Annotated in this window: 55 protein-coding genes and 2 tRNA genes (2 of these 57 cut by a window edge); 47 read left to right on the forward strand and 10 right to left on the reverse strand. The window is 34.8% G+C overall.

The genetic code is table 11. The features are described from left to right. From LI_RS01015 to LI_RS01040, 6 genes are all read left to right on the forward strand, one after another. Positions 1–408 carry the 3' portion of an ERF family protein gene (locus LI_RS01015; RefSeq protein ID WP_041817131.1) on the forward strand. The gene continues 297 nt to the left of window position 1, outside the view, so only the last 408 of its 705 coding nucleotides appear in the window; its start codon lies off the left edge, out of view; its stop codon occupies positions 406–408. 68 nt (positions 409–476) lie between these two features. Then, on the forward strand, positions 477–1,679 hold the full coding sequence (locus LI_RS01020) for a hypothetical protein (protein WP_011526265.1): 1,203 nt from the start codon (positions 477–479) through the stop codon (positions 1,677–1,679). Further along, positions 1,663–2,037 carry a hypothetical protein gene (locus LI_RS01025; RefSeq protein WP_011526266.1) on the forward strand — a complete coding sequence of 125 codons (375 nt, stop codon included), beginning with the start codon at positions 1,663–1,665 and terminating at the stop codon, positions 2,035–2,037. Before LI_RS01020 ends, LI_RS01025 begins: the two co-directional genes overlap by 17 nt. A 69-nt stretch (positions 2,038–2,106) precedes the next feature. After that, entirely contained in the window at positions 2,107–3,057 is a 951-nt protein-coding gene (locus LI_RS01030; protein WP_011526267.1) for an AAA family ATPase, read from the forward strand. 3 nt (positions 3,058–3,060) lie between these two features. After that, complete coding sequence (locus LI_RS01035) at positions 3,061–4,056, forward strand: DUF3150 domain-containing protein (protein ID WP_011526268.1); 996 nt, start codon at positions 3,061–3,063, stop codon at positions 4,054–4,056. A 14-nt stretch (positions 4,057–4,070) separates the two neighbouring features. Continuing rightward, positions 4,071–5,663, forward strand: coding sequence for a VWA domain-containing protein (locus LI_RS01040; protein ID WP_011526269.1), 1,593 nt, complete (start codon positions 4,071–4,073; stop codon positions 5,661–5,663). A gap of 266 nt (positions 5,664–5,929) precedes the next feature. Here the strand turns inward: LI_RS01040 and LI_RS07505 are convergent. After that, positions 5,930–6,023 (reverse strand) — tRNA-Sec (locus tag LI_RS07505). A gap of 261 nt (positions 6,024–6,284) precedes the next feature. Here LI_RS07505 and ftsH point away from each other — a divergent pair. The 11 genes from ftsH to LI_RS01090 all read left to right on the forward strand — a co-directional run bounded on the left by ftsH (position 6,285) and on the right by LI_RS01090 (position 18,811). Then, the gene (gene ftsH / locus LI_RS01045; protein WP_011526270.1) at positions 6,285–8,192 is read left to right on the forward strand and encodes an ATP-dependent zinc metalloprotease FtsH; all 1,908 of its coding nucleotides are present in this window, start codon (positions 6,285–6,287) and stop codon (positions 8,190–8,192) included. A 29-nt stretch (positions 8,193–8,221) separates the two neighbouring features. Next, positions 8,222–9,091, forward strand: coding sequence for a dihydropteroate synthase (folP, locus tag LI_RS01050; protein WP_015353689.1), 870 nt, complete (start codon positions 8,222–8,224; stop codon positions 9,089–9,091). 63 nt (positions 9,092–9,154) lie between these two features. After that, entirely contained in the window at positions 9,155–9,895 is a 741-nt protein-coding gene (cdaA, locus tag LI_RS01055; RefSeq protein WP_011526272.1) for a diadenylate cyclase CdaA, read from the forward strand. Continuing rightward, a complete protein-coding gene (locus LI_RS07345) occupies positions 9,873–10,085 on the forward strand; it encodes a hypothetical protein (protein ID WP_155800194.1) in 213 nt (70 codons plus the stop codon). Before cdaA ends, LI_RS07345 begins: the two co-directional genes overlap by 23 nt. Before the next feature lie 2 nt (positions 10,086–10,087). Next, positions 10,088–10,810: a YbbR-like domain-containing protein gene (locus tag LI_RS01060; protein ID WP_011526273.1), complete on the forward strand. Its 723-nt coding sequence runs from the start codon at positions 10,088–10,090 to the stop codon at positions 10,808–10,810. A gap of 27 nt (positions 10,811–10,837) precedes the next feature. Then, entirely contained in the window at positions 10,838–12,193 is a 1,356-nt protein-coding gene (glmM, locus tag LI_RS01065) for a phosphoglucosamine mutase (protein WP_011526274.1), read from the forward strand. Between the two features lie 42 nt (positions 12,194–12,235). Further along, positions 12,236–13,114 carry a UTP--glucose-1-phosphate uridylyltransferase GalU gene (gene galU, locus LI_RS01070; protein ID WP_015353691.1) on the forward strand — a complete coding sequence of 293 codons (879 nt, stop codon included), beginning with the start codon at positions 12,236–12,238 and terminating at the stop codon, positions 13,112–13,114. A gap of 34 nt (positions 13,115–13,148) precedes the next feature. Next, positions 13,149–15,527, forward strand: a complete 2,379-nt coding sequence (priA, locus tag LI_RS01075) for a replication restart helicase PriA (RefSeq protein WP_011526276.1) — start codon at positions 13,149–13,151, stop codon at positions 15,525–15,527. Between the two features lie 436 nt (positions 15,528–15,963). Further along, the gene (locus LI_RS01080) at positions 15,964–16,224 is read left to right on the forward strand and encodes a hypothetical protein (RefSeq protein WP_041817034.1); all 261 of its coding nucleotides are present in this window, start codon (positions 15,964–15,966) and stop codon (positions 16,222–16,224) included. Between the two features lie 329 nt (positions 16,225–16,553). Then, complete coding sequence (gene mnmM / locus LI_RS01085) at positions 16,554–17,201, forward strand: tRNA 5-(aminomethyl)-2-thiouridylate-methyltransferase MnmM (RefSeq protein ID WP_011526277.1); 648 nt, start codon at positions 16,554–16,556, stop codon at positions 17,199–17,201. Positions 17,202–17,230: 29 nt separating this feature from the next. Then, positions 17,231–18,811 carry an aspartate-alanine antiporter-like transporter gene (locus LI_RS01090; protein WP_231850144.1) on the forward strand — a complete coding sequence of 527 codons (1,581 nt, stop codon included), beginning with the start codon at positions 17,231–17,233 and terminating at the stop codon, positions 18,809–18,811. A 39-nt stretch (positions 18,812–18,850) separates the two neighbouring features. Here LI_RS01090 and LI_RS01095 read toward each other — a convergent pair whose 3' ends face one another. The 4 genes from LI_RS01095 to LI_RS01110 all read right to left on the reverse strand — a co-directional run bounded on the left by LI_RS01095 (position 18,851) and on the right by LI_RS01110 (position 23,655). Then, the gene (locus tag LI_RS01095) at positions 18,851–19,558 is read right to left on the reverse strand and encodes a DUF3298 and DUF4163 domain-containing protein (RefSeq protein WP_011526279.1); all 708 of its coding nucleotides are present in this window, start codon (positions 19,556–19,558) and stop codon (positions 18,851–18,853) included. A gap of 124 nt (positions 19,559–19,682) precedes the next feature. Beyond that, positions 19,683–20,279, reverse strand: coding sequence for a glycerol-3-phosphate 1-O-acyltransferase PlsY (gene plsY / locus LI_RS01100; RefSeq protein WP_011526280.1), 597 nt, complete (start codon positions 20,277–20,279; stop codon positions 19,683–19,685). A 20-nt stretch (positions 20,280–20,299) separates the two neighbouring features. Further along, positions 20,300–22,372, reverse strand: a complete 2,073-nt coding sequence (locus LI_RS01105; RefSeq protein WP_015353692.1) for a ribonuclease catalytic domain-containing protein — start codon at positions 22,370–22,372, stop codon at positions 20,300–20,302. 8 nt (positions 22,373–22,380) lie between these two features. After that, a complete protein-coding gene (locus LI_RS01110) occupies positions 22,381–23,655 on the reverse strand; it encodes an AICAR transformylase/IMP cyclohydrolase PurH (protein WP_011526282.1) in 1,275 nt (424 codons plus the stop codon). 226 nt (positions 23,656–23,881) lie between these two features. On the opposite strand from LI_RS01110, the gene LI_RS01115 reads away from it, so the two are divergent. The 10 genes from LI_RS01115 (at position 23,882) to LI_RS01160 (ending at position 33,136) form a co-directional block, all read left to right on the forward strand. Beyond that, the gene (locus LI_RS01115; RefSeq protein WP_011526283.1) at positions 23,882–24,205 is read left to right on the forward strand and encodes a hypothetical protein; all 324 of its coding nucleotides are present in this window, start codon (positions 23,882–23,884) and stop codon (positions 24,203–24,205) included. 252 nt (positions 24,206–24,457) lie between these two features. Then, positions 24,458–25,744 (forward strand): adenylosuccinate synthase, encoded by a 1,287-nt coding sequence (locus tag LI_RS01120; RefSeq protein ID WP_011526284.1) that lies wholly within the window; start codon positions 24,458–24,460, stop codon positions 25,742–25,744. Between the two features lie 164 nt (positions 25,745–25,908). Next, entirely contained in the window at positions 25,909–26,967 is a 1,059-nt protein-coding gene (gene mnmA / locus LI_RS01125) for a tRNA 2-thiouridine(34) synthase MnmA (RefSeq protein WP_011526285.1), read from the forward strand. 81 nt (positions 26,968–27,048) lie between these two features. Then, a complete protein-coding gene (gene ahbC / locus LI_RS01130) occupies positions 27,049–28,233 on the forward strand; it encodes a 12,18-didecarboxysiroheme deacetylase (RefSeq protein WP_011526286.1) in 1,185 nt (394 codons plus the stop codon). Between the two features lie 113 nt (positions 28,234–28,346). Then, the gene (hemB, locus tag LI_RS01135) at positions 28,347–29,345 is read left to right on the forward strand and encodes a porphobilinogen synthase (protein WP_011526287.1); all 999 of its coding nucleotides are present in this window, start codon (positions 28,347–28,349) and stop codon (positions 29,343–29,345) included. Between the two features lie 53 nt (positions 29,346–29,398). After that, complete coding sequence (ahbD, locus tag LI_RS01140) at positions 29,399–30,643, forward strand: heme b synthase (protein WP_081475778.1); 1,245 nt, start codon at positions 29,399–29,401, stop codon at positions 30,641–30,643. Positions 30,644–30,647: 4 nt separating this feature from the next. Continuing rightward, the gene (gene ahbA, locus LI_RS01145; RefSeq protein WP_011526289.1) at positions 30,648–31,100 is read left to right on the forward strand and encodes a siroheme decarboxylase subunit alpha; all 453 of its coding nucleotides are present in this window, start codon (positions 30,648–30,650) and stop codon (positions 31,098–31,100) included. Between the two features lie 162 nt (positions 31,101–31,262). After that, the gene (locus LI_RS01150; protein ID WP_011526290.1) at positions 31,263–32,252 is read left to right on the forward strand and encodes a FlgO family outer membrane protein; all 990 of its coding nucleotides are present in this window, start codon (positions 31,263–31,265) and stop codon (positions 32,250–32,252) included. Positions 32,253–32,333: 81 nt separating this feature from the next. Then, positions 32,334–32,525, forward strand: a complete 192-nt coding sequence (locus tag LI_RS01155; protein ID WP_050812169.1) for a hypothetical protein — start codon at positions 32,334–32,336, stop codon at positions 32,523–32,525. 32 nt (positions 32,526–32,557) lie between these two features. Next, entirely contained in the window at positions 32,558–33,136 is a 579-nt protein-coding gene (locus tag LI_RS01160) for a FlgO family outer membrane protein (protein WP_015353695.1), read from the forward strand. A gap of 482 nt (positions 33,137–33,618) precedes the next feature. On the opposite strand, the gene fliS is transcribed toward LI_RS01160, so the two are convergent. The 3 genes from fliS to LI_RS01175 form a co-directional block, all read right to left on the reverse strand. Continuing rightward, positions 33,619–34,191, reverse strand: coding sequence for a flagellar export chaperone FliS (gene fliS, locus LI_RS01165; RefSeq protein ID WP_011526292.1), 573 nt, complete (start codon positions 34,189–34,191; stop codon positions 33,619–33,621). 31 nt (positions 34,192–34,222) lie between these two features. Continuing rightward, positions 34,223–36,307: a flagellar filament capping protein FliD gene (gene fliD / locus LI_RS01170; RefSeq protein ID WP_011526293.1), complete on the reverse strand. Its 2,085-nt coding sequence runs from the start codon at positions 36,305–36,307 to the stop codon at positions 34,223–34,225. Between the two features lie 139 nt (positions 36,308–36,446). Then, positions 36,447–36,704, reverse strand: a complete 258-nt coding sequence (locus LI_RS01175) for a hypothetical protein (RefSeq protein ID WP_113613266.1) — start codon at positions 36,702–36,704, stop codon at positions 36,447–36,449. A 137-nt stretch (positions 36,705–36,841) separates the two neighbouring features. Between LI_RS01175 and LI_RS01180 the strand changes: the two genes are divergently transcribed. The 17 genes from LI_RS01180 (at position 36,842) to ettA (ending at position 52,748) form a co-directional block, all read left to right on the forward strand. Beyond that, positions 36,842–36,917 (forward strand) — tRNA-Val (locus LI_RS01180). Between the two features lie 56 nt (positions 36,918–36,973). Then, complete coding sequence (thrS, locus tag LI_RS01185; protein ID WP_011526294.1) at positions 36,974–38,902, forward strand: threonine--tRNA ligase; 1,929 nt, start codon at positions 36,974–36,976, stop codon at positions 38,900–38,902. Between the two features lies 1 nt (position 38,903). Next, positions 38,904–39,446, forward strand: a complete 543-nt coding sequence (gene infC / locus LI_RS01190; RefSeq protein ID WP_041817036.1) for a translation initiation factor IF-3 — start codon at positions 38,904–38,906, stop codon at positions 39,444–39,446. A 79-nt stretch (positions 39,447–39,525) separates the two neighbouring features. Continuing rightward, positions 39,526–39,726 carry a 50S ribosomal protein L35 gene (gene rpmI / locus LI_RS01195; protein ID WP_015353696.1) on the forward strand — a complete coding sequence of 67 codons (201 nt, stop codon included), beginning with the start codon at positions 39,526–39,528 and terminating at the stop codon, positions 39,724–39,726. Positions 39,727–39,815: 89 nt separating this feature from the next. Then, positions 39,816–40,169, forward strand: a complete 354-nt coding sequence (gene rplT, locus LI_RS01200; RefSeq protein ID WP_011526296.1) for a 50S ribosomal protein L20 — start codon at positions 39,816–39,818, stop codon at positions 40,167–40,169. A gap of 83 nt (positions 40,170–40,252) precedes the next feature. Then, complete coding sequence (pheS, locus tag LI_RS01205; protein ID WP_011526297.1) at positions 40,253–41,290, forward strand: phenylalanine--tRNA ligase subunit alpha; 1,038 nt, start codon at positions 40,253–40,255, stop codon at positions 41,288–41,290. Positions 41,291–41,329: 39 nt separating this feature from the next. Then, positions 41,330–43,741, forward strand: a complete 2,412-nt coding sequence (pheT, locus tag LI_RS01210; RefSeq protein WP_011526298.1) for a phenylalanine--tRNA ligase subunit beta — start codon at positions 41,330–41,332, stop codon at positions 43,739–43,741. Between the two features lie 40 nt (positions 43,742–43,781). Next, positions 43,782–44,198, forward strand: a complete 417-nt coding sequence (locus LI_RS01215) for a MerR family transcriptional regulator (protein WP_011526299.1) — start codon at positions 43,782–43,784, stop codon at positions 44,196–44,198. A gap of 19 nt (positions 44,199–44,217) precedes the next feature. Then, positions 44,218–44,880, forward strand: coding sequence for a ribulose-phosphate 3-epimerase (gene rpe, locus LI_RS01220; protein ID WP_015353697.1), 663 nt, complete (start codon positions 44,218–44,220; stop codon positions 44,878–44,880). A gap of 20 nt (positions 44,881–44,900) precedes the next feature. Beyond that, entirely contained in the window at positions 44,901–46,910 is a 2,010-nt protein-coding gene (gene tkt / locus LI_RS01225) for a transketolase (RefSeq protein WP_015353698.1), read from the forward strand. A gap of 49 nt (positions 46,911–46,959) precedes the next feature. Then, complete coding sequence (trmD, locus tag LI_RS01230) at positions 46,960–48,261, forward strand: tRNA (guanosine(37)-N1)-methyltransferase TrmD (protein ID WP_015353699.1); 1,302 nt, start codon at positions 46,960–46,962, stop codon at positions 48,259–48,261. A gap of 35 nt (positions 48,262–48,296) precedes the next feature. Beyond that, entirely contained in the window at positions 48,297–48,644 is a 348-nt protein-coding gene (gene rplS / locus LI_RS01235; RefSeq protein WP_011526303.1) for a 50S ribosomal protein L19, read from the forward strand. A 66-nt stretch (positions 48,645–48,710) separates the two neighbouring features. Further along, positions 48,711–49,385 (forward strand): ribonuclease HII, encoded by a 675-nt coding sequence (locus LI_RS01240; protein WP_011526304.1) that lies wholly within the window; start codon positions 48,711–48,713, stop codon positions 49,383–49,385. A gap of 19 nt (positions 49,386–49,404) precedes the next feature. Then, on the forward strand, positions 49,405–49,803 hold the full coding sequence (locus LI_RS01245; protein ID WP_011526305.1) for a YraN family protein: 399 nt from the start codon (positions 49,405–49,407) through the stop codon (positions 49,801–49,803). Further along, complete coding sequence (gene rsmI / locus LI_RS01250; protein WP_011526306.1) at positions 49,745–50,575, forward strand: 16S rRNA (cytidine(1402)-2'-O)-methyltransferase; 831 nt, start codon at positions 49,745–49,747, stop codon at positions 50,573–50,575. Before LI_RS01245 ends, rsmI begins: the two co-directional genes overlap by 59 nt. A 2-nt stretch (positions 50,576–50,577) precedes the next feature. Beyond that, positions 50,578–51,045: an SsrA-binding protein SmpB gene (gene smpB / locus LI_RS01255; protein WP_011526307.1), complete on the forward strand. Its 468-nt coding sequence runs from the start codon at positions 50,578–50,580 to the stop codon at positions 51,043–51,045. Between the two features lie 20 nt (positions 51,046–51,065). Then, on the forward strand, positions 51,066–52,748 hold the full coding sequence (gene ettA / locus LI_RS01260) for an energy-dependent translational throttle protein EttA (protein ID WP_011526308.1): 1,683 nt from the start codon (positions 51,066–51,068) through the stop codon (positions 52,746–52,748). A 129-nt stretch (positions 52,749–52,877) separates the two neighbouring features. Here ettA and LI_RS01265 read toward each other — a convergent pair whose 3' ends face one another. Together LI_RS01265 and glpX are read right to left on the reverse strand one after the other, a co-directional pair. Further along, on the reverse strand, positions 52,878–53,852 hold the full coding sequence (locus LI_RS01265) for an ACP S-malonyltransferase (RefSeq protein ID WP_015353700.1): 975 nt from the start codon (positions 53,850–53,852) through the stop codon (positions 52,878–52,880). A gap of 70 nt (positions 53,853–53,922) precedes the next feature. Continuing rightward, positions 53,923–54,918, reverse strand: a complete 996-nt coding sequence (gene glpX / locus LI_RS01270) for a class II fructose-bisphosphatase (protein ID WP_015353701.1) — start codon at positions 54,916–54,918, stop codon at positions 53,923–53,925. Between the two features lie 218 nt (positions 54,919–55,136). Here glpX and argS point away from each other — a divergent pair, with 218 nt between their 5' ends. The 3 genes in view from argS to LI_RS01285 are tightly spaced (at most 16 nt apart) and all read left to right on the forward strand, a layout consistent with a single transcriptional unit that may run on beyond the window. Beyond that, the gene (gene argS, locus LI_RS01275) at positions 55,137–56,789 is read left to right on the forward strand and encodes an arginine--tRNA ligase (RefSeq protein ID WP_011526311.1); all 1,653 of its coding nucleotides are present in this window, start codon (positions 55,137–55,139) and stop codon (positions 56,787–56,789) included. A 6-nt stretch (positions 56,790–56,795) separates the two neighbouring features. Then, positions 56,796–57,572: an SPOR domain-containing protein gene (locus tag LI_RS01280; protein WP_011526312.1), complete on the forward strand. Its 777-nt coding sequence runs from the start codon at positions 56,796–56,798 to the stop codon at positions 57,570–57,572. 16 nt (positions 57,573–57,588) lie between these two features. Continuing rightward, positions 57,589–57,671, forward strand: the start of a protein-coding gene (locus LI_RS01285; RefSeq protein ID WP_011526313.1) for an MlaE family ABC transporter permease. 718 nt of this gene lie beyond the right edge of the window; the window shows 83 of its 801 coding nt (coding positions 1–83); the start codon lies at positions 57,589–57,591; its stop codon lies off the right edge, out of view.

Below are 57,671 nucleotides of genomic sequence, written 5' to 3' on the forward strand. Positions count from 1 at the left end.
AATGATCCACAGGGAATGGGCAGTGCTATCACCTATGCCCGGCGGTATTCTCTGTGCGCGATCCTTGGTATCGTGACGGAAGATGATGATGGTAATGCCGCCTCGATTACTCCAAAACAGGCCAAAACGCGAATAAGGCCCGTAGAAGCCACACAGAGACAAAAAGTGGCATCAGACAACTCTTCATCCACGAACAAAATTTTAGACACCTCAAATCGCCCCGTATCGCTTCACCAAAATCTGCCCAAAATCGACGGCGTGAGCTTCAGGACGGTTCAGGCCGATGATGGAAGAATGTGCATCGTGGCATCTGGGCGTACACTGGAGAAAAAGGAATTGCTCAGGGCTTCAGGGTTCAAGTGGGATTCGCAGCAAAAAGTCTGGTGGAAATATGATGATGCTGCATAATTTTTCTTTCGACTTGTCAGAAGAGCTGACCTTCACCGGGGCAGCTCTTCTTTTATGGGAGATCGGCTATGGAATCTGATACTCGTAGCCAAAAACTGCTCGAAATTATCACCCATGGACTAGACTTATACGCAAACAGGAACACTCTGACTCAGCTTGGAAATCGGGAAGAGTATATCGGCATGAGCGACCTTGGAAGTTATATGACCTGTCCTCGTATGGCCGTTCTAAATAAGCTCCATCCCCAGAACACTACCTATGCCCTCAAGCCTCTTCTCACCATGCAGAGGGGGCATTGGTTCGAGGATGGGATTGCCGACGCCCTCAAGACTCTGGAACTGCCTCTGGTTCGTCAGCTTGAAATTGCCGTCACGCATAACGGCACGCCCATCAAAGCTCACCTGGATTTCGTGCTCGCCTCCACCCATCCAAGGCCTACAGTACGGATACTCGAAGTAAAAAGCTGCCAGAAACTCCCGGATTGCCTCTACGCATCCTATGAAACGCAGGTGTATGGACAGGTAGGACTGCTGACGCGGTACTGGAAAGAGCCGGTTTTCAGTGTCAGAGAAGAAACTGGACAGTATAGTTTTCAAGACATGACTTTTCCTGAAATCGCCCGGAATTTTTGGAACTTGAATTTGCCGTATGAGTGGGAAGGGGTAGATATCGAAGCCTGGGTACTATGCCTTTCGATGACGGATGCAAAAGTCTTCGGTCCTTATGTGTCAGATGCAGGAATGATGGATGCTGTACTTGGAAAAGCAGAGGAATTTTGGAGTACGATTCACCAGGTAAAGGACGGCACTCTCGACGCATCTTCCCTCAAAACAACAAGCGGTTTCAATCCCCTATGTGAACATTGCCTCTGGAATGCCGACTGCCCGAAGTTCAAAGGAAACGACCACCCAGAGTTTTCCCCTGAACTTGAGGAGCTGGAAACTTGGAAATCGGAGCGTGCAAGTTTGGATGGGAAAATAAAGACCAGAGAGACAAGCATGAAAGACTGGTACGCGAATATTTTCGGTACTCAGGACGGATGGGTTCAGGCTGGTCATTGGCGGTTCAAAGCCTCAGAAATACCCGGCAGACGCACACTAGCCAAGGACAGCCTTGCGGGAGAACTGATTGAACTTTTTCATGACGGCGGAATGGATGATGTGGACGTGCCCGCTCTTTTGGCTCGTCATGAAAAAGTAAGCGCACCTTCAACACGACTTTTTATCTACAAGACCAGAAAACAGGAGAAGAACGATGGGTTACAGGTCTGATGTTGGACTGGCTCTTACGCAGGCAGCCGTACAAACATTGAATGAAAAGATGAACGCCTTGGATAAAACGTCCGAGGCGTTTGCTGTTATTACGGACTTCTTTGCCTACGCGGACAAGCACTTTGAAGACACTGACTCCGGTTCTGAAGTCTATCTGTGGGAACATCTGAAATGGTACGAAGAGTTTCCTGACGTGGGCTTCATCGAACATCTGCTGGCTGAGCTCGACTGGGACGATTTCCTGTTCATTCGCATCGGGGAAGAGCTGGAGGATATCGACACAAGGGGCAGCTTCTGGGATAACCCCTTCGACCTTGGCATCAGCAGAAGCATAGTCATAAGCGATCCCAACGACTGAAACAAAGCACTATTTCCATAAGGCCCTGTTCATCTTGCATGGACGGGGCTTTTCTTTTTGGGAGGAACCATGTCTCATCCTGTTCAACTCGACGCCGGTCAAATTTTCAGTGGCAAATCCTCCGGCACTATGATTTTCGGCTATGACGCACCCTCGGAATACACGCCGTCCATCGATCCCAACTATCTTTTCCATGAGTCCAGCCGTGATGTAATCGTCTGGTTTCTTATGCAAAATCCCGAACCGCTGTACATCTGTGGCCCTACGTCTGCTGGGAAATCGAGTCTCATTCGCCAGATTGCGGCGCGGCTCAATTACCCGGTTTTCGAGGCTACCGGACATGACCGACTGGAGTTCCCTGATTTGGTCGGGCATCTATCCGTACAGAACGGCAACATGGTCTTTGAGGATGGACCGCTTACTCTGGCCATGAAGATTGGCGGCGTATTCCTGTTCAATGAGGCCGATTTGTGCTCTCCGGCTACGCTTGCTGGACTGAACACCATTCTCGACGGTTCTCCGCTCTGCATTGCTGAAAATGGTGGAGAACTCGTCAAGCCAAGCCCCATGTTCCGTTTCATCGTGACGGCCAACTCAAATGGCAACAGCGACGAAACCGGGCTTTATCAGGGAGTCATGCGTCAGAACATCGCCTTCATGGACCGCTTCATGCTGGTGGAAATGGGCTATCCCAAAGCAGAAGTTGAACGTGACCTGCTGAACCGTATGTTCCCGGAAATTCCTGCTGAAATAACGGAGAAGATGGTCGATTTTGCCAACGATGTGCGGCGGAATTTTATGGGCAACTCCTCGGCACATGATGCTCTGGACGTCACGCTTTCGACGCGCACACTCATCCGCTGGGCCAGACTCACCATCGCATTCCAGCCTCTCTCCAAACAGGGAATTTCGCCCATCATGTACGCCTTGGACAGAGCTTTAGGATTCAGGGCGTCCACCACAAGTCGGGCAGCTCTTCACGAAATGGCCCAGAGAATTTTTCCTTCAATAAGCAACTAACCGATGGAGAAGATTATGGAAACTCCTATTCTGAACACACCTTTGCAAGTTTTGGACAATATTCTGGCACTGAATTTGAACATTACGCTTTGGTCGGCCAGAAAGAAGCTCACCGCTGAAGACTTTGGTGGTGTAGAGCTTCCGCCTGACGATTTGGCCTCTCTCGGCTCCAAAAAAATCTGCGACCCGGCCAGACTCAACGTCTTTACCAAGCTCAAGGCTCGTGCGTTCAGTCTTCTGGATAAACATGGCGTCCGTTTTCTTTCGGGCTGGGCGATACCGGACGACAAGGCCGGAGATATCATCCAGGGGCTATGCGAAATCCGAGATGAGTTTTTCACGGAAAAGCAGAACTTTCTGAACGTGTACGATGCTGCCATAGCTGACTGGATTGCCCGACATCCTTCCTGGGCCAACATCATCGAAAATTCAACGGTCAGCAGGGAGTATGTGGAGTCTCGGATGGGGTTTTCTTGGCAGCTCTATCGGGTATCTCCTGCTGCTGGTCTCGAAAGCGATCTGGCCATGACGGAATCTGGTCTGCATGAAGAGGTAGAAGGTCTCGGAAGTACGCTTTTTGCCGAAATCGCCAAGGATGCTGCGGAGATTTGGAAGAAGGTGTTTGAAGGAAAAACGGAGGTCACGCACAAGGCTCTGTCTCCCTTGAAAACGATGCGCAATAAGCTCGCCGGTCTTTCCTTCATCGACCCCAATGTGGAACCGGCTGTCTCCATGATCGACACCGCCCTCGGAAATATGCCCAAGCGTGGAAATCTGTCAGGAAACGCGCTTCTTACGCTTCAGGGCCTCGTATGCCTGCTCAAGGACAAGGAGGCACTGATTCAGCAGACACAGGCGTTACTGGCTACCCCGGCAGAAGAAAATGTACTGGATGATCTGTTGCAGGGGTTCCAGCAAGAAGCCCCCGTACTGAATCTCCCGCCTGAGCATAGCTACATTCCATCCAGCCCACGCCTCGATAGTTTGGGTCTGTGGTAAAAAAGGACGCTTCTATGTCAGTCACGATGAAAGCCATGCCGCTTGTTGCCTCGATGCTAGGCAACAAGCTGGGGGTCAAAGTCGTTATCGGTTCTTCGGATACCGCCTGCACTAACGGCGATACCATATTCCTTCCACCTCTTCCCGTTGACGATGAAGGAGTTCTGTATCCTCTGGTGAGCGGCTTTATCGACCATGAGGCGGCTCATATCCGGCATACGGACCTTGGCGTGTTGAATGGAAAGAGACTTACCCCTGTCGAAAAATACCTCTGGAATGCCATAGAGGACTGGCGGGTGGAGCATGAAATCATAAAGCGCTATCCGGGATGTCATGAGCATTTTATCTGGCTCATACGGCATTTTTTCTTGAAGGATACGGAAGAAGAAAAGGCTGGGGAAAATGACTCCCCGGCCTTTTCTGTTCTGAACTATGTGCTCCTGACGCTGCGTTCCTGGGATGTGCCTGAGCTGGTTCGTAATTGCGAACTCGAAGCAAATATTATGCAAAAATACTGGCCCGGACTACGCTCCAGTATTGACGCGATCATGCGGGATATTCCGGCCCGATGCCGATCTACGCAGGATTCGCTGGATTTTGCCCAAGATATTCTCCGGCTGATCGAACAGGAAGTCCAGAAGGAACAGAAATCCACCGAAAGCCCAGTAGTATCCCCCTCGATAACTGCGCAGGATAACTCAGAACAAACCCAACAAGAACCACAAACAGGAGGTGAAGAACAACCGCTCCAAGACCTTCTACAAGCAACGGAAGAAGAGATGCCAACCTCTATGGGTAAGCAGCTCTCCGACATGATTTCCGGCCAATGCTCTCCCCAACAACACAAGGGAATGAGCGTGGCAGTAACAGGCAAGCTCTTAACAGCCGAACTTCCCGATGCGCTTATCATGGAGGCTCAGGCCATATCCAGAGCGTTACGGACAAAACTCCAAGGGCTTCTGCAATCCCAAATATTGCGGCGTTCCAGTCCCTCACGGCATGGAAAATTATGTGGGCATGGTCTCTACCGAATTGCCGTCCATGATCCTCGGCTGTTCATGAAAACCGAATCTGTGACAGGAATCGATACAGCCGTCCATATTCTTCTGGACATATCCGGCTCCATGACCAGCTGTATCGAACTTGCTGGTGCGGCCTGTTACTCCGTGGCGCTGGCTTTGGCTGCTATCCCGGGCATCTCCGTAGGCGTTTCTGCTTTCCCTGCCGATTATAAGGAAGATGTTGCGGCCACAGTTTACCCGTTATTGCGCCATGGTAAACGTATAACAAACTCATTCGCCGCAGAAGCTCATGGAAGCACACCCATGACTGAAGCCTTATGGTGGGTATTGGGGATGCTTTCGACACGACCAGAACATCGAAAAATCGTATTTGTGGTAACGGACGGCTACCCGGACGATCCTGAGACTGCCAAAGAAACGATAGCAGTAGCGAAACGGATGGGAATAGAGGTGCTGGGTATCGGCATCGACGCCCCAGCCATCATCTCTATGATTCCTGGCTCCGAAAACATCACCGACATCCGCGAACTGGCTCCGGCTATGTTCCGGCTACTTCAACAAATAATGACTGAAAAAGGGAGGTGACCATGGCGTCATCCATCAAACCGACGACTTGGCTCGCTATCGGGATTCTTGTTCTTCAGATCGCCATAAAAATCGTAAAGGACACAGAAGAGGAAGACTGAAGGAAAGGCACTCCGGGTGGTCGCCGGAGTGCCTTTTGCATGTATTTTTTGCCGGTGTTTTGCCAAGACATGGATAGACTTTCCCTCTATAGGTTGGAAATAGGGTTGGAAAATAAAAAAGGACAAGTCACAAACTAATGCTTCTTGTCCTAAAAAATTCAATTATGGCGGAAGCGTATAGGAGTCGAACCTACCTCAGACCTCTCAGCCTGACACTGGTTTTGAAGACCAAGTACCACACCGGTGGCAATACGCTTCCAAGTATTTATATAATATTTTTGAACGTTAAATAACTACTTTAAAATATTAACGGTTTATTAATTAATACTATATCCTATAATAAAATGTAAGTAAACTTAACTAGGCTATTATAAAAATAAGTATAATTAAAAGTTAAAGAGAAAGTTTAATAAAAAGTCATTGCTCTAACATTGTCAAATATAATAATACAATTTACAATATACAAAGTTGCTTCTAATAGTGTCTTTCCCCTTAAGGGAATACTTCATGGAGGTAGTGTTTGAATCAATTTACCAGGAATCTCATTTTATGGGGGCTTATATCCCTTGCAATGGTTATTGTTTTTAACCTATTTAGTCAGCCACAATCTTCATTACAAGAACGTATGACTTATAGTGAGTTTTTAAATCAAGCTCAAAAAGGTAAAATAGCTGACGTAATTATACAAGGCGATATTATTAAGGGAAAAACAACTGAAGGAAAATCTTTTCAGCTTTATGCTCCATCTGATCCACAATTGGTAAGCAAACTTATTGAGCAACATGTAGATGTTCGTGCTGAGCCTATTGAAGATTCTCCTTGGTATATGACACTACTTGTATCATGGTTTCCTATGCTTCTTTTAATAGGTGTATGGGTTTTTTTCATGCGCCAAATGCAGGGAGGAGCTGGGCGAGCTATGTCTTTTGGTCGCTCACGTGCAAGAATGCTAAACCAGGAACAAGGAAGAGTCACATTTGAAGATGTTGCAGGTGTGGATGAAGCTAAAGAAGAACTCTCTGAAGTTGTAGATTTTTTATCTAATCCAAGAAAATTTACACGATTAGGTGGTCGGATACCTAAAGGAGTCCTTCTTGTTGGCCCTCCTGGTACAGGGAAAACATTGCTTGCTCGAGCTGTAGCTGGTGAAGCAGGGGTTCCTTTTTTTTCCATTTCTGGTTCTGATTTTGTTGAGATGTTTGTTGGTGTAGGAGCATCTAGAGTACGAGATCTCTTTATACAAGGTAAAAAAAATGCTCCATGTCTTATTTTTATTGATGAAATTGATGCAGTAGGACGTCAGCGTGGCGCTGGCCTTGGCGGAGGACATGATGAAAGAGAACAAACACTTAATCAACTTTTAGTTGAAATGGATGGTTTTGAATCTAACGAAGGTGTTATTTTAATCGCAGCTACAAATCGTCCAGATGTTCTTGATCCAGCTCTATTAAGACCTGGAAGGTTTGATAGACAAGTTGTTGTTCCTACTCCTGATGTAAAAGGACGTTTAAAAATTCTTGAAGTCCATACTCGTCGGACACCACTTGATAAAGATGTTAATCTTGAAGTTATAGCTAGAGGCACACCAGGTTTTTCAGGAGCAGCACTTGAAAACCTTGTTAATGAAGCAGCACTTCAGGCAGCTAGAGATGATAAAAATTTAATTGATATGAAAGATTTTGAGTACGCTAAAGACAAAGTTCTAATGGGTAAAGAGCGACGTAGTCTCATTCTTTCTGATGAAGAAAAGAAAATTACAGCCTATCATGAAGGTGGACATGCACTTGTTGCACGTTTACTTCCAAAGACAGATCCAGTGCACAAAGTAACCATTATTCCTCGAGGTCGTGCTCTTGGTGTAACAATGCAATTACCTGAAGCAGATAGACATAGTTATTCAAAGGAATATTTATTAAATAACCTGATGGTGTTATTAGCTGGTAGAGCAGCTGAAGAAATTATATTTGATACTATTACAACAGGTGCAGGTAATGATATTGAACGTGCAACCAATATGGCAAGAAAAATGGTTTGTGAATGGGGTATGAGCGAGCTTATAGGACCATTATCAATTGGTGAGCGTGGAGAAGAGGTTTTTATTGGTAGAGAGTGGGCACATTCTAGAAACTTTAGTGAAGATACGGCTCGTATTGTTGATAGTGAAGTTAAAAAATTAATAGAAGAAGCTAGAGAAAAATGTCAAGAACTATTGACAAATAATCTTGATACGTTGCATGCTCTTGCTACAGCACTACTTGAACGAGAAACACTTACAGGTGATGATATAGATCTTCTTATCAAGGGGGAAGAACTACCTCCATTTATACCAGAAAACTCTAATACTGAAATTAAAAAAGAAGATTCAAATACTGAAACCTTTATTTTAGATGCTGATGAGCAGAATCCATCTCCTCCAAAAACAGAATAAAAAAAATAGAAGTGGTGTGGATAAAACACATGAAAAGTAGTCAAATAATCAGTTATGATAATCATTGGATAGTTAAAGGGGGTAGGCAAATAAATCCTACCCCTTTTTGTATTATTGGAATACTGAATATAACGCCTGACTCATTTTCAGATGGAGGAAGATATTTAATAACAAAAGATGTTATTGAGCATACAAAACAAATGCTTCAATCTGGAGCACAAGTTATTGATATAGGTGCGGAATCTACACGTCCTTTTGCAGAACCAATTATAGAAGAAGTTGAGAAAGAAAGACTTATTCCTCACTTTAAAATATTAAAAGAACAATTTCCTGATGTTATTTTTTCTATAGATACGTATAAGGCTTTTACTGCAAAAGCAGCATTAGAGTTAGGTGCTGATATTATTAACGATGTTTCAGGATGTACGTTTGAACCTAACCTTTTAGATATACTTGTAGAGTATAAACCTGGTTTTGTGTTATGTCATACTCAAGGTAAACCTAAAACAATGCAAGTTAATCCTTCATATAAAGATATTATCGAAGAATTATTATATTTCTTCGAGTCCCAAATGTCTCTTATTACAAAAGCAGGGTTACCTGAAGATAGAATTGTGCTTGATCCAGGGATATGTTTTGGAAAGAAAAAAGAACATACAGAAATAATAATGAAAAATATTGAGAGACTAAAAGTTTTAGGAAGACCTTTATATATAGGTCTCTCTAGAAAATCATTTTTTAAACAATTTTTTGATCTTGATGTCCATGAACGTGATGAAGCAACACGTATAGCTACTGCATTACTTGCAGCTAGAGGTGTAAGATATCATCGTGTCCATGATGTAGCAGGATGTACTCAAGCATTAAAAATAACAGAAGTTTTTACTCCATTTTTGTAACTAAGGAGTTATTCATAATAAGTTTAAATCTCTTTCCCCTAAGTGTAATTAGGAGTTATTTTTATGGATTTCATCCCTTTTAGTTGGAGGGACTTACTTGACATTACATTAGTAACGATACTTATTTATCGAGTTATCTTATTAGTAAAAGGCACCCGTGCACTTTCAGCTTTATCTGGTCTGCTTTTACTTATTCTTATTTATCTTGGTGCGCAATATTTAGGACTTTATACCCTTGGATGGTTATTAGAAAACTTATTTGGTTCTCTCTTTTTAGTAATTATTATTTTATTTCATGATGATATACGTCAAGCTCTTTCAAGAGTGGGTGTTCATAATTTTTGGAAGAAAAAGAAAGAAATTGCTCCAAGTTTAATTGATAATATTATTTGGGCTTGTCAACACTTTGCTAAAAGACGTATAGGCGCACTTATTGTTTTTGAAAGAGAGATACCCCTTACAGATATGATGCAAGAAGGAGTGATGTTAGATTCTATTCTCTCAAAAGAACTACTTTTAACACTTTTTTATCCGATGACAGCCCTTCATGATGGAGCTGTTATTATCCGTAGAGGAAGAATTGCTGCAGCAGGATGTATTTTACCTTTAGCACAAATGGATCGACAAGCATTTGGTACACGTCATAGAGCTGCCCTTGGTGTTACAGAAGTAAGTGATGCTTTTGTTATTGTTGTCTCTGAAGAACGTGGTGAAATTAGCATGGTTTCAAGAGGAAAACTTGTGGTTGTATCTGATATTGAACAATTGATAGAGAGTTTACGTGATGTTCTTGACTACAAGTGATCATAGAGGTAACTGGAAATATTTTCTTATTGCTTTTGCTACTGCATTAATTTTATGGTATACATTTAATGCAAAAGAGCAAGTAGAAAGAATTATGGATGTTAGGTTAGACTATAAAGGTCTACCTTCTGATTTAATTGTCACAGAGGGACAACTTAATAAGATTAATGTCGACTACGTGGTTCTTTAGAAATGTTACGTTTATTTTCAGGTAGAGAACTTTCTTACACAATAAACCTTTCTGGTGTTACTCAAGGAGTTAATACTATTCCTCTATCATCTATTCAATTCCCAGAATTACGTGCTTATCAAATTATTGATGTTATTCCTCCTCGAATGGTACTCCAAGTAGATCATGTTAAAGAAGTAGAGCTTCCTGTAACATTACAATTAAGATCTTCTCTTTTTTCTGATGCAGCCTATTTAGAAGATGTTCATATTATTCCTAGCCATGTAAAAGTTCGTGGTGCTTCAAATATTGTTTCATCAATGAATACAGTTATAGCAGAAGTTTCTGCATTATTAGATGACGAGGGACGTGTTGTGCAAGACGATGCACCTCTTATTGCACCACAGTTTGTTGAAGTTAGTCCACCTACAGTTAATGTCTGTTTTAAGTTAGGGATGCAACGTCGTTCTATTAGTCTTCAACGTACTGTATTACTCCCAGAAGAAAAAGAAAGATTAACAACTCGACCAGAGCGAGTAACTATTGTCGTATCTGTTCCACAATCTCTTTTAAATGATCCTAAGTATATTTCTCAAGTGCATGCTAGTGTAGATACATCAATATTAGAAGATTCATTAGGTAAAGATTTTGATGGAGTTAAAAGACCTATTAAAGTATTTCTTCCAGCAGCAGCTCGTCTTATTAAAGTTTCACCTGATATAGTTACTGTTTTTCGTCGAAAATAATTTCAATGTATTTGTTGGAGAACATAAGTGGGTAAAAAGCTTTTTGGAACTGATGGATTACGTGGTCGTGTAAATATTTATCCTATGACTCCAGAGGTAGCACTAAGGCTTGGACTTGCAGCAGGAACATATTATAGGCGAAAAAGCCATCGGAGTAGAGTTGTAATTGGAAAAGATACACGTATTTCAGGGTATATATTTGAAAATGCTCTTACTGCAGGTCTTCTTGCATCAGGTATGGATGTTTTTTTAGTTGGACCACTTCCTACACCTGCTGTTTCTTTTCTTACAGCAAACATGCGTGCAGATTTTGGTGTGGTTATATCAGCTTCTCATAATCCATTTTATGATAATGGAATTAAATTATTTGATGCTGATGGGTTTAAAATTCCAGATAAAGCAGAGCATAAGATTTCTGAAATGATTCTTGACCAAAGTCATACATGGGATTACCCAGACCCCTCAAGTGTAGGTCGTGCACATAAAATTAAAGATGCTTTAGGAAGATATATTGTCTACTTAAAAAATACATTTCCATCAACTTTATCTCTAGAAGGACTCAGAATTGTTCTTGATTGTGCTAATGGTGCAAACTATAAAGTAGCTCCACTTGCTCTTGAAGAACTTGGTGCTGAACTTATAAAAATAGGTACTGATCCAAATGGATTAAATATTAATCATCAATGTGGCTCTTTGTTCCCTGAGTATGTAGCCAAAAAAGTAATTGAAATGAGAGCAGATATTGGTCTTGCTCTTGATGGGGATGCAGATAGACTTATTGTTGTAGACGAAAAAGGTATTATACTTAATGGTGACCAAATTATGGCATTATGTGCTCAAGATTTAATGCGTCAAAATAAATTGCCTGGAAATATTTTGGTAGCAACAGTAATGAGTAATATGGCACTTGAAGTATTTATGAAAGAAAAAAAAGGAGCCTTGATTCGTTCTAATGTAGGTGATAGGTATGTTATGGAAGCAATGAGAAAACATGGAGCTATGTTTGGAGGTGAACAATCAGGGCATCTCATTTTTCGTGAATATAGCAATACTGGTGATGGACTTCTTGCTGCATTACAAATTTTACGTATTATGAAACAGTACGAACGTCCTCTTTCATCTTTAGCTGGTTTATTACAATTATTTCCTCAACGTCTTATAAATGTGAATGTTAAACAAAAACGTCCTATTGAAACAATGCCTACTCTTTTAAAAACAATTCAGCGCATAGAGACAGCATTTTCAGGACGTGGTAGAGTGTTACTACGCTATTCTGGAACAGAACCATTGTGTCGTGTAATGGTAGAGGGGGAAAGCGATAGTAAAGTTAATACATATGCTGAAGAGCTTGCTGATATTGTGGCCAAATCTCTTGCTGAATGATTGTATCTATTAACTAATAATATATTTACAATAGGAGCTTTAATGAACATTCGTAAAGTTGTCGTTCCTGTTGCTGGATGGGGTACTCGTTCATTACCTGCAAGCAAAAATATCCCTAAAGAAATGTTGCCAATATATAATAAACCAGTCGTTCAATATGTTGTAGAAGAAGCCATGCTTGCAGGTGTTCAGGATGTTATTTTTGTTACCAATAGAGATAAAAGCGTTATTGAAGATTTTTTTGACTATAATCCGCAGTTAGAAAGTATACTTGAGAGATCTGGAAAATACGAACTTCTAAAAGTCATTCAAAATGTTGCTGAAATGGTTAATATTATGTCTGTCCGTCAAAAGCGACAATTAGGACTTGGACATGCTGTTCTTTGTGCAAAAGAAATTGTTCGTGATGAACCTTTTGCTGTTATGGTTGGTGATGACTTAATGTTTGGAGAAAATGCTGGCATGGATAGACTTATTCAAATTGCCCGTGAGCAGAATAAGCCTGTTATTGGAGTCCGTGAAGTTCCAGAAGACAAAATTAATAGATATGGTATTATTAGTGGTACAGAAATTAGTACTGATGTGTATGATATTACAGAAATGATAGAAAAACCAACCTTAGGTTCTACACAGTCACGTCTTGCTATTGTTGGTCGTTATTTATTGACACCAGACATATTTGAATATTTAGAAAAAGTAACACCAGGACATGGTGGAGAAATTCAACTTACAGATGCACTTGCAGCATTAGCACAAGAAAAAGGTATGCTAGCTGTTAAACTTGGAGGACTTCGTTTTGATGCTGGTGACTGGGTGGATTATCTTTCAGCAAACGTATATTTTGCGATGATGGATGAAACACTAAAAGATGATCTTTTTAATAAATTAAATCAGATCCTTCACATTTCAGAAAAACAATAATGAATTTCATTATTATTTTTCTTTATTCTCTTGTATGAATGAATATTGTACAATTACACTATTATCACCACCATATTCTTTATTAACATACACATTACCTTCCTGGCTTCCATATACCCTATGGAAGCCAGGGCTAAGAGTTGCTATCCTTTTAGGTAAGGAAATGTTAAGGACTGGTATTATACTATCTTTACATACTCAAAAACCTGAATTACCTCATAACGTTGTTCTTCGTCCAATATTATGGGCATTAGAAAAAATTCCTATATTTTCATATGAATACATAAAAATGATCCAGGAACTTGCATTAAGACATTCTATCCCTTCTGGAAAAATTTTTGCTTCTATTCTTCCTATGGGACTTCGAACAACACATGTACAAATGAAGTGTACGTATAAAAATGTATTAACTAACCTTCAATTAAAAGAATTAAAACATAAAACTGAAGAAGAACTTCATGATATTGGAACTAAATGGATATCTGAAGAAAATAATGATTGGTTAACATCTCAAACAGAATCAATGATTGTTTCAGAAGAATGTATATTAACTGTTGATCCTCCATGGCCTATTCGTCCTTCAGCAACACGCCAACGTGTCATTTTAGATTTTCTTTTTACAAATGGGGTAGTATCTAAAAAAGAATTATTACAAAAGTTAGGTAAAGAATATCGAACAGCACTAACTTCACTTACTCGTTATGGAATTATATCTATAAAACAGGAAATCCTAACAGATAAAGATGAGTTAGCAAATACTATTGCCTTATTACCTCCACTTATACCATTTGGTTATACTCTTACTGAGGAACAGAAAGAAGTAGTAACTCTTTTAAAGAAAGAATTACAAAAAAATCAAGCAAAAACATTTTTATTATTTGGTATAACAGGAAGTGGAAAAACAGCTATCTATCTTGAGATTATTCAGGAATGTATACGTAATAATCAATCCGTACTTGTTCTTGCTCCCGAAGTTGCATTAGCTCTTAAATTACAACATGAAATTAAAACCGTATTTCCTATTATACCTTGTTATTTATCTCATGGATATCAAAGCAGTCAACAAAAAGAAGATCTTTTTAGAAAAATAGTAAAAAATCAAGTAGCAAAAGTTATTATAGGAACTCGTTCAGCTCTTTTTTTACCTTTAACAAATATTGGTTCTATTATTTTAGATGAAGAGCATGATGCTTCTTTTAAACAAGGTGAACGCTTAATTTACCATGCTAAAGAAATAGCTTGGTTTCGTGCTGTTCAATCAAATGCACTTTTATTATTAGGTTCTGCAACACCTGATATAAAAACATTTCATGCTGTAGAGAATAATAAAATTTCTATAGTAAAACTTCATAGTCGTGTTGGTGGAGGAGTTCTTCCAACAATAAAACTTATTGATAGCCAACAGTTGGAATCAAAAGATGTAACATTTGCTCGTGAAAGTCTTACTACTCTTAAAGAAACACTTGAAGTTGGTGAGCAAGCAGTTATTTTGCTTAACCGTCGTGGATATGCTCCTATCATTTATTGTATTACATGTAGAAAGTCTATTCGTTGTCCTTCTTGTGATGTTGGAATGAGTTATCATAAAATACAAGAATCCCTTATCTGCCACTATTGTGGGAAAAGCATAAGGTTTCCTTGTCCTTGCCCTTTTTGTAAAGGAACCCAATTTTTACCTATGGGGCAGGGTACAGAAAAAGTTGAAGAAGAAATTCGTGCAATTTTACCTTCAGACAGTATGGTATTAAGGTTAGATTATGATACAACTAGAAGACCTGGACGTACTGAAGAAATTTTAAAAACTTTTGCTCAAGGAAAATCTCAAGTATTGATTGGTACTCAAATGCTTTCAAAAGGACATCATTTTCCAAATGTAACTCTTGTTATTGTTGTCAATGCAGATATAGGACTTAATATTCCTGACTATAGAGCAGCTGAAAAAACATTCCAGCTGCTTACACAGTCAGCAGGAAGAGCTGGACGTGGTGAGAAAGCAGGACAAGTACTAATCCAAACACATGATACCTCTCATTATTGCTGGAAATTTATACAACAACATGATTATCTAGGTTTTTATAAGTATGAAATTGCTCTTCGTCAAAAATGGCTATATCCTCCTTTTATCAACTTAGCATTAATACGCTTATCGTACCCTATTGAATGGAAAGAAGGAAAAATTTGGATAAAAAAAGTCCAGTCATTGTTACAAGAGTGGGCTAATAAGTTAAATGTATCTGTTCGTGGGCCTGCATTATCTCCTATTCCTATCCTGAGAGGACGTAACAGATTTCAATGCTTATTAAAAAGTAACAATTGGCAACATATTCGTACAATATTTTATAAAATTCAAACAACTGCTTTACCACAAAAACTTCGTGTAGTACTTGATATTGATCCTATTGATATGCTTTAAAAACTAAAAGTAATACTTTATTTTTTATACTTTAAATAAGACTAACTTATGAAAGATAAAGTATATTTAAGAATTTTAAAAAAAGTCAAAAAATATTATAGAAATGCATAATAACTATTTAGAAAATATTTAAATATTTTTTTATTATCATAATAATTTCTTTGTAGAATAATACATAACCTTAAATGATCTTTCTAAATAATATACATATATATTATAAAAATAGAAATTACATATTAAAATTAATTTTATCTATTACTAATTATGTAGTAATAATAAATATATGTTGCATCATTAGGTTAAAAAACATAGTTCTATTTTTGTTAAAGTAAAGTTTGTAGATTATTAGTAAAATATTTAAATAAAATATATTACTATAAGTTAAATAAATATAATAATCATTTTAATGACGTGTTATAGTAACTATGGAGTAGATATGAATAATTTTATTAAAGTTATTACTATAATAATAACTTCAATAGCTGCTGTACTTATTATTTTTTCTCTTACTACAGTTGGAATATTTATAATATCTATTTTATTTATAACATTTTTTGTTTTATCAGTCATATCTAAAATAACAGGTAAGAGTTTATATAATACAAAAATTATATATTATACAACTAAACATAATAATAATAATAATAATATTTATGATCTATCTTCAGATGAGTACAAAGTAGAAGATAAAAAATAAATAAACAGAACAATTACTATCAGATAATAACATATTTGTCACAACATAATAAAGTAATACATTATATATTAATTTGTCTATAATACTTACGCTCTTTTGATTAAAAATATACTTATAACTTATTTTACGTTAGGTAGATATATTCTTTTAAATAAGAGTCATTAGTTATTTTATAAAAATATTTAATTTCATACTATAGTAGGAACCTATTGCGAATTTTTAATAATAAATGCAAAATGACACTAGCCTTATTAAGCAAACGGTATATGCTTTGTGTTTTTATACACAAGGTATCTAAACTAACTGTTCAAAAGTAGCTGAGGATTACATTGAAGTTTATTACTGACTTCAAAAAGCTAGATGTATTAGCGCATCAGGCAGTTACTTCAGCATTGTCCACTTATCAGTATCACCTACCTATTTTTATTGATGCTACAGCTGGGAATGGTTATGATACATGCTTCTTAGCACAACTTGCTGGAACACAAGGTATAGTATTAGCCTTTGATATCCAACAAGAGGCTATAACGAATACATATCAAAGGCTTATATCTTTACATTTGGAACAACAAGTTACACTCATAAAAAGTGGACATGAACGCTTATATGCTGAAACATTAAACTTTTTTCAAAAAAATACTCATTTAGTAGAGTTCTACCATTTTAATAATCAAATAGATATTTGTTCTGGTGTGATGTTTAATCTTGGGTTTCTTCCTAAAAGTGATAAAAAAATTGTTACACAACCTACTACTACAATAATGGCATTAAATAATGCATTAAATGTATTAGCTCCTGGAGGAATTATAACTATTCATTGTTATACAGGACACTTAGGAGGAGTAGAAGAAAGTGAAGCTGTTTTATATTGGAGTGAACAACTTTCTTTAAATAAATGGGATATAACAATCTATAAACAAATTTTTAAACAAAAGAACAATGAGCAATTAGTGCTTATTAAACGTAAACAGTTATGAATAGTTTTTCACAGCCATGGATATTTTATTTGTGTGCATCAATTGCAATAGGTTATGCATTAGGTAGACTAAACTATAAGGGAGCCTCCCTTGGCAGTGCAGCTATTTTATTTGTAGGTATTGCTTTTGGTAAAATGGGTGCGTCTATTCCACAAGATATTGGTGGTATTGGACTATTAATATTTCTTTATGCCATAGGAACAGATGCAGGACCAAGTTTTTTAAGTGCATTGAAAGGAAAAGGTCTTCAATTTTCCATGGTTGCTTTATGTTTTACTATTACAGCTGTTATAACTGTTGTAATCTCTGGTTCATGGTTTGATATTGATCCTGCTGGAATGGCTGGTATTTATGCAGGAGCTATGGTTTCCTCTCCTGCCTTAGCTGGTATATTAGACTCTGTATCACCTTATCAGTCTGTTATAATAACAACAGCCTATAGTTTGTTATATCCTGTTGGTATCTTAGCAAGTATTTTATATACACAATGGATTATTGCATTTGATAAGTCAGATACCAGAAAAGCTGAAGAAGAATTACATCAAAAATCTCTTTTTGAAAATCCACCTATTCATATTGGTTGTTTTGAAGTATACCCTCGATCTGTCTCTTCAGTTCGTGAAATCCATAATCTTTTTAATGTAAGAATCACACATATTATTCCTGCAGGAAGAAAAGTTGTAGCTCCAGCATCAGCATTATTAAAAATTTGTCCTGGAGATAAAATACGTCTTTTAGGTTCTGAAAATGCGTTAAAAAGAGTAGAAACCTTTTTACATGCAAAAATAGCAAATGATACTGATTTTAAAGAACATATACATCATTATCAATTAGTCGTTACAAAAAAAGAAGCTTGTGGCTCAAGAATCATGCACTTAGCAGCTAAATGCCATATGGATACTCTTATGTTTGAACATGTTCATAGAAATGAAATTGATATTCCACTTACACCAAGAACACGTTTATATATGGGGGATATCTTACATCTTAGTGGGGATCCAAGACAAATTGAGACATTAAGAAGATTATTAGGCGATGATCCAAGACAACTACAAATTGCTGATGTTATGCCTGTTATGCTTGTTATTAGTCTTGGATGGCTATTAGGCAATATCCCTATCCCTCTGTACGAAGGCAAAACATTTATGGTAAGCAGTTCAGCAGGAGTATTGCTTACAGCAATTTTTTTATCCAATATAAAAAAATTAGGTTCTATAGATTTTTATTTACCAAGTTCATCTTTACTCTTATTAAGAGAAACAGGACTTGCCTTATTTTTTGCTGCTACAGGAGTACATACAGGCGCTTCTTTAAATATGGGAATTATCCTTCAAAGTGGTAATATTCTTTTATGTGGTTTAATAACAACAATATTACCTATGATAGTAACATGGTATTTTATCAAGTTTGTTCTTCATATGAATTATCTTTATGCTATTGGCAGTTTTGCTGGAGCACGTGCAACAGCTTCTTCCTTTGCAATTGCAACAGCTATAACCAAAACACCATATGTTGCAGCTGTGTATTCTATTGTTTTTCCAGTAGTTACACTTTTACAAATTATGAGTAGTAAAGTGGTGTACACTCTTGGTTCGCTATATCTATTTTAATTGCTATCATTATATTATTATTATTATTATTATTTATAATTATGATAAATTCCATATTTTTTTAGTTGGGTTAGCTTTACTCAGCTCTTCAAGTGTCATATCAACTTGTTGAGGACCAGCAGACCAAGGTGCAACTTGATATGGTTGGAAAAATATACGGATACCATTAGGTATTAATGCAATTGAGTTATAGTTATCAAGATCAGGAGCTGTGCCTACAGATAATATTTCTTTATCTGACATATTACCTAGTGTTTCTGACAAAGACTTATATGAATATTCTGACATAATTTTTAAGGCACTATTAACATCATCAAAAATGTCTATAAGATCTAATGGTTGTTCTGTAGTTAGATCATAATTAAATACAGAAATTTCTAAATTTCCATGAGCTCCACCAGTAAAGTCTGTTATAGTATATATAATAGATATGGCTTTATCAGAGGGTTTAGTAATAGAATAGTCTGCCCTAAGTTCATAGGGACCAATGGCAAGTTCTTTTTCACTATTAGTTGTTTTAAAATTTTCAACAAGTTGTTGGGCCCAACCTTTGATATCTTGATCAATCTTACTACTATGAATTTCTGGATAATGTACAGAAACCTGCATTTCTTTTGTTGTTATAGTAATACTATGATCAAGAATAGAGGAACCATCTGTGTTATGAGCAAAACATATTGTTTGAGTTATAATAATAAAAAAAAATAAGAAATAATAATAATAATAATAATAATTAATATAACGCATAACAAAACCTATTTTATAGATAAAGGTCAAAATATAAAAATAACACATCTTATTTTAATTAAGTGTTATTTTATAATATAAATAAAGATATTTTTGTATAAACAGAACATACCCTAATTATAATCTATATTGACTCACTATGTTTCCAAACTTTTTCTTCACCTTTAATGAGACGTTGAATATTTTGTTTATGACTCCAAAAAATAAGTGCCATAATAATTAGTGATAATGGAATATATGCAAATTTTCCTGTAATGAACAAAATAATAGGTAATGAAGTTACTAAAACCAAAGAACCAAGTGAAACAAATCCAGAACGCCATATGAAAAAAGTACATAGGATAGCAGCAAATAACAGTTGCCAAAAAGCAATTGGAATAAGAACACCTATAGAGGTTGCTACAGCTTTTCCTCCCTTAAAGTGTAAAAAGCAAGAATAAAGGTGACCTATAATTGCTGCTAGACCTGTCATAGTATACATAAATGGACTTTCAGATAAATATGTTGCTATTACAACAGGAAAAAATCCTTTCAATACATCAAAAAATAAGGTAATAAACCCAAGTTTTCTACCACAAATTCTTGTTATATTTGTTGCTCCAACATTACCGCTTCCTAATGTTCGTGGATCAATACCACAAAAAATATTGGCAAAAAGTACACCAAAAGGAATAGAGCCAATAACATAAGAAGTAATAATCCAAATAAGGTCTATTATCATAATAACCCCAGTATATTATTTTAGACTTGCTGAATTTCTAATATATGAATTTCATTATGTAGTGGTTGAATATTACCTATACGAATATAAATAGACTGTCCTATTTCAGGAACAGCTGTAAAAAGTTTTCGACGAGCCCGAAGAGTAAGTTGCTCTCTTGGCAAATTAACAACAATGTAATGTTCTGTTACCTCAGTAACAATAGCTGGCCACCATGTATTCTTATCTTGTTGAAGAATATATACCAACTTCCAATATCTTTGTCGAAACCGCTGTATTTGGTTTGTATATTCAAGACGAGAAGTAATATAAGGTAGCATTATCTCTAACTCTTTTAAAGACCATTTATATTTTTCATGTTGTAATACATGAAGAATTTGTGCTTGATTAACCATATCTGGATATCGTCTTAATGGTGACGTTGATGGTGCATAATATTTTTCTCCGATGCCAGCATGCTTTTTGGGAACTACATCAAGTACAGATGGTGCTAACACTTTTACTACTTTTGCAATATCATGAGGCTCTTTCCATATACCTTTATATTGATCAGGAATTATAATGTCTTGTGTTCTATAAAAAAGAGAAATGTTATTTTCATAACTCCAATGAGCTATTGCTGCATTAATAAGGATCATAATTTCAGAAACCAAAAGATGAGATTTAGGAGTAGCAAACTCTTCTGTTAATACTACTTTTGTCTCATTCTCTTCAACTATTAGAGAAAGATATGGTTCTGAACGTTCTACTATAACAGCACCATGTTTAAGACGATATTTTTGATAGGTTTGTGCTACATGAAAAGCTAACTTCAGTTGTTCAGCATATGGAGAATCTTCTGAATAGTTATCCTCTAAAATATACTCACATTCATGATAAGTAAGATTAGCAGCAAGAGAGACAGATTCAAAAGATGGTGTACAAGATTTTACTACACCATCATAGCCAACAATACATGTAATAATAAGCACAGGTCGAGTACATTGAGCATGAAGACTGTACTTGTCTATCCCTAATACATTAGGCAACATGTTATAACTTGCTTCTGGTAAATAAATACTGGTTGCTCTTTTTCTAACTGCTTGATCAAGGGGATCATCAAATGGCCAATTCAATGCAGGGCAGGCTAATGCAACAACCACTTTCCATCCATTGTCTATTGGTTCAATAAAAAAAGCATCATCTTTATCTTTTGTTGTTTCTGAATCAATACTTATAAAGGGAAGGGGTAGGGTAGACGTTGTATAAAGAGAAGATTGTTTACACAACATGTCTATAGTGTTTTGGAAAGGTTGTTGCCAATTATCTGTAGGATCATAATCTATACGCTCAAACCAAATGTTATGATGTGGTTGTAATATTCCCCATGCTTGTGCAAGATATAAAGCAAGAAATGGATCATCAGGAAGTCCTGTTACAAGTTTTTTCCATAACTGACTATCAGCTTTTTCTGGATTTGAAATTTGTTCCATAATGATCTGACGAAGCTGTTCTTCAAATTGCGTATAAACATTAGCAGTATTAATAGAATAGACTTTTTTTTGTGTATAAAGCTCCCATAAATAACGGAAAAAGGGTATACTATCAGTAATAAATGCTTGCTGTTTTATAGTTTTTTCTTGTTCTTTAACACGAATATCAACAATCTCTTTTGAATATATTTCAAAATTAGGTGATTGAAATTTAAAATGAATATTATCCTTTAAAAGGACATGTGCACATGCTGCTATTGTATCAATATCTGGAGAAGTTGTAACTAGCTCAGAAAACCACTTTGCAGGTGCTTGAATAATTTCTCCTTGAGCAATCTCCCATAATTCATAAGAATTAAAAGATGATTCAAGCTCTTTACGTTTAAACTTATGTTGTTCAATGTGTGCTATTGCAATATCTTTACTTTCTATATTTCTATAGTTTGGACCTATCCAAGGAAGAATCCTTGATGATTGTATATTTATTTCTTTTCTATTAGGTAATAATATTTTAAATTTATTTTGAAATTCTTCAAGAACCCAAGCAAGTTGAGGTTCTTTGTCTTGCATAAATTCAATAAGATAACCAGCTCCTACATGGCTGACAAAATGTTGAACCATAATTTGTCCTAATGTTTAAATGAGCGTTGTCCAGTGAAAACCATAGCAACTTGAGGAGAAGATTCATTGACTGCTTTAATAACTTCATAGTCATTTAATGATCCTCCAGGTTGTGCGATAGCTGTTACTCCTTGGTTAATACATAAATCAACACCATCACGAAATGGGAAAAAACCATCAGAAACCATAACAGATCCTTTTAATCCTCCGCAAACATCATTTGTTTCTTTTTTTATTTTTTCAAGCTTTTCTAATGAAGTTTTATCGTTAGCAGCTTGTTCACGAAGCTCATAAAGACTTAATCCGTAATTTTGGTAGGTTAATTTGTCTGCATATTTTGCATATGCTTTGAAAATAGCTAACTCTATACAACCAACCCTATCTTGCTCTCCTGTACCAATAGCCACTGTTGCACCATCATGTGCAAATATAACTGAGTTTGAACTTACTCCTGCTTCAACTGACCAAGCAAAGAGAAGATCTTCAATCTGTTCATCTGTTGGTTGTTTAGCAGATATTGTAACCCCATCCTTAGAGGTAGCTGTTGCAGGTAAAAAAGATGCAGTAGATCGTACACGATTAAGAAAAGATTCTTGAAGAATCAGTCCACCATCACAAAGACTTTTGATATCAAGATAGTGAGAATGTGTGAGTTGATCTAAAGAATTTAGACCAGGAAGTTTTAAGATACGCAAATTTTTTTTTGTTGTAAGTAATTCTAGCACACCTGGTTCATAATCAGGTGCTGCAATGACCTCAAAATAATGCTTAAAAATAAGGTTAGCCGAGTCATGATCAAGGGGACGGTTAACAACAATTGCACCACCAAAAGCTGCAATTCTATCACACCAAAAAGCTTTTTCTAATGCATTCCCAATACTTTTTTTTGACCATGCTACTCCACAAGGATTATTATGCTTTAATATAACTGCAGCAGGACGACTTGCTAAGTATTGAAGAATGTTACATCCATTATCTATATCTGTAAGGTTTGTTTTTCCTGGATGTTTACCAGATTGTATCAATTCAGCATCAGTAAGTGAAGAAATAATACCTCCAGATGTACGCCAAATCGTATCACCTATAGTTAACTCACCAGAAGTAAATTCATAAAGTGCTGCTGGCTGATCTGGATTATCTCCATAGCGCAATCCTTTTATTTCCCCATTGATATTCCATGTTTTTTTTGTATATGTAAGTATTTTATCTCCAAAACTAATAGTAATTGTGGGGGGAAAGTGTTCTTCTACTACTTTATGGTACATATCTTTAAGTAAACCCATTGGTATTCCTCTATAAAAAATGAGTGTGTTAAATGGAAACTATATTAACTGACTCAGGCAATTAGCATAGACTGCCATTAATAGTAAATAACATTTGAAGCTTTTGGCCAGTTAGTATACTCTCTAAAGGAGAGGATGTGAACTTAAATTTAAATCAATATATTATTCAAGATGTTATATTGTTGTTATTAGTTGAAGTAGACTAAGTTTGAATGTAGGAATAGATATGGAACAGTTATTAATAAAGTTAGCTAGACAGCTTGAATCTCTTGATGAAGCTTCTTTAATGGCACTTTGGGAAAAATATGCTAATATTGTATCTCAGTTTGAACCTACAAAACGTTGGGAAGAAGCAACCTTAATTTTTTCTTTAATTCAAGCAAAGCATATGAAGAATCAACTGTTTAACTATAATTGGGCAGAACAAGTTCGTCCTTCTACATCATCTCATGAAGTTCCTATTTCTGTAATGCTTGAGACAAAAAATAAACCCCATGAAGTTAAGCAAGCAAAAATAATTCCTTTTAAAAAACTTATTGAAAAGTCATAACACAATCTCTATACCTTTAATTAATCCATTGTCACTTACCTATTATCTCTATATAATCCATTGCGCCCATATTAGGAATAATAATTTAGTTATATACAATTAATTATAATCTAATAGTTTTTATAGTAGGATGTTATCTTCCTATACTTATAAAACTAGCTATTTATCTTTAAATAACTTTTGAAAGGAATTACACATGAAGTATAAATGGTTATATCTATACAATTCTTCCTGTGCTAGTCAGGAGATACTATGCCCAATGTAGTTATTATTGGAGCACAATGGGGTGATGAGGGAAAAGGAAAAATTGTTGATTTATTAACACGTGACACAGATTATGTTGTTCGATTTCAAGGTGGTAACAATGCTGGTCATACAGTTATTGTTGATGGGAAAACATATATCTTACATCTTATTCCTTCAGGCATTCTTCACAAAGAAAAAATTTGTATAATTGGTAATGGAGTTGTCCTTGACCCACAAATTTTTATACAAGAATTAGATACGTTGCTATCACAGGGAATAGATGTTTCTCCTAATCGATTAAAACTAAGTACCAAGACACATCTAATTATGCCATACCATAAACTACTTGATCAGGTTCGAGAAAATGCAAGTACCACTCAAAAAATAGGAACAACAGGACGTGGTATTGGCCCATGCTATGAAGATAAAGTTTCTAGAATAGGGATCAGAACTATAGATTTAACTCAACCTAAACTTCTTTATAAAAAAATTGAATTAGCATTAAAAGAAAAAAATACATTGTTTACTCAATTATATAACACTGAATTTGTTAATGCAGAGACTATATTTAATGAAGTAATGGAAACAGCATCTAGAATCCTTCCTTATCTATCTGATACATCAAGTATATTACAAGATGCGTTTATAAAAAATAAAAAAGTAATATTTGAAGGAGCACAAGGAGTACACCTTGACATTGATCATGGAACATATCCTTTTGTAACCTCATCAAATACAATTGCTGCAAATGCATCTATTGGATCTGGTATTGCTCTTTCTTCAACTGAGAAAATCATAGGTATAGTTAAGGCATACACAACACGTGTAGGATCTGGACCTTTTCCTACTGAATTATATGATAATACAGGAAAATTTTTACAAGAAAAAGGACATGAGTATGGTGCAACAACAGGACGTCCACGTCGGTGTGGCTGGCAAGATCTTGTTATGCTAAAAGATAGCGTTAGACTCAATGGTTTTACAGAGCTTGCACTTACAAAACTTGATGTCCTTTCAGGGCTCAAAAAAATTAATATTTGTACATCATATGCTTATCAAGGGGAAAGTGTTACTTATCCACCACAAGATGAACACATTTTATTCAATGAAATAAAACCAATATATGAAACTATGCCTGGATGGGAACATTCTCTAGAATCTTGTACTTCATGGAATCAATTACCACAGTGTGCTAAAAACTATATTGAACGAATTGAACAAGTAGTAGGTGTTCCAATAACTATCATTTCTGTTGGAGCTGATCGTAATCAAACACTTTTTCGGGATATATGATTGAAGTATTATAATAGACCTAAATAAACATGTTGACTGTTACTAGATGAAAATTATATCTTAAACCTGTAGAAAGATGTATCTTCTACTAGTTATAATATATTTTAAAGGAATAACCCTAGTGGTATAACACTAATTATCACTAGTTAAAGGAATAGAATAGAATGAATGTTGCTGTAGCTGTTAGTGGTGGTACAGATAGTTTATACACCTTAGCTACATTAAGAGAGGCCTTTGGAAATCATCATGTATTTGCACTACATGCACGATTTAAAGAACAAATTACTAATGATCCTGTTCCTGCACTTAAGGAACAATGCCATAACCTTAATGTACCTTTACATGTTGTTGATTTACATAAAGAATTTAATGAGCTCATTATTCGTCCATTTATTAAAGCTTATGCAGATGGGAAAACACCAAACCCTTGTGTACACTGTAATGCTAAAGTAAAATTTGGTCTTCTCCAAAAAAAAGCACAGGAACTAGGAGCAAATCAAATTGCTACAGGTCATTATGTTTCGCTTATTGACCATGATCTCTATGGTAAAGCATTAAAATGTGGTGCTGATTCTACAAAAGATCAAAGTTACTTTTTAGCTTTAACTCCTAGAGAACAACTTCAAACAGCTATTTTCCCATTAGGAACGTTACGAAAAACAGAAGTCCGTGAACGTCTTCAAAAAATGGGACTAGAAGTACCCCTACCAAAAGAGAGCCAAGAAATTTGTTTTGTCCCTAATGATGATTATAGAAAATTCCTACAGTCATCTGATGTAGACCTCTTATCTGAAGGTAGAATGGTTATGCTTGATGGGACATTAGTAGGAAAACATAAAGGACTATGGAAGTATACTGAAGGACAAAGACGAGGGCTTGGTGTATCTTGGTCAGAACCACTATATGTTGCACACAAAAATCACTCCTGTAATGAACTTGTTCTTGGCACAGCAAAAGATATACTTGTTGATACCTGTACAGCTCAAGATATTAACTTTTTAGTTCCACAGGATAACTGGCCAAAAGAACTTTTTGTACGTACTCGTTACAGACAACAAGCTGTACCTGCTGATATCCAATTTGTAACTAATACGTCTTCATCAAAAAAAATAACTATACATTTTCACTCTCCACAGCTTCCTGCAGCACCTGGACAACTTGCAGCTATTTTTGACAAATCTGGTTATGTATTAGCTGGTGGACTTATTACAAATGATTTATAGTGTATACAATTTTTTGAAATGATTTTTCTCCTATGATTAACAGAAGTTATAATTAATACCTTGCAGATTTAAGGAGATTTCATGATTGGCATATCAAAGTTATATTGTGGTCAGGTAGAGTCGTCTGATGCATTACGATATGGACGTCATTCTGGAAAACTTCCTTCACATTTATTGCAATTTTCAGCAGATAAAAAACCAGTAGTGGTTTGGAACACAACACGTAGGTGCAACCTTAAATGTGTACACTGTTATGCAACTGCTTTAGATGAAGAAAAAGGGGCAGATCCTATGTCTACAGAACAAGGAAAAGCCCTTATTGATGATCTTGCAGCTTATGGTGCACCAGTATTATTACTTTCAGGCGGAGAACCTTTAGTTCGTAATGATTTAGTTGAGCTTGCAGCCTATGCGACAAGTCAAGGCATGAGAGCCGTTATTTCTACCAATGGAACATTAATTACAAAAGAAAAAGCACGTGAATTAAAACATGTTAACCTTTCTTATGTAGGAATTTCGCTTGATGGAGCAGAAGAGGTACATAATAAATTCCGTGGAGTACCAAATACTTTTAAAAAAACACTTGAAGGTATTGAAAACTGTAAAGCTGAAGGTCTTAAAGTAGGATTACGTTTTACCATTAACAAAAGAAACGTTGCTGATCTTCCAATAATATTTGATTTACTTCGTGATCTTGAAATTCCTCGAGTCTGTTTTTATCATCTTGTGTATTCTGGCCGTGGCTCTGATCTCATCCAGGAAGACTTAAGTCATGAGGAGACTCGTGCTACAATAGATCTTATTATGGAAAAAACTCGTAAGCTTTTTGAAGAAGGATACCCAAAAGAAGTACTTACAGTAGATAATCATGCTGATGGACCATATGTATGGATGCGATTGCAAAAAGAAGACCCAAAACGAGCAGCTGATGTTTTTGAACTATTACAATATAATGAAGGTAATAGTTCTGGAAGAGGCTTTGCATGTATTTCTTGGGATGGTAAAGTACATGCAGATCAGTTTTGGAGACATCATACATTTGGAAATGTCCTTGAAAGACCATTTTCTGAAATTTGGGATGACCCAAATATTGAATTGCTTCATAAAATGAAAAACAAAAAAGAGCATGTGAAAGGTAGATGTTCTACATGTCGCTTTCTTAATATTTGTGGAGGAAATTTTAGGGCTAGAGCTGAAGCTTATTATGGAGATGTTTGGGCTCCAGATCCAGCTTGTTACCTTACAGATGATGAAATAAAAAAATGAAAGTAAAACATTATATATATATATTAATATATTAGTGTTACGTCCAAATAAAATGACAATTAAACTTACTGTTTTTTAATTGGCATTTTATTTTATAAAAATAAAGGATACTCATGAATACTATTTTCTTTCGTGGCCGTAGGCTTCGACGTTCAATACAAGTTCGTGATTTAATCCAAGAAACTAGATTGCATAGTCAAGACTTGATTATGCCTTATTTTGTTGTTGATACAGATAATAGTAATTTTTTTCAGCCTATACCTTCTATGCCTAATCAGTATCAGCTTTCACTTTCTAATCTTGAAAAAAAAGTTGATGAAGCAATTAATCATGGTTTAAAATCTGTTATTCTTTTTGGGTTACCCAAAAAAAAAGATTCTTATGCTACAGAAGCTTATAATGAAAATGGTATTATACAGCAGGCAATTCGAACTTTAAAAAAGAAATGGCCTTCATTACACGTCATCACAGATGTTTGTCTTTGTGAGTATACAAATCATGGACATTGTGGACTACTAAAAGTAGAAGATCAGTGTGGGCATGTAAAAAATGATCCTACCCTTGAATTATTAACTAAAGTTGCTATCAGTCATGCTGAAGCTGGTGCAGACATGATAGCTCCATCTGATATGATGGACGGTCGAATTCAAGCGTTACGTTCTGGATTAGATCATGCTGGTTTTATAGATATACCCATTATGTCTTATTCTGCAAAATATGCGTCAGCTTATTATGGTCCATTTAGAGAAGCTGCTCAATCTGCTCCTCAAGTAGGTGATCGAAAAAGCTATCAGATGGATCCTGCAAATACAAATGAAGCACTTCGTGAAGTTCAAGCTGATATTAGTGAAGGTGCAGATATTATTATGGTTAAACCTGCAGGGCCATATCAAGATATCATCCGACGCATGTATGAGACATTTCCTGTTCCAATAGCAGCATATCAAGTAAGTGGTGAATATGCGCTTATTAAGGCTGCAGGAGAAAAAGGCTGGATCAACGAACAAGCTGTTATTATGGAATCCCTTATAGGTATTCGTCGTTCTGGTGCAAAATTAATAATAACGTACTTTACTGAGGACGTTCTAAAAAAAAGGTGGGTAGATTCATGAGTCTTCAAGCAGAAAAAATATCTCTAGAGGGACATCTTTCTAGAGGAAAAGATATGTATAAAGGCCATCCTCATGAACAATTAATGGGAAAAACTTCTGATGGAAGTGGACACCCTCATGTAAATGGAGCTCATCCTAAAAGTGCACATCCAGGAGGTATGCCTAGGACATTACCAGACGGATCACCAACATGTAAACTAATTGCATGGGAAGTAACACGCTCTTGTAACTTAGCTTGTAAGCACTGTAGAGCTGAAGCTCATATGGATCCATATCCTGGAGAATTTTCTACAGAAGAAGCTAAAGCTTTAATTGATACATTTCCTGAAGTTGGTAACCCTATTATTATTTTTACTGGTGGTGAGCCAATGATGCGTGCTGATGTATATGAACTCATGGCTTATGCAACGTCCAAAGGCTTACGTTGTGTAATGTCACCTAATGGAACACTTATTACTCCAGAAACAGCACATGCTATAAAAAAATCTGGTGTTCAACGTTGTTCAATCTCTCTTGATGGGTACAATGCTGAAAGCCATGATTCTTTTCGTATGGTTCCTGGAGCTTTTGAAGCTTCTCTTCGTGGTATTCAGTATCTTAAAGATGAAGGGGTAGAATTTCAAATTAATACTACTGTAACAAAAAGTAACCTCAATGATTTTAAAAAAATATTTAAACTCTGTGATGAACTAGGAGCTTCTGCTTGGCATATTTTCCTTCTTGTACCTATGGGTCGAGCTGCTGAAATTGCAGAACAATCCATTACAGCAGAAGAATATGAAGAAGTTTTACATTGGTTCTATGATTTTAGAAAAACAACCTCTATGCATTTAAAAGCCACCTGTGCCCCTCATTACTATAGAATTATGCGACAACGTGCCCATGAAGAAGGTGTTCCTGTTAATGTAGATACCTTTGGTATGGATGCCATGACTCGTGGTTGTCTTGGTGGAACAGGCTTCTGTTTTATAAGCTATGAAGGTCAAGTCCAACCTTGTGGATATCTCACTATGGATTGTGGTAATGTCCGTGAAACACCTTTCCCAGAAATATGGAAAAAAGCCAAAACATTTCAACAATTTCGTACTCAGTCTGAATATAAAGGTAAATGTGGTGTATGTGAATATCACAAATCTTGTGGTGGATGCAGGGCTCGAGCTTGGAGTATGGATGGTGATCATATGGGTGAAGAACCGCTTTGTACATATCAACCAAAACGCTATTTAAAACAAAAGAATTCTTCTCAACCTATTGATCATCAAGGCATTACACCTTGTGCTCGTGGCCATATGGGATAATCCTATGGATAATATTGATAAAAAACTATTAGATATTATACAAACAGGATTTCCTATTGTTCCAAGGCCTTATGCTGAGATTGGAGAAAAACTTGGAATAACTGAAGCTGAAGCATTAAGTAGAGTACGAGCTCTTAAAGGAAAAAAAATTATCCGTAGATTAGGTGCTAACTTTCAATCTTCCAAATTAGGTTTTCGATCCACATTATGTGCAGCAAAAGTACCTGATGAAAAAATGGAATTATTTACAACTGAAGTCAATAAACTTCCAGGAGTTACTCATAACTATATACGAGATCATGTTTATAATGTTTGGTTTACATTAATAGGTCCTTCATGGGAAGAAGTATGTTCAACGCTTGATGGTGTAACAGAGCGAACAGGTATAAAAATTCTCAATTTACCTGCTACTCGTATGTATAAAATTCGTGTAGACTTTCGTATGGATGATGAATAAATTAATTATCAATAATATCAATAAATATAAAGGTGCTCTCTAGTAGTAGGGAGCATTTTTTTATGATACATAAAAAACTCTTAAACTTTTGGGAGATAATAAGATAACTAACTATTAATTATCATAATTATCATTAAGAGATATTTTTAATAAGGAGTAACTATGCATTATCCCTTTAAAAATATTATACATTTATTCATAACATTAGTGATTAGTGTATGTATTGGATGTACTTCATATAAAATTTCTGAGAAATATCCATATATAGATGGTGCTGTTATTGAATATTCTAATAATGTTGGGAATAATGCTAAAGCTGAAAAAATTGATAATGGTATGTTTATACCAGATGGGAAAGGTGGATCCATATGGATACCTGGCTCAAATCCTCAAGGTCCGAATGAAGCATTTATTCAAGCTCAAGAGTTACGTTTAAAAGTAAGAGAGCTTGCATCACAACTTCTTGATACACAAGACAGTAGTTCTTTGATTGGTCTAATAGCATTACCAACTTCTTTTGTTAATTTGAATAATTTTTCAGAATCAAGTCCATTGGGTCGCTATATGTCAGAAGCTATGATTTATGAGTTCAATCAACGAGGATTTCCTATTAAAGAATATAGAATAGATACTAAAATTTCTATGAGTGAATCAGTCGGAGGTGAATTCTCTCTTCAAAGAAATCTACCAGCACTATCTGTTAAGCAACAATGGGCTGCAATTCTTGTTGGAACATACCTAAGAGAAAACAATGCTGTTTTTATTAATGTAAGACTTGTAAGAGCAAAAGATGGAATGGTATTACGTACCGCTCAAATTGTTCTTCCACAAAATGCACTACTTTCAAATATGATATCGCCACCATTATCTTCAGGTATCTTATATATTGGACCACAGGAAAATAATACATCTATATCTAAATTTAACCCTACTAGTTCTTCTCAACAAGAACAACAACTAGTTAAGCCTTCTGTGAAAACTCAGCTTGCTCAAGATACACAAGAAATGAATAATCAGCTTGAGCAAAAAGATAATAATAATAATAATAATAATAATAAGATAACTAAACAGATACAGTCTAACTCTCTAGAAGAGAGTAGCTCAAAAGCAACAATATCTCCTCCAGTTCCTGGGATGCCTAATAATCTATAATAAAGTGAGAAGATTATGCATAGGTTGTTATTCTTACTGTGTATCTGTATTATTACAATAAATGTAGGGTGTACAAAAATTATGTATGTTCCAGAGTCTTCAGAAACACTCCATAATTGGCATCTTGCTAGAGAATATCAAAGACAACAACGGTATGAACTTGCTAGACAATACTATATATTGGCTTTAGCTGGAGCAAGAGAACCTCAATCTCAAAAAACTCTTCAACTTGAAATAAAAGCTGTAGACAGAATGATAGAAGCTATGCGTTGAATATTCTTCATATGTTATCGGGAGTTATTATTATGTTCCGATTACTATTTATTTTTATTTTTAGTATAACTTTCCTTTTACCCAATAAAGTATTAGCTACTACTAGTGGAACAATCCCTACTGCTGCTGTAACAATAAGTGAACAATTAGATGCTCAACTTCTTCGTAGAATTGGAAATAATCTTTATAATAAATCCTCTATATCTATTGTGGTAACCCCAGCTGTACTTCTTGAAGATTTATCAAAAAGTAGCCCTTTAGCAAGACAACTGGCGGAAGAGATTACAAAGTGTTTAGTTCAAAATGGATATTCTGTCACAGAAATACGCAAAGCTAGTAAAATCATTATAGATAAAACAGGTCCTAAAATTCTTACTCAAGACCCATCACAGCTTGCAACAACTCAAGTAGAAGCAGTAGCTATACTTACAGGAACCTACACTGTTACAAAAAAGAATGTTAGATTCAATATAAAACTATTACATATACCAACAAATGATGTCTTAGCCACAGCGTCAACAACAATACCAATTACTAAAGAAATTTATCCATTATTAGTAGATAAAAATACTAAACCTGGAACACCAAGTGTAACTACAAAACTACAATAAATATTTTTTCATCAATTACCAATATAAATAATATATTAATTTTCTATTGTCATAGTATTACTTATTTCTATAAAATTAAAATATAAATAACACTATATTTATAGTAGCTATATACAATTGATATATTATATAGCTAGACTATAAAAAGTCTAAGTAATTTTTATATATAATTATTAGGTAAAATTAATTTTTATAATTAAAGAGAAGATAATAAAATAATACTTTATAAAAAGTATATAATTATTTTACTAAATATCTAGTAACAAGCCTATATCTTTTAAAAAATGTATACATTTTTTAAAAATTTTTTCTAAAAATATAGTTATATTATATAGTTGCAAGGTAACGCTATATGTTATCTTTCAAAGCTTACTTCACCTATAAATCACATGTTAATTATTTTGTGATATCTTACCATATGTTGATGTCACACGTCGTGAAGCTAGTCCTGTAGTAGATGGGGAAGGTATTGTAAGTTCCTTTTATTTATTTAATTCTTCTTGAGCTTTGTGTTGAGCAGCTACTTGAGCTTGTGTACCTGTAATTTGTTGTGTTTTATAAGCAGACTGGGCCAATGATTTACTTGCTCCTGTAGGATGTTGTGTCCTTGTAATTGGTACAGGAGAACCACTACTTTGTTGGGATACTGATAACTTAGATGCAATTTCAGCAGCTGCAGCTTTTGCTTCAGGTGTATTAAGAATTTCAGCATATGCTGAACGTAAGCCTGCAAGAACATCTATGACACTATCTATTAACTTGATATCTAACTTAAGATTTGCTTGAAGGAGTCGAGTAGTACAAAGGACATAGAGATTATGCAAATTTTCTGCAATTTCTCCTCCAAGATTCATATTTAATGATGATTCTAACTCACTAATAACATCAAGTGCTTTAGAAATAAGTATCCCTTTTGCACCAAAGTCTTTCTCTAAAATTTTCTCTTTAGCTTGATTAAGAAACTTTATTGCACCATCATATAAAAGAAGAAGAACTTCTCCTTGACCAGTCGTATTAAACTGAGCTTCTACATACGCCTGAGTTCCCTTAATCATAACAAGTTTCTCCTAGATGCTAAAAAAAGTATTATGCACCAAGTTGCCCTAAACTAGAAGCATTTGCTGACATCATCTGATTATATTTTGCTAATACAGCATCAAGTCTAGAAAATTTTAAACGCATCATACGTTCCCAACTAGTAACTCTTTGTGTTTCTTTTTCTATTCTTGTCTCAAGATTTTTCATAACATCCTTATAGTTATCTTGCATGATAATTAAAGGACCTGTGTTTTCTTTTAAAGGATCTTGCTGTACTTCAGCTTTAAGTGCTTCTTGTATTTGGCTAAGTTTACCTTGTTTGACTCTTACAGTACTTTCTACATTGATACCTGGAGTACGATTATTAACTGCTATACTAAGACCTGTAGCAGGACCAGATGTGACCGTATATATATTTTTTGCAGGATCAGATAGAGAAGCTTTTACACCTCCAATGTAAACGTCTCCTATAGTACCACTTGCATCTACAGAATACTTTACATCATATGTACCAGCTTGTGTTTTTCCAACAATATGATCTTGATAAGAAAAATCTGTTGAATCAGATATTCCAGAACTACCAGCTAATATATCTGCTACTGCTTGTGGATCTTTTTTTAATGCCTCATCAAGAGTTGTATAAGGTGCATCAGGACCAATTGTTTCTCTATCTAAAATTTTAAGTTGTCCAAAAGTTTCACTACCCTCATCAGCATCTACGACAATACCAATTGAAGCAAGTGATGAAAATAGATCCCCTGGACCATCTTGTGTTTGTTTAGGAGAAAAACCTAGACCATTAGAAGAAAAGATAGACTTAAGTCTAGTACTAAGCATTTGTATGCCAGTATCACCTGTAAATAGTCCAGCCTTCACTTTTGTAGGACTTTGTAAATATGATGGAATTTTACTTGAAGAACTAGAAGTGTCTTTACTATCATCTTTGTCTTCAGCTGTTGCTTTAGTTAACTCTTGAATTTTGGAAAGAACATTATTTATAGACTCTACTGCTTTCTCAACTTGTTTTTTTACTTCGTCAGTAGAAGTCTGAATTGTAATTTGTGTTTTCCCTTCGGAAAGTAGTGTAATTTGAAGTCCTGGGATAACTTCTGTAAGTTCATTTGTAGAAGATGTAAGTTCTTGGTCCCAACCATTAATATTAAAAATAGCATCTTGAGAATCACGTTTATTCCAGCCTGCTTGACCCGAAGATGTGAAACTTCCAAGATCAGTAGGGCTAGCGGTTACTTTAACTTGTTGATTAGGAACTGTTCCTTCTAATTGCAATACTATATCTGAGCCATGTTTTTCAAAAGTTGCACGTACTCCTGTATTTTTTGTATTTTCATTTATAGCTGTTTGGAGTTCTTTTGCTGTTGTTCCTGAAGGAATATCGAAAGTAAATGTTCTTCCATTGTATTCAAAAGAAAATTGTTGAGTTGTTCCTGAAGTATTAATAATTGTATCTTCACCATTAGCTAATGCACTGCTGGTAGCAACAGATGCTTTAAAGTCTGGAAGCGTTGTCTTATTTGAAATAGATAAAGTCGCATTTGCACCAGTTTCAGTTCCTTCAAGACTAAACATATAGCCATCGCCAGTCTTGATAAGGTTTGCTTTAACACCAGGATTATTAGAATCTTTGTTTATTAATGTTGCAAGATATTCAAGATCACTACCTGGAGGAACTTCAACTTCATGTAGTTCCCCTTTATACTCATAAGCAAAGATACCAGGTGAACCTGTATTATTAATACTTTCAGTTTTAGAATCAAAAATATGATTATTAGAAAGAATCGTGTTTGTTGCAAGCTGTTTCACATCAATTGTATGTGTTCCATCAGATGCATCAGAACTTGCCTTAACGCTTGCAACAGAAGTATTTGAAACAGAACCTTCTTTTTTTAAAATAGCACCAACAGAACTTAGCTTACTTAAAGACGCTTCAGTATCTTTAACTGTTTTTATAAGCTCTTCAAATGCTTTATATTTTTTTGTCCATTGTTCATGGGAAACTACAAGTCTATTTTTAGGAATAAGCTCAATTTTCTTAAGTTGATCAATCATAGCTTGGAAATCGGTTCCACTACCAATTCCTCCAAAAGAAATTCCTCCTGAAAGATAATCCGCCATAGTTTTGTCCTTACAAAAAAATTTTACCTATATGATCCTATTCAGCAAATAAAGTGCCAAATGTTATTTTCTTTATCGGAAAAACTTTTTTTATGTTTAGACATGAAAAAGAAAAAAATGCATTTTAAAAGAAAAATACTTAATGGAGGAGTGTATCTTCTTCTCGAGTAAACATTCTCCAACGTGTACCTGTTGGTGTATTTTCAGGAATTACTCTCAATATAGGGAAATCTTTCCAGCTATATACCATTGAATGATCAGGATAAACCTCACAATGCATATATTCAGATATAGTATGTGGTGATAGATTCTTTGGATCTTCTCCAAGTTCTTCAAGCTGCTCATATAAAAGTTCTTCAATACGAGCTGCTACTTTTTTAGATATGTTATCTGACATAATTATTCCTTTACCTATAATGAATGACTACCCTAACAGTATGTATTATAATGTTTTTTGGCAAGTAGCATCAAAATATTATAGAGATATCTTGACAGTATTATTGGATAGCGATAGAAATATTTCTTCAATAACATAGGCGCGTAGCTCAGGCGGTAGAGCACTTCCGTGACATGGAAGGGGTCAGCAGTTCAAGTCTGCTCGTGCCTACCATATACTTCCATTATTAAAGTAAAAAGATAAGTTAACCTTCAATTAAGGTAATAGTTATGCAGAGTGATATAAATAAAAATCATCTTACTATGACTGAAGGATTAACATATATTAATGAATCAGGTTTAAAAGAAGAAGAATCAAAAAATATTGTTGGTTACAACATTAATGGCTCAATAATAGATCTTTTTACACCTCTTCCTACCATAACAAAAGAAGTTATACCTATCACTATTGATTCAGAAGATGGTCTTGAAATGTTACGTCACTCAGCAGCACATATCCTTGCTGCTGCTGTAAAAAATCTTTTTCCTACAGTAAAAATATCTATTGGTCCTTCTATTGAGAATGGTTTTTATTACGACTTTGATGCAGAACGTCCTTTTACCCCAGAAGACTTTCCTGCTATTGAAGCTGAGATGCAACGTATTATTAATGAATCTATTCCTTTTGAGCGTATTGAAATTAGTAAAGCTGAAGCTCTAGAATTTTTTTCTTCTCTTCATGAAAATTATAAAGTCGAAATAATAAACTCCTTAGAAGATGGTAATATTACACTTTATCGAATAGGAAACTTTACAGATCTTTGTAAAGGTCCTCATGTTCCAAACACAAATTTTATAAAAGCTTTTAAACTACTTTCAGTAGCAGGTGCCTATTGGAGAGGTAATGAAAATAATCAGATGCTCTCTCGTATTTATGCTACAGCATTTCCTAATAAAAAATTATTAAAAACATATCTAACACAACTAGAAGAAGCTAAACGTCGTGATCATCGGAAGTTAGGTAAAGAGCTTAATTTATTTGAATTTCATGAGGACATTGCTCCAGGAATGGTTTTTTGGCAACCTAATGGGATGTTATTACGTACTATTTTAGAAGACTTCTTACGTAAAGAACACTTAAAAAGAGGATATCAACTCGTACAAGGTCCTCAATTACTTAGACGAGAACTTTGGGAAAAATCAGGTCACTATACAAATTATAAAGAAAATATGTATTTTACGGAAATTGAAGAAGATGTTTATGGGATAAAACCTATGAACTGTGTTTCTCACATGCTTCTTTATAAAACACATCTTCATAGTTATCGTGAACTTCCTCAAAGATATTTTGAACTAGGTGTAGTTCATCGCCATGAAAAATCTGGTGTATTACATGGACTCTTAAGAGTTCGCCAGTTTACACAAGATGATGCACACATTATTTGTATGCCCGAACAACTTGAAGAAGAAATTATTCAAGTTATTACTTTTGTCCGTGACCTTATGTCACTATTTGACTTTAATTACCATATTGTTATATCAACTAGGCCTGAAAAAAGCATAGGTTCTGACTATGCATGGGAACTTGCTACTTCTGCTTTAATTCAAGCAGTTGAAAAAATAAATCTTCCATACTCTATTAACCATGGAGATGGAGCATTTTATGGGCCTAAAATTGATATAAAAGTTACTGATGCTATTGGTCGTGAATGGCAACTTTCAACAATACAATGTGACTTTACATTGCCAGAGCGTTTTGAGTTAGAATATGTAGGTCAAGATGGAAAACGTCATCAGCCTGTAATGATTCATAGAGCTATTTTTGGCTCAATAGAACGCTTTATTGGTATATTAACAGAACATTATGCAGGTGCTTTCCCCACATGGTTAACACCTATACAAGTAAAAATATTAACTGTTACTGATGCACAAACACCTTTTGCAAAACATGTCTATAGTCAACTACAGGATGTAGGTATTCGTGTAGGACTAGACATTCGTAATGAAAAATTAGGTTTTAAAATTCGCGAAGCACAACTTGCTAAAATTCCTTATATTCTTGTTATCGGACAGAAAGAATTAGAATTAGAAAGTGTAAATGTACGATTGCGAACAGGAGAAAATATTGGTATGCAGTCAGTTACAGAGTTTATTAAACTTGTTGAAAATGACTGTATACAACCGTTCAAACGTGGAGGGATGAATTATCGCTTCTCTTAATATTAAACCTCGTAGAGAGGTTTCCCAAGATGGAGTATGCCGTAATGAGCAAATTTTTGCTCGAGAAGTGCGGGTTATTGGACCAGATGGTGAGCAGCTTGGTATTTTAGACCGTAATCAAGCTATTGCTATTGCTAAAGAACATGGCCTTGATCTTGTTGAAGTAGCAGCAACAGCAGATCCACCTGTATGTCGTATTATGGACTATGGAAAGTTTAAATATGAGGCACAAAAAAAGAAACAAGAAGCTAAAAAACGCCAAACAATAGTCCAAATTAAAGAAATTAAAATTCGTCCAAAAACTGATGAACATGACTTTGAAACTAAAGTTCGACATATTAAACGTTTTTTAGAAGAAGGTGATCGTGTTAAAGTTACAGTCTTTTTCCGTGGACGAGAAATTGTACATAAGGATAGAGGAATTGTAATTTTAGAACGAATTATACTTGAGACAAAAGAAGTAGGGAAGGTAGAGCAGGAGCCAAAAGCCGAAGGACGTACACTTCAAATGTTACTTGCCCCCTTGCCTAAAAAAGCTGTATAAATATGACTATAACTCATAAACCATATAGTTACTATAATACAACTAAACATATTTTGATTTCATTAGGAGAAAAGATATTATGCCCAAACTAAAAACAAGACGTTCTGCAGCAAAACGTTTTTCTTCTACAGGAAGTGGTAAGTTTAAACGCCGTAGACAAAACCTTAGACATATCCTTACAAAAAAATCACCTAAACGAAAAATGCAGCTAGGGCAAGTTACTATTCTAGCTCCAAGTAACGTTAAAGCAGTTCGTCGTATGATGCCATATGATTGTTAGTTCTGTTTTAATGGTTTATGATACATTTATATCACAAGTAGATCACTTTTTAGTTTACTTTTAGATAGTAAAGAAATAAAGGAATTATCATGCGTGTAAAAAGAGGGTTTTCTGCCCATCGTCGACATAAAAAATATTTAGAAATGGCAAAAGGGTTTCGTGGGGGACGTAGTCGGCTGTATCGTACTGCACGTGAAGCTGTAGAACGCTCATTAGTTTATGCATATATTGGAAGAAAGCAAAGAAAACGTGAATTCCGTAAGCTTTGGATATTACGTATTAATGCTGGTGCTCGTGAACATGGTCTTTCTTATTCTAAAATGATGGCAGGATTATCTCAAGCTGGAATTATGTTGAATCGTAAGATACTTGCAGAGCTTGCTGTTAAACAAAAAGAAGACTTTGCTAAACTAGTAGAAATTGCTAAAAATCAAGTTCATTAATTATAATAACAATATTACTTATTAACAAAAGTAGTTAAAGAATAAAGTAATAGTTATCAAATTAGATATAAAAAGTTAATTGAATGGACCTAATTAAGGAATTTGAACGCCTGATACCAGAAATTAAAAAAAATCTGGAACAGGCGTCTTCATTAGAACATATTGAACAAATAAGAGTAGCTTTTTTAGGACGAAAAGGGCAACTTGCTGCACTTATGTCAAAAATACCTTCAGTAGATACTTCACTACGGCCAGTAGTTGGAGAAACTGCAAATAGTGTAAAGAATCAACTTACTCAACTTATTCACGAATACAAAACTCAGCTTGACTTTCTAACAACTACTAATCGTATACAAAACTTTGATGCAGGCCTTCCTGGGAAACGACCTTGGTATGGAACACTACACCCAATTACAATTGTTTTAGAAGAAATTTGTTCAGTATTTACTAGCTTAGGATATACTATAGCAACAGGTCCCGAAGTAGAAACAGAATATCATAACTTTGAAGCACTTGGTATACCATCGGAACATCCTGCAAGAGATATGCAAGATACATTTTATATTTCTGATTCTATCCTATTACGTACACATACATCTTCTATTCAAATACGTACCATGTTAAAAAAACAACCTCCAATTGCAATTATTGCTCCTGGACGAGTATATCGTAGAGACTCTGATGTTACTCATACACCTATGTTTCATCAAATAGAAGGGCTTGTTGTTGATAAAAATATATCTATGTCACATCTACGTGGTACATTAACAGCATTTCTAAAAACAATTTTTGGCGCTGAAATAAAAATTCGATTCCGTCCAAGTTTTTTCCCCTTTACAGAGCCAAGTGCTGAAATGGATATTTCATGTCACCCTTGCAATAATACTGGCTATGTAAAAAATGAAATTTGTCGTATTTGTAAAGGAAGTGGATGGATTGAAATCCTTGGCTGTGGGATGGTACATCCAAAAGTTTTTGAGTCTGTAGGATATGATCATAATATATACTCTGGATTTGCTTTTGGACTTGGTGTTGAAAGAATAGCAATGTTAAAATATCACATTGAAGATCTAAGAATATTTTTTGAAAACGATCTACGCTTTCTACGTCAATTTATGTAAATATAAGCTAGATAGTATAAGTGATATGAAAGGCACAAAATGTTATTAAGTTTAAACTGGTTACGTGAATTTGTTCCATATGAAGGAACTGCTCAAGAGCTTGGTAATAGACTAACAATGCTTGGATTTGAGCTTGAAGATATCATAACACCATATAATAACATTCAATCCATTATAGTTGGAAAAGTTGTTCATTGTGAAAAACACCCAGAAGCTGACAAACTTTCTATTTGTACTATAGATATTGGTCAAGAAACATTACTACATGTTCTATGCGGTGCTCCAAACGTAGCTACAGGTCAAAAAGTTCCTGTAGCTACTATTGGTACTACTATGCCTGATGGTACCATTATAAAAAAAATTAAATTACGGGGCATAGAATCTTTTGGAATGATATGTTCTGAAAAAGAATTAGAATTTACAGATGATCATTCAGGAATTTTAGTTCTTCCAGAAGAACTAACTGTTGGGACATCACTAGTGAATGCTTTAAATCTTGATACAGAAATTCTAAAAATTAGTATTACACCAAACCGAGGAGATTGTTTATCTATTTTAGGACTTGCAAGAGAAATTTCTACTGCATTTGGGCTACCGTTATTTCCTCAGCAACCTATCCATTTCCTAGAAGTAGAGCCTGATTTTTCAAAAAATTGGTCTGTCCATGTTTCTTCTAAAAAAGTATGCTCATCATATCTATTACGTTTAGTTGAAAATATATCCGTACAAAAATCACCCTTACATATTCGCCATAGACTTCACTCAATGGGTATTCGTCCTATTTCTAATGTTGTAGATATCACAAATTATATCTTACTAGAATTAGGCCAACCACTTCATGCCTTTGATAAAGATCTTATTGAAGGTAATACAACATATATCTCTTTAGCAAAAGAAGAAGAAATACTTTGTACTCTTGACGGAAAAAATCATACATTAACTCCATCTGATTTAATTATCTATGATGATACTAAACCTATTGCACTAGCTGGTATTATGGGTTGTCAAAACTCAAAAGTAACAGAAGCAACAAAAAATATTCTTATTGAAAGTGCAGTATTTAATCCCAGTATAATTAGAAAAACAGCTCGACGGCTTGGTATTTCTACTGAATCTTCCTATCGTTTTGAAAGAGGTGTTGATTCATCTGGAGCGATGTATGCTCTTAATAAAGCCATTAAAATGATTATTGATACAAGTGGTGGAGAAGTCAAGATAGGTAATGCTCACTATGAACCTACACCTTATAAACAACCTATTATCCAACTTGATACATCAAACATACAAAAAGTAACAGGTACTTCTATTCCTTCTAACTTCTGTATCAATACACTGACACAACTTGGTTTTGAAATAGACACTTCTAACTGTAATATATGGGATATTACTATACCAAGTTGGAGAAAAGATATTCAACATTCTGTAGATCTTATTGAAGAACTACTTCGATTTTATGGACTAAATACTATACCTGAAGAACTTCCATGTATTTATAAATCACTAAATGACATAGGATTACCAGAATCTCAGTATCAGTTTATTACAAAAGTTAAACATTGGGCTTGTGGAATAGGACTTAATGAAACTGAAAATTATAGTTTTATAGGAAATAACGAGTTAGATTTGCTTAAATTTTCTAATAATACTAGACTTATTATATACAATCCCCTTACAGAAGAGCAAAATGTACTTAGAACCTCACTTATACCTAGTCTTTTAAACAATGTGAAATATAATGTAGCTCATGGAAATACTGGATTAAGATTATTTGAAGTTGCTAATACATATACATTTGAAGCAATATCAGAAACAACAGCAAAAGAAGTCCTAAAACTAGGCATAGTTATGCATGGTGATTTATTTGATACAGGTTGGCCTCAACCTTCTACTAGCGCCTCTTATTTAGATCTTTTAGGTATTGTTGAACACTTTATAACTTTTTTACATTTACCACCCCTGACTACTTCACAAACTGATACTTATGCATTTCTTAACCCTGGAGTTGATCTTTTTATCCATGGGAAAAAAATTGGATATATTGGCTGTATATCTCAACATATTGCAAAAAATTGCCATACCCATAAAGAAATATGGATTACTGAGCTTGATTTAGAAACATTAGCTCATTTATATAAAAATATAAAAATAACATTTAAACCATTACCAATTTATCCATCTTCTTATAGAGATATGACTCTTATTATTACTTCTAATACTTCTATCTCAAACATAAAAAGTTATATGGACTTAATAGATATTCCTATATTAGAAAACATTTTCTTATTAGATATATTTAGACCTAATAATATAGAACAACATTGTACGTTTCGTTTCGTTTTTAGAAGTGCTAAAAAAACACTCAAGGATAGCGAAATTGATTTGGCTTATAAAAAAATCACTGAAATACTATCCAATCAATGTAATATAAGATTTAATGTATTACTTGAATAATATTTAATGACAATGTAAGATATCTAGAGGTAGGTACGTAATGAATGAACGATTATATAAAATCGGTGAAGCAGCACGTATACTTGAACTTGAAAGTTATATCTTACGTTATTGGGAAACAGAATTTTCTCAACTTTCTCCAAAACGTACGCCAAAAGGGCAGCGTTTATATTCAGAAACAGATATAAAACTTCTTTTCAGGTTAAAATACTTACTGCATGAACAAGGACTAACAATAGAAGGAGCACGTCGAGTACTTTCTGGTGACTCAGCTTTACTGATAACACCACAAACAAAAAACAAAAATGAAACTAAGTCGATTAAAAACGAAACAACAATATTTAAAGAAAAAGAAGAAATGGAAAAATTATTAGATACAATTAAAACAGTTGAAAAAGAACTCTTATATATAAAACAACTACTTAACAAATCTTCAACTTTTTCATTATCCTGCTAAAGCCCTAGAGTTTTATACTATGATTCTTTCGCCTTCCCTCTTATCTGCTAAAATAGGGAGCCTTGAAACTGAACTCCATGAATTAGAAGCTGCAGGACTTCAATGGGTGCATTGGGATGTCATGGATGGACACTTTGTTCCTAATATAACATTTGGACAACACGTTATTCAGCAACTTCGTCCTTGTTCATCTCTATTTTTTGATGTTCATCTTATGATCTCATCTCCTGAACGTTATATTTCAAATTTTCATACTGCTGGAGCTAATTTACTTGTTGTTCATGTTGAAGCAACTATACACTTACAACGAGTTGTTTCTGAAATTCATCGACTTGGAATGAAAGCTGGTGTTGCTCTAAATCCTTCTACCTCCTTATCAGTACTAGAATATATTTTAGATGATATTGATTTAGTTCTCCTTATGAGTGTCAATCCAGGTTTTGGAGGACAACATTTCCTTTCTTCTACTTATGAAAAAATATACAACTTACGCAGGATGATTGATGAAAGAGAAAAAACAATCCTTATTCAAGTGGATGGTGGAGTAACTTTATCTAATACAAAAGCATTACTAGATGCAGGAACTGATGTTTTTGTTTGTGGTTCTTCATTTTTTGTAGGAGAATCTTACTCAGAGAAACGATATCAATTTGAATCTGTTGCCAATAGTCTAACCATTTAATCTTCTTACAACATCTCTTCATGGAAAAAAATATACCATCTCGTAAAGAATTAGCTAATGTCTTGCGTATCCTAACAATAGACGCTGTAGAAAAAGCCAACTCTGGACATCCTGGCGCACCTATGGGAATGGCTGATATTGCTGAATCACTATGGCGGTGCTTTCTTAAACATAATCCTTCTAATCCTCAATGGATTAATAGGGATCGTTTTATACTTTCTAATGGTCATGCTTCAATGCTGCTTTATGGAGTATTACACCTTTCTGGTTATGATTTATCAATAGATGATATTCAAAACTTTCGTCAGCTTCACTCTAAAACACCAGGCCATCCTGAATATAAATGTACACCAGGTGTAGAAGTAACAACTGGCCCATTAGGTCAAGGCTTAGCAGTAGCTGTTGGTATGGCAATGGCTGAACGTTTATTAGCTACAACATTTAATCGTGAACACTTTCCTATTATTGATCATTATACATATGTTTTTGTGGGCGATGGTTGTCTAATGGAAGGTATTTCTCAAGAAGCTTGTTCATTTGCTGGAACTCATCACCTTGGAAAGCTTATTGTTTTTTATGATAATAATGGTATTTCTATAGATGGAAAGGTTAATAAATGGTTTACTGATGATACACCTGCTCGATTTAATGCTTGTGGTTGGCATGTCATTCCTAATATCGATGGCCATAATGCAGAAGCTATTGATTCTGCCATAATACTTGCTAAAAGTATAACAGATAAACCTACACTTATTTGTTGTAATACAATCATAGGATATGGCTCTCCAAATAAATCAAATAGTCAAAGTTCACATGGTGCACCACTTGGAAAGAGTGAGTGTGATGCTGTTAGAACAGAATTACACTGGAAGTCAGAACCATTCCAAATCCCAGAACAAATATATAAAGCATGGGATTGCCGTAAAAAAGGAACTATGCTTGAAAATGAATGGAATGAACTCTATTCAAAATATTGTTCAACATACCCAGAACTTTCTTCTGAACTTGAAAGAAGAATACAACACATACTTCCTGAGTGCTGGAATTCGCTAACAACATCTTACTTACAAGAAATAGAACAAAATAAAATAGCTATAGCTACTCGAGTAGCTTCAAAAAACACTTTAGATATTATTGCTCCTTGCTTACCAGAGCTTATTGGAGGTTCTGCTGATTTATCTGGCTCAGTTGGAACAATCCATAGCCACACTAAGTATATCTGCAATTTATCATATGATGGAAACTATCTCTCATATGGAGTTCGTGAATTTCTTATGGGTTCAATCATGAATGGCATAGCGCTTCATGGAGGATTTATTCCTTATGGTGGAACGTTTTTAGTTTTTTCAGACTATGCAAAAGCTGCTATCCGCCTTTCAGCTATGATGAATCAGCATGTTATTTGGCTTCTTAGCCATGACTCAATTGGTGTTGGAGAAGATGGACCAACACATCAACCAATTGAACATATCAGTTCTCTTCGTCTTATTCCAAATCTTAATGTATGGAGACCTTGTGATGCTGTAGAAACAACTATAGCATGGGAAAAGTCTATTGAATCTCAAAAAACATCATGTATCACTTTAAGTAGACAACCACTTACTTATCAAAGTCGTACAAAAGAACAAATATCAAATATACAATATGGTGGATATATCTTATATGAACCCACAAAATCACCAGAGTTAATTCTTATTGCAACTGGCTCAGAAGTTGAACTAGCTATAACTTCAGCAATTCAATTAGAAAAAGAAGGGTATGCTATTCGAGTTGTTTCTATGCCATGTACATCCATTTTTGATTCACAACCAAAAGAATACAAAGAATTAGTGCTTCCAAGTACTATTCGAAAAAGAATTGCAATTGAAGCAGCTATAACTGACTATTGGTGGAAATATGTTGGATTTGATGGTGATGTTGTTGGTATAGACACATTTGGAGAGTCAGCTCCAGCCCAAATATTATTTTCTCATTTTGGCTTTACAAAAGAACATATTATTTCTAAAGCTAAAAACTTATTACAAAAATAGTAATGAGTACCATATGAATAATTAATAATTGCTATCTATTTTTTCATATATGCATATTAATATTGTCACGCTATTTCCAGACTGGTTCACTTCTCCTTTAAATACAGCGTTATTAGGAAAAGCAAAAACATCTCGTCTTATCCAAACACATCTTATCAATCCACGTGACTGGACGCTTGATCGACACAAAAAAGTAGATGATCGTCCTTATGGGGGTGGCCCAGGAATGATAATGATGTTAGATCCTATTGTTCGTTCATTAAACTATATTTCAGAACAATCTCAAGGACATGGACGAATTATTATGTTATCTGCATCAGGAAAACCATTTACACAAAAATTTGCTCATGAACTTGCAAAAGAAAAAACCTTAACTATTATATGTGGACGTTATGAAGGTATTGATTATCGTTTATCAGAGCTTTTTCCTATAGAATCTATTAGGGTTGGAGAAGCTGTTATTAATGGTGGGGAAGCTGCGGCTATGATGCTTATAGAAGCAACATCTAGGCTACTTCCTGGATTTATAGGAAAAGAAACATCTTATACAGAAGAAAGTTTTTCAAATAATCTATTAGAGTATCCTCAATATACCCGTCCAGAATTATATGAAAGTATATCTGTTCCTAAAGTTTTACTTGAAGGAAATCATCAAAAAATAAAACAGTGGCAACGAAAACAATCTCTCAAAGTAACATTTAATACCTGTCCTGAGATGTTAAATAAAGCTAATCTCTCTACTTCAGATATGGAGTTTTTTTGTAATAATATAAAAGAACTGGCTAGATTAAATTTAGGACGAAACCTTCATTGTGTATTGTTGCACTATCCTGTTATGTTAGGAGATCAAACAATTGGTGCGACATCTTTGACAAACCTAGATGTTCATGATATAGCTCGTTGTGCTAAAACCTATGGATTAGGTAGTGTTACTATAGTGACGCCGCTTCAAGATCAACAAAATATTTTAGAAAAAATTATTACACATTGGACAGTAGGAGCAGGAGGAAAATCAAATCCTGATAGAGCAGAAGCTTTTAAGCTTGTGAATATAGCATCAGACTTACAATCATCCCTAGATACTATTGAAAATTATACAGGACAATCCCCATTACTTATTGGAACAACTGCCTGTAAATATGGTGTGTTACTACCTTGTGATGTAAAAGAAATGCTATTACAACAACCAATTGCTCTTCTTTTTGGTACTGGTCACGGTCTTACACCAGATACTTTAAATAGTTGTTTTGGAGTATTACGTCCATTACGATGGATAGATAACTATAATCATCTTCCTGTACGTAGTGCTGTTGCCATAACTCTGGACAGAATTTTAGGTGATTTTTACTAAATATATAGTAGGTATTCTTTTCAAAGGAGAAATAGATGGACATTTTCAAAAAAATTGAACGTGAACAAATGCGACTAGATATTCCTAGTTTTAAATCAGGGGACACTATAAAAGTTTATTTTCGTATTGTAGAAGGGGAGAAAGAACGAATCCAAGTTTTTCAAGGAAATGTTATTCGTATTCATAGAGGTACAACCAATGCTACTATTACAGTCCGTAAAATATCTGACGGGGTAGGTGTTGAACGTATTGTTCCTCTTCATTCTCCTTTGGTTGATCATATAGAAGTCGTTAGTGAGGGACGTGTCCGTCGTAGTCGACTTTACTATCTTCGTAATCTTAGAGGGAATGCTGCACGCATTAAACCCAAAAAAATTTATTAACGTCTCCTATTTTTTTAAATAAACATAGAGGGACATTAAAGTCCCTTTTCTTTTTTGGAGAAGCCTGTGTTTCAAAAAAAATTAAAACAACAACAGATAGTTGTTAAACAAAGCTTACCAATAACTCCCCATGAGCTAGTATATGATAACTTATCTTTACTCACTGCAGGTCTTGATGAAGTTGGACGTGGATGCCTTGCTGGACCAGTTGTTGCTGGAGCAGTCATCTTACCAGACACTATATCAATAGATGGACTTGCTGATTCAAAAACAATCTCTTCTAACCGTCGATATATCCTTGCAAAAAAAATATATGAAACTGCTATTAGCTGGGGTATTGGAGTTGTTTGGCCAAAAGAAATAGACGAAATAAATATCTTACAAGCAAGTCTTAAAGCTATGGCTCATGCTGCAACTGTATTAAAAACTTTTCCAGAACTTCTTCTTATTGATGGCAACAAAGCTATACCTCAAAAATTTTTTATCCAATTTGGTTGGAACTTTTTACCAATACAACATTCTATCATTAAAGGGGATGCTAGTATTCCAGCCATATCAGCTGCTTCTATTATTGCAAAAACTTTTCGCGATACTTTAATGTCTAAACTTGATAAACGTTATCCTCAATATAATTTTTCTAAAAATAAAGGGTATGGCTCAAAAACACATCGAGAAATATTACAAAAAATTGGCCCTTCTCCTATTCACAGAATGACATTCAAAGGCGTCACTTCTCACTAGTCGTATCCAGTTATATTATATGAAATCTTGTGAAATTGGACAACAAGGAGAATCTGCAGCTGCATTATTCCTATATAATAAAGGGATGAGTATTTTAGAACGTAATTGGAGAAAAGGTAGATTTGAAATTGATTTAGTTTGTCAAGATATCAAAACATTGGTATTTGTTGAAGTCAGAACTAGAAAAGCAAAAGGAATGCTACTACCTGAACAAACATTAACTATATCTAAACGTTGTAATATTATTCATAGCGCTCAGTTATATCTTATGGATAAAAAAGATTGGAGTATGCCTTGTCGATTTGATGTAATTTGTATTATATCAAAAAAAACAACCCTAGAATTGGAACACTATAAAAATGTCTTTGAATTCTACGAAATTATGGATAGTAGCAACACCTCTTGGCAACCCTGGTGATTTGTCTATTCGTGCAAAATCTGTATTAGAATCTGTTGATATTGTCCTTGCTGAAGATACAAGACGTGCTGGATTGCTTTGTCAGCATTGTAATATAGTAGTTAAAAAATTTCTTAGTTTTCATGATCATAACGAAGAAAAAAAACTTAAACCTCTTCTTACAATGTTATCTAGTGGGAAAACGTTAGCCTTAATTTCTGATGCAGGTATGCCAATTATAAGTGATCCTGGATATTGTTTAGTAAATGCCTGTAGAAAAGCTTCAATACCAGTTTCAGTAGTTCCAGGTCCTTCAGCACCAATAACTGCTCTTGTAGGTTCTGGAATTATACCACATCCTTTTACATTTTTAGGATTTTTGCCTAGAGATTTCATAGAACAAGAAAAAATTTTTTCTTCATTTATTATGCTGTCACACACACTCGTTTTTTTTGAACGTAAAAATCGATTAATTAATACATTAAAAAATGCTTATACAGTCCTTGGTAATAGAGAAGTATGTATTGCTCGAGAGCTTACCAAACTACATGAAGAATTTCTTTTTTTTAACCTTGGAGAAGAAGTTACATTTAAAAACTTACTAGGTGAACTTACTGTTATTATTAGTCCTCCAAAAGAAAAACATATAACAGAACACAGCATATTATATAAAATAATAACAGAAGAAAAAAAATATGGTGGGACAGCTCGTGAAGTTGCTAAAAGAGTACAAACACGTACAATGGGCTGGACGACAAAGCAGATTTACAGCATCATTACATCAAGGAGCTAATAATGTCTGCTAAAAAAAATAGTCATCTTGTATTTGAAAATAGAAAAGCTAGACATCTTTATGATCTTCTTGATTTTCTTGAAGCAGGAATTGTTCTTACAGGCCCTGAAGTAAAAAGTTTACGATCAGGCCATGCAAGTTTTCAAGATAGTTATGTCGACTTTAAACAAGGTGAAGGATATATTGTAGGACTTCATATCCCTCCATATAATAATGCAGGTTATGTTATACAAAATCCTGATAGACCTCGAAAGTTACTTTTACATCGGCAAGAGTTGAAGATGTTAGCTTCAAAAGTAGAGCAAAAAGGACTTACAATAGTACCATTAAAGCTATACTTTAAAAATAGAAAAGTAAAAACAGAAATTGCATTGGCTAAAGGACGAAAGTTATATGATCATCGTAACGAACTAAAAAAACGTGCAGAAGCTATGGATATTAAACGTGAGTTAGCTGCTCGTCATTTATAAATTGGAAGTAAGGAGTTTTCATGAGTAGTGAAGCAGAAAAAATTATTTATTCTATGATTCATGTTTCCAAACGTCATGGGCAACGTGAAGTATTAAAAGATATATCTCTTTCATATTTTTATGGAGCTAAAATTGGTGTACTTGGACTCAATGGTTCTGGTAAATCATCCTTACTAAAAATTCTTGCTGGAGTAGATCAGTCATTTGAAGGAGAAACAGTTTTATCTCCAGGTTATACTATTGGATACCTTGAACAAGAGCCACTTATAGATGAAACACGTACAGTTCGTGAAGTAGTAGAAGAAGGAGTTCAAGAACTTGTTAATCTAATTAAAGAATTTGAATCTATTAATGCAAAGTTTGCTGAGCCAATGGAACCAGAGGAAATGGATGCCCTTATTGAAAAACAAGGTAAAGTCCAAGAACTTATGGATGCAAAAGGAGCATGGGATCTTGACTCAAAACTAGAAATGGCTATGGATGCATTACGTTGTCCTCCAGGAGATACACCTGTTTCTGTTCTTTCAGGGGGAGAACGTCGTAGAGTAGCACTATGTAGACTATTATTACAACTTCCAGATATCCTCTTACTTGATGAACCTACAAACCATTTAGATGCTGAATCAGTTGCCTGGCTTGAACATTTTTTACAAACTTTTCCAGGTACAGTTATTGCTGTTACACATGATCGCTATTTTCTTGATAATGTTGCAGGATGGATACTTGAACTTGATAGAGGTAAAGGAATCCCATGGAAAGGAAATTATTCTTCCTGGTTAGAACAAAAAGAAAAACGACTAGCAAAAGAAGCAAAAGCAGAAAAAGAACGAATAAAAACATTAGCACGTGAGTTAGAATGGATACGCATGTCTCCAAAAGGTCGTCAATCTAAGAGTAAGGCTAGAATTCATGCATATGAAGCTATGCTTAACCATGAAAGCGAAAAAAGAGCTCCTGATTTAGAAATTTATATCCCACCAGGACCACGTTTAGGAAAAACTGTTATTGAAGCAAGAGGTACAACAAAAAGTTTTGGAGATCGTCTCCTTATTGAAGATGCACATTTTATTATCCCTTCTGGCGCAATAGTTGGTATTATTGGTCCCAATGGAGCTGGTAAAACAACTCTTTTCAAAATGATTGCAGGGTTAGAAAAACCAGATACTGGTGAGTTTCTTATAGGGGATACAGTAGTATTAAGTTATGTAGATCAAAATCGTGAATCATTACTACCAGGTAAAACAGTATATGATATTATTAGTGGTGGCCAAGAAGTTATTAGACTTGGAAATCGTGACATAAATGCTCGTGCCTATTGTTCACGTTTTAATTTTATAGGTTCAGATCAACAAAAAAGCGTTGATGTTTTATCAGGAGGAGAACGTAATAGGGTTCACTTAGCTAATATGTTGAAGTCAGGTGCTAATGTCATTCTTCTTGATGAACCAACAAATGATCTTGATGTAAACACAATGCGTGCACTTGAAGATGGGTTAGAAAACTTTGCAGGTTGTGTATTAGTGATTAGCCATGATCGTTGGTTTCTTGATCGACTTGCTACACATATTTTAGCTTTTGAAGGTGATTCTAAGGTGTCTTTCTTTGAAGGGAATTATTCTGATTATGAAGAAGATAAAAAGAAACGTCTTGGAAAAGCTATGGAGCAACCTCATAGAATAAAATTTAGAAAATTAACACGTTAAAATAACTATAGACTCTAATTAGAGTAATAACATAACAATAAAATAAAGTTTTTTATTATAACTCTTAGAAAAAAGAAAATATTAAATTATATCTAAACTTTTTTGATTATTAGTTGTTACTCTAATAGTCTAAGTTAATGTTAAAGAATTATTTGAAGTAAAACAAGTAAGAGTTTTTAAAGAATCTATAGAGTGAACACTAATATTATTATCTATTGTAGATATATGTTCTTCCAAAATAGGAGTAACCATACGTGATAAAACACCTTTAGGGCCGACTTCTATCCATTGGCGGGTACCATCTTTCCACTGATTTGTAATAACATTAATCCAATGGACAGGTGATATCATTTGATTTAGAATAGAATCATAAATACTTTTTGTATCTACAAAGGGAGTACCTGTACTGTTAGTATAGATAGGGTATAGTGGTGTAGACCAATTCATTTTAGATAATTTTTCTGAAAATTTCTGTGAAGCTTTTTCCATAAGTGGACTATGAAAAGCTCCACTAACAGGAAGTAATACAGCACGGCCTCTTTTTTCTTTTACAAAAGAAATAGTTGCTTCTATAGCTTCTCTTGTTCCACTTACAACAAATTGGACAGGAGTATTATAGTTTGCGATTGTTATAGATTGTTGTATGTTATGAGATACATCTTTCACAATACATTCAACTTCAGTTTGGCTAAGACGAAGAATAGCAATCATTGCTCCCTGTTCACTAGGTTCTAAATTTGACATTAATTCCCCACGTAAACACACAAGTTCAAGCACTGATTCAAAGGATAAAACTTTTGCTGCTGCTAATGCACTAAACTCTCCCAAGCTATGTCCAGCCACACAACCTGGCACAAGGTGTTTAGATAATTGTTGCCAAATTGACATATTCACTACAGTTAAAGCTGGTTGCAAATATTGTGTATCTGACATCAAAGTTGTATCATTGCTTTCCCAGTACACAGCTCGGAGAGGTAGTTTACTAATAGATTCTGCTTTTTCCCAAAGGCTCATCATTTCTTTTGAAGATTCTGCTATATCACGTCCCATATTATTTTCTTGTGAGCCTTGTCCTGGAAAAAGAATTGCAATAGGATTTTTCATTATAATTACCTATAAGTGGGGTTAACTTAAAAATACTAAAAAAGAAAAAAGAAAGAATATTAAAAAAATATTAATTATAACCAATTGAACTGATTTTCATAAGTTTTTCCCAATTATGTGAAGATTGTATGTGACGAACAGTACCTGTTTTACTTCTAATAGCAATAGAGTGTGTGGTTGCACCCTGCCCATGAAACTGAACACCATGGAGAAATGAGCCTCCTGAAATACCTGTAGCAGCAAAGAAAACATCATCTGCTTTTACTAAATCATCAACTTCAAGTAGTTTTGATAAATCTATTCCAGCATTGTATAGAGACTGTTTTTCAGTTTCAGTCTGAGGATCTAGTCTTGCGATCATCCCTCCACCAATACCTTTAATTGCACAAGCCGAAAGAACACCTTCAGGAGTTCCTCCTGTTCCTATCATAAGATCTATCTCAGATCTGGGATCTACAGCTAATAGTGCACCTGCGACGTCACCATCTGTATGAAGTTGTATTCGAGCGCCTGCTGTACGAATATCTGTAATAAGTTGTTTATGCCTTGGTTTATCTAATACAAATACCGTGAGATCTTTTATATCTTTCCCAAGAGCCTTAGCAATATTTTTCAAATTTGTTTCTACAGGTGCATCTAGATCAATAACATTTTTTGCTGACTGACTCACAACTAACTTTTGCATATAAAAACTTGGACCAGGATCATACATACTTCCTGCAGGAGCAGCTCCAACTACTGCAATAGCATTTGGTCTACCAAATGCAAGGAGATTTGTTCCCTCTACAGGATCTACAGCAATATCTAAAGGGTATCCATAACCTAATCCAACTTGTTCACTATTATACAACATAGGTGCTTCATCTTTTTCACCTTCACCAATAATAATAGTCCCTATCATAGGAAGATTATTAAAAGAAAGACGCATAGCATCAACTGCTGCTTTATCACCGGCATTTTTATCTCCTCTTCCTAGCCAACGAGCAGCAGAAATAGCCGCAGCCTCTGTCACTCTGACAAGATCAAAGGCTAAATTACGCTCTAGTGTTTCTATAGATGACATCATTTTTCTCCACGATAAGATAACTGTTGCAAAACAAATATACATAAAAAGATTACATGAGAGATATATGATATTCAAGAAAAAGATCTTTTAAAAAATAATATACAAAAACACATTATTATTCACTGCTTAAAGATAATTATTATATAGTAATTGCTTTACATTTATATTGAATACGATAAATATATTTCTCACTATTTTTTGATATACATAGAGGATATATGAGAGCTGAGCAATATTTGAAGACATGTTTAGAATGTACTATAAAAAAACTAGGTTATACCTGGCCTAAAAAAGCAGTTATAGAAATCCCCCAAAATACATTGCATGGCGATCTTGCTACAAATATTGCTTTAGTCCTTGCAAACAATATAGGAATAAATCCAAAAAATATTGCTGAAAAAATTGCTGAAAAGTTGCAGCAAGAAAGTACCTCATTTTCTTCTGTATCTGTTGCAGGACCAGGTTTTCTAAATATTACATTTTCTCCAACTTTTTGGCAAAAAACTATTAATCATATCCTCTCTAAAGGAAGTAGTTATGGCTCTTGCCAATTAGGAAATAAACAGAAAGTACTTATTGAATATGTTTCTGCAAATCCTACAGGCCCTTTACATATAGGGCATGGAAGAGGTGCTGCAATAGGAGATACCCTTGCACGTCTTCTACGCTTCACTGGATATAATGTTACTACAGAATATTATATCAATGATGCAGGAAGGCAAATGCAATTACTAGGGTTATCTATTTGGCTAAGAATTAAAGAGCTTAGTGGGATACAAGTTACATGGCCAGAAGAATATTATAAAGGAACGTATATTATTGAAATTGCAAAAGCATTATTAGAAGAGCAGCCTGATATCATCTCATATACAGATATAGATGGTGAGCAGGCTAGTTTTCACTTTGGTATGAATGTAATACTTAACGGTATTAAACAAGATCTTAAAACATTTAAAGTAGAACATGAAGAATGGTTTTCAGAACGTACATTAATAAAAACAAATGCTATTGAACAAACTCTTAAAGCTTTAGAGTGTACAGGACTTACATTCGAAAAAGAAGGTGCTCTTTGGTTCCAATCTACTGTTTTTGGTGATGATAAAGATAGAGTCCTTCGTAAATCAGACAAATCGCTAACTTATTTTGCATTAGATATTGCTTATCATTACACAAAGTATAATAGAGGATTTGATAGAATCATAGATATATTAGGTGCAGATCACCATGGATATATTGCTCGTATTAAAGCTGCAATGCAAGCTTTTGGACATGATCCAATGACATTTGATATTATACTTATTCAACTTGTAAGTTTATTAGAAAATGGTATTCAAGTAGCAATGTCTACAAGGGCTGGGCAATTTGAAAAACTTATTGATGTAATAAATGAAGTTGGCGTAGATGCAGCAAGATTTATGTTTCTTCTACGTAAAAGTGATGCTCATCTTGATTTTGATCTTGAATTAGTAAAACAACGTACAATGAACAATCCTGTTTATTATGTACAATATGCTTATGCTCGTATCTGTTCTATTATAAGAAAAGCTCATGACCTTGGCTTTACTATTACTGATGTAAATGAAGTTCCCTTATCAAATATTACTACAAAAGATGAACTCAACTTATTACGCCTATTAGATAAGTTTGAAGATGTCATTTATAATGCTGCACAACACCTTGCCCCTCACTATATTACACATTATCTTATGGAACTTGCAGGAGAACTTCATAGTTATTATGCAAAATATCCTGTATTACAATCTAATGAAAAGACTATAGTTCTTTCTCGTCTTGCATTACTACAAGCTGTTGGACAAGTTATTTATAATGCGCTTAATATTCTTGGTGTAACAGCTCCTAAAAATATGTAACTACCTATGTCATATAAACCAATATCCAAAAAAATAGTAAGACCAAAAAAGTATAGTTCTCACACGACACCTACTTGTTTCTCTTTTTCGATTAGTATTCCAGGATTATGTGTAATACTTTTTATAAGTATTATGGCATTAAGCTGGAGCTTTGTTTTTGGAATACTCATAGGAAGAGGGTACAGCCCTAACCATAATCTTTCTGAAATTAATCAACTCATCAATGATACATCATCTGAGAACCAAATTGAAAAACAGCCTATTTTAAAGCCAGAAAATCTACGTTTCATGCATGAACTCAAACAAGATAATAATCCTACTCTATATAATAAAGAAGAAAAAAAAATACATAATTTATCTCAAGAAATAGATACAAATCTTCAACATAGTCAAATACCTTCTTCACACCCACACCAAGACCTTAAACAAAAAAAAGATATATCTTCTGAAACAAAAAATATACAAAAAAATATTAATACAAAAGAGCAAGTTCAACAAATAACATCTCAAAATGATTTAATGATATATAGTTTTGTTTTTCAAGTAGCTTCATTTAAGAAAAAAATTCAAGCAGAAAATTTACGAGAAAAACTCGAAGAAGAGGGTTTTCGCACACAACTAGTAACAACAAACGATGAAAAAGGTAATATACGTTGGTATCATGTCAGGGTACTCTTGAGAGGAGTGATCAGTGATGCTATAATAGCCAAAGATACCTTTACTCAATTAAAACTTAAAGATACAAAAATTATTTCTCAGGAGCCAACCGGAAGACATCGCTAAGTCACCTGGAGCACATATGTTAATGGTATTTAATCAATTAGTTATATTGCTTGGTCAATGGACTATCAGTATTTGTATAACACTTGGAGAAATATTTTT

The organism is Lawsonia intracellularis PHE/MN1-00, assembly GCF_000055945.1.
Lineage (GTDB): Bacteria > Desulfobacterota > Desulfovibrionia > Desulfovibrionales > Desulfovibrionaceae > Bilophila > Bilophila intracellularis.

Coding starts and splice junctions, on each gene's coding strand:
- LI_RS01120 (WP_011526284.1), top strand. CDS start 24,458: ATGCCCAATGTAGTTATTATTGGAGCACAATGGGGTGATGAGGGAAAA.
- LI_RS01150 (WP_011526290.1), top strand. CDS start 31,263: ATGCATTATCCCTTTAAAAATATTATACATTTATTCATAACATTAGTG.
- LI_RS01095 (WP_011526279.1), bottom strand. CDS start 19,558: ATGCGTTATATTAATTATTATTATTATTATTATTATTTCTTATTTTTT.
- LI_RS01030 (WP_011526267.1), top strand. CDS start 2,107: ATGTCTCATCCTGTTCAACTCGACGCCGGTCAAATTTTCAGTGGCAAA.
- LI_RS01155 (WP_050812169.1), top strand. CDS start 32,334: ATGTATGTTCCAGAGTCTTCAGAAACACTCCATAATTGGCATCTTGCT.
- priA (WP_011526276.1), top strand. CDS start 13,149: ATGAATGAATATTGTACAATTACACTATTATCACCACCATATTCTTTA.
- folP (WP_015353689.1), top strand. CDS start 8,222: ATGAAAAGTAGTCAAATAATCAGTTATGATAATCATTGGATAGTTAAA.
- plsY (WP_011526280.1), bottom strand. CDS start 20,279: ATGATAATAGACCTTATTTGGATTATTACTTCTTATGTTATTGGCTCT.
- pheS (WP_011526297.1), top strand. CDS start 40,253: ATGGACCTAATTAAGGAATTTGAACGCCTGATACCAGAAATTAAAAAA.
- argS (WP_011526311.1), top strand. CDS start 55,137: ATGAGAGCTGAGCAATATTTGAAGACATGTTTAGAATGTACTATAAAA.
- LI_RS01245 (WP_011526305.1), top strand. CDS start 49,405: ATGAAATCTTGTGAAATTGGACAACAAGGAGAATCTGCAGCTGCATTA.
- ahbD (WP_081475778.1), top strand. CDS start 29,399: ATGTATAAAGGCCATCCTCATGAACAATTAATGGGAAAAACTTCTGAT.
- LI_RS01035 (WP_011526268.1), top strand. CDS start 3,061: ATGGAGAAGATTATGGAAACTCCTATTCTGAACACACCTTTGCAAGTT.
- rpe (WP_015353697.1), top strand. CDS start 44,218: ATGATTCTTTCGCCTTCCCTCTTATCTGCTAAAATAGGGAGCCTTGAA.
- LI_RS01160 (WP_015353695.1), top strand. CDS start 32,558: ATGTTCCGATTACTATTTATTTTTATTTTTAGTATAACTTTCCTTTTA.
- LI_RS01080 (WP_041817034.1), top strand. CDS start 15,964: ATGAATAATTTTATTAAAGTTATTACTATAATAATAACTTCAATAGCT.
- fliD (WP_011526293.1), bottom strand. CDS start 36,307: ATGGCGGATTATCTTTCAGGAGGAATTTCTTTTGGAGGAATTGGTAGT.
- LI_RS01280 (WP_011526312.1), top strand. CDS start 56,796: ATGTCATATAAACCAATATCCAAAAAAATAGTAAGACCAAAAAAGTAT.
- tkt (WP_015353698.1), top strand. CDS start 44,901: ATGGAAAAAAATATACCATCTCGTAAAGAATTAGCTAATGTCTTGCGT.
- LI_RS01060 (WP_011526273.1), top strand. CDS start 10,088: ATGTTACGTTTATTTTCAGGTAGAGAACTTTCTTACACAATAAACCTT.
- LI_RS01265 (WP_015353700.1), bottom strand. CDS start 53,852: ATGAAAAATCCTATTGCAATTCTTTTTCCAGGACAAGGCTCACAAGAA.
- pheT (WP_011526298.1), top strand. CDS start 41,330: ATGTTATTAAGTTTAAACTGGTTACGTGAATTTGTTCCATATGAAGGA.
- ahbA (WP_011526289.1), top strand. CDS start 30,648: ATGGATAATATTGATAAAAAACTATTAGATATTATACAAACAGGATTT.
- LI_RS01020 (WP_011526265.1), top strand. CDS start 477: ATGGAATCTGATACTCGTAGCCAAAAACTGCTCGAAATTATCACCCAT.
- mnmA (WP_011526285.1), top strand. CDS start 25,909: ATGAATGTTGCTGTAGCTGTTAGTGGTGGTACAGATAGTTTATACACC.
- glpX (WP_015353701.1), bottom strand. CDS start 54,918: ATGATGTCATCTATAGAAACACTAGAGCGTAATTTAGCCTTTGATCTT.
- trmD (WP_015353699.1), top strand. CDS start 46,960: ATGCATATTAATATTGTCACGCTATTTCCAGACTGGTTCACTTCTCCT.
- thrS (WP_011526294.1), top strand. CDS start 36,974: ATGCAGAGTGATATAAATAAAAATCATCTTACTATGACTGAAGGATTA.
- LI_RS01025 (WP_011526266.1), top strand. CDS start 1,663: ATGGGTTACAGGTCTGATGTTGGACTGGCTCTTACGCAGGCAGCCGTA.
- rpmI (WP_015353696.1), top strand. CDS start 39,526: ATGCCCAAACTAAAAACAAGACGTTCTGCAGCAAAACGTTTTTCTTCT.
- LI_RS01110 (WP_011526282.1), bottom strand. CDS start 23,655: ATGGGTTTACTTAAAGATATGTACCATAAAGTAGTAGAAGAACACTTT.
- ettA (WP_011526308.1), top strand. CDS start 51,066: ATGAGTAGTGAAGCAGAAAAAATTATTTATTCTATGATTCATGTTTCC.
- LI_RS01175 (WP_113613266.1), bottom strand. CDS start 36,704: ATGTCAGATAACATATCTAAAAAAGTAGCAGCTCGTATTGAAGAACTT.
- LI_RS01215 (WP_011526299.1), top strand. CDS start 43,782: ATGAATGAACGATTATATAAAATCGGTGAAGCAGCACGTATACTTGAA.
- LI_RS01040 (WP_011526269.1), top strand. CDS start 4,071: ATGTCAGTCACGATGAAAGCCATGCCGCTTGTTGCCTCGATGCTAGGC.
- ahbC (WP_011526286.1), top strand. CDS start 27,049: ATGATTGGCATATCAAAGTTATATTGTGGTCAGGTAGAGTCGTCTGAT.
- fliS (WP_011526292.1), bottom strand. CDS start 34,191: ATGATTAAGGGAACTCAGGCGTATGTAGAAGCTCAGTTTAATACGACT.
- smpB (WP_011526307.1), top strand. CDS start 50,578: ATGTCTGCTAAAAAAAATAGTCATCTTGTATTTGAAAATAGAAAAGCT.
- LI_RS01115 (WP_011526283.1), top strand. CDS start 23,882: ATGGAACAGTTATTAATAAAGTTAGCTAGACAGCTTGAATCTCTTGAT.
- cdaA (WP_011526272.1), top strand. CDS start 9,155: ATGGATTTCATCCCTTTTAGTTGGAGGGACTTACTTGACATTACATTA.
- rplT (WP_011526296.1), top strand. CDS start 39,816: ATGCGTGTAAAAAGAGGGTTTTCTGCCCATCGTCGACATAAAAAATAT.
- hemB (WP_011526287.1), top strand. CDS start 28,347: ATGAATACTATTTTCTTTCGTGGCCGTAGGCTTCGACGTTCAATACAA.
- rsmI (WP_011526306.1), top strand. CDS start 49,745: ATGTCTTTGAATTCTACGAAATTATGGATAGTAGCAACACCTCTTGGC.
- galU (WP_015353691.1), top strand. CDS start 12,236: ATGAACATTCGTAAAGTTGTCGTTCCTGTTGCTGGATGGGGTACTCGT.
- LI_RS01105 (WP_015353692.1), bottom strand. CDS start 22,372: ATGGTTCAACATTTTGTCAGCCATGTAGGAGCTGGTTATCTTATTGAA.
- rplS (WP_011526303.1), top strand. CDS start 48,297: ATGGACATTTTCAAAAAAATTGAACGTGAACAAATGCGACTAGATATT.